The organism is Caballeronia sp. J97 (genome assembly GCF_905220305.1).
Classification (GTDB): domain Bacteria; phylum Pseudomonadota; class Gammaproteobacteria; order Burkholderiales; family Burkholderiaceae; genus Caballeronia.
The window spans coordinates 115,344-173,014 of the sequence record NZ_CAJMZL010000007.1 but is presented as its reverse complement, the minus strand read 5'-3'; the positions used below and the strand labels follow the sequence as shown (position 1 = coordinate 173,014).

The 57,671-nt window shown below is 58.1% G+C and carries 44 protein-coding genes and 3 pseudogenes (2 of these 47 cut by a window edge); 25 read left to right on the top strand and 22 right to left on the bottom strand.

Annotated features, from left to right (window positions below; genetic code table 11):
- From U4Y90_RS12900 to U4Y90_RS36120, 10 genes are all read right to left on the bottom strand, one after another.
- A protein-coding gene (locus tag U4Y90_RS12900; RefSeq protein ID WP_321794955.1) for a carbon-nitrogen hydrolase family protein crosses the window boundary here: on the bottom strand, nt 1-774 show its 5' portion. 96 nt of this gene lie to the left of the window's left edge; the window shows 774 of its 870 coding nt (coding positions 1-774); its start codon is at nt 772-774; the stop codon falls past the left edge of the window.
- A complete protein-coding gene (locus tag U4Y90_RS12895; protein ID WP_415749338.1) occupies nt 771-1,655 on the bottom strand; it encodes a 3-keto-5-aminohexanoate cleavage protein in 885 nt (294 codons plus the stop codon). Before U4Y90_RS12895 ends, U4Y90_RS12900 begins: the two co-directional genes overlap by 4 nt.
- 120 nt (nt 1,656-1,775) lie before the next feature.
- On the bottom strand, nt 1,776-3,200 hold the full coding sequence (locus tag U4Y90_RS12890) for an aldehyde dehydrogenase family protein (RefSeq protein WP_321794953.1): 1,425 nt from the start codon (nt 3,198-3,200) through the stop codon (nt 1,776-1,778).
- 78 nt (nt 3,201-3,278) lie between these two features.
- On the bottom strand, nt 3,279-4,103 hold the full coding sequence (locus U4Y90_RS12885; RefSeq protein ID WP_321794952.1) for an SDR family NAD(P)-dependent oxidoreductase: 825 nt from the start codon (nt 4,101-4,103) through the stop codon (nt 3,279-3,281).
- A gap of 73 nt (nt 4,104-4,176) precedes the next feature.
- Complete coding sequence (locus U4Y90_RS12880; protein ID WP_321794951.1) at nt 4,177-5,262, bottom strand: ABC transporter substrate-binding protein; 1,086 nt, start codon at nt 5,260-5,262, stop codon at nt 4,177-4,179.
- A 55-nt stretch (nt 5,263-5,317) separates the two neighbouring features.
- Nucleotides 5,318-6,187 carry an ABC transporter permease gene (locus U4Y90_RS12875; RefSeq protein WP_321794950.1) on the bottom strand — a complete coding sequence of 290 codons (870 nt, stop codon included), beginning with the start codon at nt 6,185-6,187 and terminating at the stop codon, nt 5,318-5,320.
- The gene (locus U4Y90_RS12870; RefSeq protein WP_087086944.1) at nt 6,187-6,978 is read right to left on the bottom strand and encodes an ABC transporter ATP-binding protein; all 792 of its coding nucleotides are present in this window, start codon (nt 6,976-6,978) and stop codon (nt 6,187-6,189) included. The genes U4Y90_RS12875 and U4Y90_RS12870 overlap by 1 nt, the downstream gene beginning before the upstream one ends.
- A gap of 605 nt (nt 6,979-7,583) precedes the next feature.
- A complete protein-coding gene (locus U4Y90_RS12865) occupies nt 7,584-8,372 on the bottom strand; it encodes an SDR family oxidoreductase (RefSeq protein ID WP_321794949.1) in 789 nt (262 codons plus the stop codon).
- A complete protein-coding gene (locus U4Y90_RS12860) occupies nt 8,356-10,092 on the bottom strand; it encodes a GMC family oxidoreductase (RefSeq protein ID WP_321794948.1) in 1,737 nt (578 codons plus the stop codon). The genes U4Y90_RS12865 and U4Y90_RS12860 overlap by 17 nt, the downstream gene beginning before the upstream one ends.
- Before the next feature lie 32 nt (nt 10,093-10,124).
- On the bottom strand, nt 10,125-11,069 hold the full coding sequence (locus tag U4Y90_RS36120) for a hypothetical protein (RefSeq protein ID WP_415749337.1): 945 nt from the start codon (nt 11,067-11,069) through the stop codon (nt 10,125-10,127).
- Nucleotides 11,070-11,909: 840 nt separating this feature from the next.
- On the opposite strand from U4Y90_RS36120, the gene U4Y90_RS12855 reads away from it, so the two are divergent.
- The 3 genes from U4Y90_RS12855 (at nt 11,910) to U4Y90_RS12845 (ending at nt 15,855) form a co-directional block, all read left to right on the top strand.
- The gene (locus U4Y90_RS12855; RefSeq protein WP_321794947.1) at nt 11,910-12,968 is read left to right on the top strand and encodes an amidohydrolase family protein; all 1,059 of its coding nucleotides are present in this window, start codon (nt 11,910-11,912) and stop codon (nt 12,966-12,968) included.
- A gap of 240 nt (nt 12,969-13,208) precedes the next feature.
- The gene (locus U4Y90_RS12850; protein WP_321794946.1) at nt 13,209-14,300 is read left to right on the top strand and encodes an ABC transporter substrate-binding protein; all 1,092 of its coding nucleotides are present in this window, start codon (nt 13,209-13,211) and stop codon (nt 14,298-14,300) included.
- Between the two features lie 205 nt (nt 14,301-14,505).
- Nucleotides 14,506-15,855 carry an MmgE/PrpD family protein gene (locus tag U4Y90_RS12845; protein WP_321794945.1) on the top strand — a complete coding sequence of 450 codons (1,350 nt, stop codon included), beginning with the start codon at nt 14,506-14,508 and terminating at the stop codon, nt 15,853-15,855.
- Between the two features lie 134 nt (nt 15,856-15,989).
- On the opposite strand, the gene U4Y90_RS12840 is transcribed toward U4Y90_RS12845, so the two are convergent.
- A complete protein-coding gene (locus tag U4Y90_RS12840) occupies nt 15,990-16,973 on the bottom strand; it encodes an NAD(P)-dependent oxidoreductase (RefSeq protein ID WP_321794944.1) in 984 nt (327 codons plus the stop codon).
- Nucleotides 16,974-17,330: 357 nt separating this feature from the next.
- Here U4Y90_RS12840 and U4Y90_RS12835 point away from each other — a divergent pair, with 357 nt between their 5' ends.
- Entirely contained in the window at nt 17,331-18,239 is a 909-nt protein-coding gene (locus tag U4Y90_RS12835; protein WP_321794943.1) for a LysR family transcriptional regulator, read from the top strand.
- 355 nt (nt 18,240-18,594) lie between these two features.
- On the opposite strand, the gene U4Y90_RS12830 is transcribed toward U4Y90_RS12835, so the two are convergent.
- The 3 genes from U4Y90_RS12830 to U4Y90_RS12820 form a co-directional block, all read right to left on the bottom strand.
- Complete coding sequence (locus U4Y90_RS12830) at nt 18,595-19,779, bottom strand: arabinose transporter (RefSeq protein ID WP_321794942.1); 1,185 nt, start codon at nt 19,777-19,779, stop codon at nt 18,595-18,597.
- A gap of 296 nt (nt 19,780-20,075) precedes the next feature.
- Nucleotides 20,076-20,450 carry a DUF2255 family protein gene (locus tag U4Y90_RS12825; RefSeq protein WP_321794941.1) on the bottom strand — a complete coding sequence of 125 codons (375 nt, stop codon included), beginning with the start codon at nt 20,448-20,450 and terminating at the stop codon, nt 20,076-20,078.
- A 206-nt stretch (nt 20,451-20,656) separates the two neighbouring features.
- The gene (locus U4Y90_RS12820; RefSeq protein ID WP_321794940.1) at nt 20,657-21,010 is read right to left on the bottom strand and encodes a cyclophilin-like fold protein; all 354 of its coding nucleotides are present in this window, start codon (nt 21,008-21,010) and stop codon (nt 20,657-20,659) included.
- Nucleotides 21,011-21,396: 386 nt separating this feature from the next.
- Between U4Y90_RS12820 and U4Y90_RS12815 the strand changes: the two genes are divergently transcribed.
- The 9 genes from U4Y90_RS12815 (at nt 21,397) to U4Y90_RS12775 (ending at nt 32,592) form a co-directional block, all read left to right on the top strand.
- Nucleotides 21,397-22,410, top strand: coding sequence for an aldo/keto reductase (locus tag U4Y90_RS12815; RefSeq protein ID WP_321794939.1), 1,014 nt, complete (start codon nt 21,397-21,399; stop codon nt 22,408-22,410).
- A gap of 71 nt (nt 22,411-22,481) precedes the next feature.
- A complete protein-coding gene (gene paoA / locus U4Y90_RS12810) occupies nt 22,482-23,147 on the top strand; it encodes an aldehyde dehydrogenase iron-sulfur subunit PaoA (protein WP_321794938.1) in 666 nt (221 codons plus the stop codon).
- Nucleotides 23,144-24,094 (top strand): xanthine dehydrogenase family protein subunit M, encoded by a 951-nt coding sequence (locus U4Y90_RS12805; RefSeq protein WP_321794937.1) that lies wholly within the window; start codon nt 23,144-23,146, stop codon nt 24,092-24,094. Before paoA ends, U4Y90_RS12805 begins: the two co-directional genes overlap by 4 nt.
- A gap of 3 nt (nt 24,095-24,097) precedes the next feature.
- On the top strand, nt 24,098-26,308 hold the full coding sequence (paoC, locus tag U4Y90_RS12800) for an aldehyde oxidoreductase molybdenum-binding subunit PaoC (protein ID WP_321794936.1): 2,211 nt from the start codon (nt 24,098-24,100) through the stop codon (nt 26,306-26,308).
- A 113-nt stretch (nt 26,309-26,421) separates the two neighbouring features.
- Nucleotides 26,422-27,189, top strand: a complete 768-nt coding sequence (locus tag U4Y90_RS12795; protein ID WP_321794935.1) for a glucose 1-dehydrogenase — start codon at nt 26,422-26,424, stop codon at nt 27,187-27,189.
- A 147-nt stretch (nt 27,190-27,336) separates the two neighbouring features.
- Nucleotides 27,337-27,843 (top strand): cupin domain-containing protein, encoded by a 507-nt coding sequence (locus tag U4Y90_RS12790; protein ID WP_321794934.1) that lies wholly within the window; start codon nt 27,337-27,339, stop codon nt 27,841-27,843.
- A gap of 97 nt (nt 27,844-27,940) precedes the next feature.
- Nucleotides 27,941-28,618, top strand: a complete 678-nt coding sequence (locus tag U4Y90_RS12785; RefSeq protein ID WP_321794933.1) for a carboxymuconolactone decarboxylase family protein — start codon at nt 27,941-27,943, stop codon at nt 28,616-28,618.
- Nucleotides 28,619-29,392: 774 nt separating this feature from the next.
- Nucleotides 29,393-30,700: an MFS transporter gene (locus U4Y90_RS12780; RefSeq protein ID WP_321794932.1), complete on the top strand. Its 1,308-nt coding sequence runs from the start codon at nt 29,393-29,395 to the stop codon at nt 30,698-30,700.
- Between the two features lie 134 nt (nt 30,701-30,834).
- Entirely contained in the window at nt 30,835-32,592 is a 1,758-nt protein-coding gene (locus U4Y90_RS12775; protein ID WP_321794931.1) for an IlvD/Edd family dehydratase, read from the top strand.
- 224 nt (nt 32,593-32,816) lie between these two features.
- Here U4Y90_RS12775 and U4Y90_RS12770 read toward each other — a convergent pair whose 3' ends face one another.
- Nucleotides 32,817-33,482, bottom strand: coding sequence for a LysR substrate-binding domain-containing protein (locus U4Y90_RS12770; RefSeq protein WP_321794996.1), 666 nt, complete (start codon nt 33,480-33,482; stop codon nt 32,817-32,819).
- 60 nt (nt 33,483-33,542) lie between these two features.
- Nucleotides 33,543-33,713, bottom strand: a pseudogene (locus U4Y90_RS12765) (helix-turn-helix domain-containing protein); the annotation flags it as partial.
- 179 nt (nt 33,714-33,892) lie between these two features.
- Between U4Y90_RS12765 and U4Y90_RS12760 the strand changes: the two are divergent.
- The 8 genes from U4Y90_RS12760 to U4Y90_RS12725 all read left to right on the top strand — a co-directional run bounded on the left by U4Y90_RS12760 (nt 33,893) and on the right by U4Y90_RS12725 (nt 44,241).
- Complete coding sequence (locus U4Y90_RS12760; protein ID WP_321794930.1) at nt 33,893-34,852, top strand: amidohydrolase family protein; 960 nt, start codon at nt 33,893-33,895, stop codon at nt 34,850-34,852.
- A 346-nt stretch (nt 34,853-35,198) separates the two neighbouring features.
- Entirely contained in the window at nt 35,199-36,863 is a 1,665-nt protein-coding gene (locus tag U4Y90_RS12755; protein ID WP_321794929.1) for an acetolactate synthase large subunit, read from the top strand.
- On the top strand, nt 36,860-37,987 hold the full coding sequence (locus U4Y90_RS12750; RefSeq protein ID WP_321794928.1) for a zinc-dependent alcohol dehydrogenase family protein: 1,128 nt from the start codon (nt 36,860-36,862) through the stop codon (nt 37,985-37,987). Before U4Y90_RS12755 ends, U4Y90_RS12750 begins: the two co-directional genes overlap by 4 nt.
- Entirely contained in the window at nt 37,984-38,811 is an 828-nt protein-coding gene (locus U4Y90_RS12745; RefSeq protein ID WP_321794927.1) for a poly(R)-hydroxyalkanoic acid synthase subunit PhaE, read from the top strand. The genes U4Y90_RS12750 and U4Y90_RS12745 overlap by 4 nt, the downstream gene beginning before the upstream one ends.
- Nucleotides 38,812-38,820: 9 nt before the next feature.
- Nucleotides 38,821-39,930 carry a class III poly(R)-hydroxyalkanoic acid synthase subunit PhaC gene (phaC, locus tag U4Y90_RS12740; RefSeq protein ID WP_321794926.1) on the top strand — a complete coding sequence of 370 codons (1,110 nt, stop codon included), beginning with the start codon at nt 38,821-38,823 and terminating at the stop codon, nt 39,928-39,930.
- Nucleotides 39,920-40,822, top strand: coding sequence for an alpha/beta hydrolase (locus tag U4Y90_RS12735; protein WP_321794925.1), 903 nt, complete (start codon nt 39,920-39,922; stop codon nt 40,820-40,822). The genes phaC and U4Y90_RS12735 overlap by 11 nt, the downstream gene beginning before the upstream one ends.
- Nucleotides 40,823-40,852: 30 nt before the next feature.
- Nucleotides 40,853-42,784, top strand: coding sequence for an acyl CoA:acetate/3-ketoacid CoA transferase (locus U4Y90_RS12730; RefSeq protein WP_321794924.1), 1,932 nt, complete (start codon nt 40,853-40,855; stop codon nt 42,782-42,784).
- A gap of 62 nt (nt 42,785-42,846) precedes the next feature.
- Complete coding sequence (locus U4Y90_RS12725) at nt 42,847-44,241, top strand: aldehyde dehydrogenase family protein (RefSeq protein WP_321794923.1); 1,395 nt, start codon at nt 42,847-42,849, stop codon at nt 44,239-44,241.
- A 341-nt stretch (nt 44,242-44,582) separates the two neighbouring features.
- On the opposite strand, the gene U4Y90_RS12720 is transcribed toward U4Y90_RS12725, so the two are convergent.
- The 4 genes from U4Y90_RS12720 to U4Y90_RS12705 form a co-directional block, all read right to left on the bottom strand.
- Nucleotides 44,583-44,903, bottom strand: a complete 321-nt coding sequence (locus tag U4Y90_RS12720) for a hypothetical protein (protein ID WP_321794922.1) — start codon at nt 44,901-44,903, stop codon at nt 44,583-44,585.
- A gap of 99 nt (nt 44,904-45,002) precedes the next feature.
- Entirely contained in the window at nt 45,003-46,427 is a 1,425-nt protein-coding gene (locus tag U4Y90_RS12715; protein ID WP_321794921.1) for an efflux transporter outer membrane subunit, read from the bottom strand.
- Entirely contained in the window at nt 46,420-49,557 is a 3,138-nt protein-coding gene (locus tag U4Y90_RS12710) for an efflux RND transporter permease subunit (protein ID WP_321794920.1), read from the bottom strand. Before U4Y90_RS12710 ends, U4Y90_RS12715 begins: the two co-directional genes overlap by 8 nt.
- Nucleotides 49,558-49,563: 6 nt before the next feature.
- Nucleotides 49,564-50,757, bottom strand: a complete 1,194-nt coding sequence (locus tag U4Y90_RS12705) for an efflux RND transporter periplasmic adaptor subunit (protein WP_321794919.1) — start codon at nt 50,755-50,757, stop codon at nt 49,564-49,566.
- A 354-nt stretch (nt 50,758-51,111) separates the two neighbouring features.
- On the opposite strand from U4Y90_RS12705, the gene U4Y90_RS12700 reads away from it, so the two are divergent.
- A complete protein-coding gene (locus U4Y90_RS12700; protein WP_321794918.1) occupies nt 51,112-51,831 on the top strand; it encodes a response regulator transcription factor in 720 nt (239 codons plus the stop codon).
- A complete protein-coding gene (locus tag U4Y90_RS12695) occupies nt 51,828-53,180 on the top strand; it encodes an ATP-binding protein (RefSeq protein ID WP_321794917.1) in 1,353 nt (450 codons plus the stop codon). The genes U4Y90_RS12700 and U4Y90_RS12695 overlap by 4 nt, the downstream gene beginning before the upstream one ends.
- A 549-nt stretch (nt 53,181-53,729) precedes the next feature.
- Here the strand turns inward: U4Y90_RS12695 and U4Y90_RS12690 are convergent.
- Nucleotides 53,730-54,808 (bottom strand): annotated as a pseudogene (locus U4Y90_RS12690) (IS3 family transposase).
- 89 nt (nt 54,809-54,897) lie between these two features.
- On the opposite strand from U4Y90_RS12690, the pseudogene U4Y90_RS12685 reads away from it, so the two are divergent.
- A pseudogene (locus tag U4Y90_RS12685) lies at nt 54,898-55,666 on the top strand (IS30 family transposase); the annotation flags it as partial.
- A 151-nt stretch (nt 55,667-55,817) separates the two neighbouring features.
- Here the strand turns inward: U4Y90_RS12685 and U4Y90_RS12680 are convergent.
- Nucleotides 55,818-56,474: a helix-turn-helix domain-containing protein gene (locus U4Y90_RS12680; RefSeq protein ID WP_321794916.1), complete on the bottom strand. Its 657-nt coding sequence runs from the start codon at nt 56,472-56,474 to the stop codon at nt 55,818-55,820.
- A gap of 312 nt (nt 56,475-56,786) precedes the next feature.
- Between U4Y90_RS12680 and U4Y90_RS12675 the strand changes: the two genes are divergently transcribed.
- Nucleotides 56,787-57,671, top strand: partial view of a TAXI family TRAP transporter solute-binding subunit gene (locus U4Y90_RS12675; RefSeq protein ID WP_321794915.1) — the 5' portion only. Its footprint extends 99 nt past the window's final position; only the first 885 of its 984 coding nucleotides appear in the window; it begins with the start codon at nt 56,787-56,789; its stop codon lies off the right edge, out of view.

Here is a 57,671-nt window from a genome sequence, read left to right as displayed (position 1 = left end):
GACCGACACCACGTCAAGGTCGATCTCGGCGCAGATGACATCTGGTGCTTCGCCGGCCGCGGCAACCTCCCGCCCGTCCGGGTCGACGATTAGGGAGTGTCCGTAAGTTTCGTGACCGCCTGGGTGCGTTCCGCAGGTGGCCGGAGCGACAACGAACGCGCGATTTTCGATCGCGCGCGCTTTCAACAAGGTATGCCAATGTAGCGATCCTGTCGCCCGGGTGAATGCGGACGGCACAAGGAGAATCTGAGCACCCGACTGCGCCAAGGCCCGATAAAGTGCTGGGAAGCGCAGGTCATAGCAGACAGTGATTCCCAGCCGTCCCCAGGGAGTGTTAACAAGAACGGCTCTAGTCCCCGGCGTGTAGGAAGACGATTCGCGAATTGTCCTCCCGCTTGGTAACGTGGCGTCGAACATATGGATCTTGTCGTATCGGGCAACGATTTCCCCTTGATCCGAGATGACAATTGACCGGTTAACGATGTTGCCTTCGTCTGTGCGAATGACGAGGGAGCCGAGTATCAGCCAGATGCGATGCTTTCGAGCAATCGAGACGAATTGAGGCAGTGCTGGATGATCTTCCTCACGAGCTGCGCTGTCGCGCATCGAACGGCCGCTCGCATGCAAGAAGAAGCTATATTCAGGGGTGGCGACTAGTGTCGCTCCCCTTTGGGCCGCGATCTCAATCGAACGTGAGACCTGATCTACGTTGGCGCGTAGGTCATCTGTCGGCGTAGTTTGCACACAACCGACGATGAAGCGTTCGTTGCTCATGACTTTGCGATACCAAGGATCAATCGAGCTTCGTCCGGAGTGGCTAAACGTGTTCCGAGAAGCTCGACAAGCTGTGAAGCTTTGCGCACAAGGGAGGCGTTGTCCGGGGCAAGCACTCCTTTTTCCAGATAGAGGTTATCCTCCAGGCCTACGCGTACATGGCCGCCGAGAAGCACCGCTTGCGCGACCATTGGGAATTCCGACCTCGAAACGCCGAACGCTGCCCACTGTGAACCGACCGGCAATAGACTCTTCATCGCCGCGAGTATCTCGGGAGTGGCCGGTGCTCCCCACGGCACGCCAAGGACCATCTGAAAGAGCGGCGTCGGTTCGAGCAGGCCTCGACGGATCATATCGATAGCCAACGCCACGTGTCCCGAGTCAAAGACTTCCAGTTCCGGCTTCACCCCAGCTCTTCGGATTTCTGCCGCAATGGCCTCCACGTGCGCCGGCACGTTGATGAGCGCACCTTTGCCAAAGTTCAGTGTGCCCATATCCAGACTGCAAATCTCAGGCTTCAATTCCAAGATATGGTGGACGCGCTCAATTGGTGGACGGAGGTTGGACCCTGCGCCCGCCAGGTTTGCTTCCGTGTCGCTAGGCACGAACCGGGCACCCGGGCCGGTCGTGAGGTTGACGATGACCGGACTTCCACTGTCGCGAATGCGATCTACAACCTCGCGGTACAGCGCAAGATCCATACTTGGTTTGCCTGACTCGGGATTGCGAACGTGAATGTGAGCGATCGCCGCACCCGCTTCGCAGGCTTCAATTGCGGCGGTGGCAATTTGAGCGGGCGTCACGGGGACAGCCGGATACCGTCCGGCGGTGTCGTCACCGCCAGTGACTGCGCAAGTAAGGATGACAGGCTGCTGCAAGATAATCCCTCAATATGTCAATGAAACAACGCGTCACTGTGCTAGGTGACATCGTGAACTTGGTGAGCCGACTCATGCTGACTGTCGGCCAGCCGTTCGATCGGATAGGGCACGATTAAGTCGTCAACGGTCAACAAACCCGATCATTGCCTTGACTTCGAGATACTCTTCCAAACCGAACACTCCCATCTCCCGCCCATTCCCTGACTGCTTGTAACCACCCATCGGCGCCGCCGGGTTCGAAGCGACTCCGTTCAGAAAAACACGGCCTGCGCGCATGCGAGATCCGACTTCGTGTCCCGTTTTCCTGTCGGATGTAAATACATAGGCCCCGAGGCCGTAGCGGGTGCCATTGGCAATTTCCAATGCTTGTTCTATGGAACGATAAGGCATGACAGCGAGGACGGGGCCAAAGATTTCCTCTTGTGCAATCGTCATCTCTGGCTTTACGTCTGCGAACACTGTGGGCTTGACGAAGTAGCCGCTCGTAAGTTCTGGCGGGCGTCCAAGCCCCCCACAAACGAGGCGAGCACCTTCGTCGATACCCTTCTGGATGTACATTTGTACTCGATCGAATTGAGCCTTGTTCACGACCGGACCAAGGGTCGTTGAAGCGTCCTCCGGATCTCCAACCTTGATCTTTTTGACCTCTTCACAAAGCAGGTCGATAGCCTGATCAAGCTGGTCCTCATGTACAAGCATGCGAGACGGAGCGTGACAAGATTGTCCGCTGTTAGAAAAGCAACGAGCAATGTTCCACTGGGCGGCCTGACGAAGGTCAGCGTCGGGCAACACGATGTTGGCAGACTTGCCGCCGAGCTCCTGACAGACGCGCTTGACGGATGCCGCGGCCGCTTGAGCTACCTGCACTCCCGCCCTGGTCGAACCGGTAAAGGACACGAGGTCAATATCTGGATGTGTGCTGATAGCATGGCCCACCGTTGGCCCATCGCCGATCACCAGATTAAACACGCCCGGCGGAACACCCGCTGCGTCCAGAATTTCAGTCAGAATGATGGCGCTCAGTGGCGTGAACTCGCTTGGCTTGGCAACAACGGTACAGCCCGCTGCAAATGCGGACGACAACTTCGTGCAGAGAATTTGCACGGGCCAGTTCCACGCGGTGATAAGTCCGCAGACACCGATAGGCTCGCGTCGAATGACGTTGATGCCTTCCTGAACTTCGAAGTTGTATCCGCGAAGGGTGGTAATCGCCTGTTGGAAACCCTGTAGCGCAGCTTGGGTCATGATGACCTGCGACTTAGGAGAGCCCATCTCAAGGGTGATAGCGGCCATCAGATCCTTCTGCCGTGCTTCGTAGACCTCGATGATTCTCTCGAACAGGGCAATCCTTTCCTCCTTGGAGGTTTCGGAGAAGGAGGGAAATGCCTTTCTGGCCGCCTTGACGGCGAGATCCACGTCGCGCGCGCTCGCGAGACAGACGCTTGCAATCGGGTTCTCAGTTGTTGGGCTGATCAGTTCGAGCCTTTTCGGGTCGACCGGAGCTACCCATTGGCCATCAATATAAATTGTCTCGTGATTTCTCATGACGTTAAGCCTCTTCTCAGCAAAGGAACGAAAGCGCGAGGCCGCTTTCAAAGTATGTGGACTCGACATCAGTGCGACTCAGTTACTGTGGGTGTAACCGCCGTCGCACGCGATTGTTTGGCCGGTTATGAAAGCCGAAGCGTTCGTGGAGAGGAAGATCGCAAGCCCCACCAGGTCTGTGGGCAACTGGCCCTTGCGCAGACATTGTTCGCTGAGAAGCTGGACGCGTCGCTCCTGCGTTGGATTAACCGCGCGGTCAACCTCCGTCGCGACGGCTCCCGGGCGGATCGCGTTTACCGTGATGCCAAATGGTCCGAGTTCACGAGCAAGAGAATTCGTCATTCCGATGATTGCGGACTTCGACGTGACATAGTGGAGGTAGTTAGCAACCCCCCTAGGGACTGAGTCAGAAGATGTGTTGATGATGCGTCCCCAGTTGGCCTTGCGCATGGCCGGAGCGACGGCCCTTGCGCATAGAAAAGTGCCAGTGATGTTGATGCGCATCACACGCTCCCATTCTTCAAGGGGAATTTCATCAAAAGGGCGCTTTGGCAGGGTTGCGAAGATTGCTGCGTTATTAATGAGCGTATCTACGCGGCCGTACTTGATGAGGGCGCTCTCAACCATCGCGTCGACAGATTCCCTCTCGCCCACGTCCACGGATACGGGCATGGACCGACCGCCAGCTCGCTCGATCTCGGCACAAACGCGTTTCGCGTTTTCGACGTTTAGATCCGCCACAACTGGGATCGCGCCGGCCGCCGCAAACTGCCGCGCATACTCTCGCCCGATCCCTTGACCTGCTCCAGTGATGATTACCACGCGCTCCTTAACGCTGAAATCGCGAGCCGACTCGGGCACGCCTGAGTCATCGGGTGCGTGAACGCTTGTTTGTTGATTCATCTCGAGTCTCCGATATTTAAAGGCATGAGCAGCTTCATACAAAGCTGGCTAGGTAGGAATTCAATGACAAGCGCTATGCGGATACCTTCCAGTTGAGGCTTTGCACTGCCTGCGTCGCGAAACGCATGTCGATGATTTCGCCGGACTTAATCGCCTTTGGGTCACTAACCCCGGGTACCATACCCATCGCCACCCACGACTCTAGGCTCCGCTGCGATACGAATGGTGTCTTGAATTGCGGAATACTTGAGGCCCATACATCAGGCCAGATCTCCGCCTTCACAACGGAGGAGTATTGCGATTTATAGAGCGTGTCACCGGCCGCCTTGGGATTTTCTACAATGTACTTTAGGCCGCGCGTGTCCGCTCTCACGATTGCCCGATATACATCCGGCTTTTGCTTCACGTCATCTGCGCGAGCCTCAATGAGATGACCGGTGATAGATCGGAAACCGGATATCTCGTCGCGGCCAACCGAGAACAGGATCACACCTCCAAGTTGAGACTGAGCTAGGCTTGAGCCCGGCGGAGCAGATACAAGGGCATCAATCGTTCCGTTTCCGATCGCTGCAATGGTGTTCTCAGTCGATTGTAGGGGAACAATCGAGGCATCGCTGGTGCTGATGTTGATTTGAGAAAGGACTCTTCTCGCGCAATAGTCGGTGACGCTACCCGGTGCGGACACACCAATACGAATCCCCTTAAAGCTTTTTGCCGTGGAGAGCCGGCGTTCGAAGGGCGTCGCGGCCGTGATGCCGTGCTTCTTCGCGTAATCGTTCGAGATAATAAAATAAAGGTCTTGGTACACACTTTGTGCCATCACGATCTTAAATTGCTGACCCCTGACCGTGGCTGCCAGTAATTCTCCGGGGGCAGTGTAGTACGCGTCTCCTGCGCCAGAAACGAGAGCCGTCATACCAGCAGGGCCGCTTCGGGTGTAGATCCGCTCAATGGTTAGGCCCTCGTCCTTGTAGTATCCCAGCGCTTCAGCGATAAACGTTGGAGCCCATGCGATCAAAGGGCCGCCACTTCCCATGAGCAGTGTCACGTGATCTTGCGGGCGTCCGTGGCTTATACCCGGCACGACGAGGCTTGCCGCGCCGGCAACCGTCAAGCCTAGCAATTGCCTTCGAGAAATTCGTCGATTGTTTGCCCCCACCTATAGTCTCCTGAAATTTAGTTGAAGCCGCGTTTTAGCTACGCCTGTCGTGAGATCAAGCTCCTTCAACGGGGCGCCATCGGAGAAGTCGCTTCTCAATAAGAACCACGAACGCATTGAGCAGTAACCCCAACGCGGTCGTAACTGCGAGAGTCGCGAAAAGACTCGAGGTATCGAATTGATTGGCGTAAAAGGAAACCAAGTAGCCTAGGCCGACGTTCGACGTGAACATCTCTGCCACAATAGCACCTGTCAATGCATACGTGACGGAGATGCGAAGACCGGCGAAGAGCCATGCGAGTGCGGATGGAATCAAGATCTTTCGGACCGTGTCAGAACGAGTAGCACCCATCACACGAATCACATCAATTAGGTCTTGATTTACATCGCGTACTCCCGACAAGGTATTCATGAACACAGGGAAGAACACCAGCAGCGCGATATAGATCACCTTTGTCTGAAACCCAATCCCGAAGTACAGGATAAACAATGGAATCAGTGCGATCCGAGGAATCGAGTAGAAGCCCACCAAAAATGGATTGAGGACCTTAGAGATGACACGACTAGTGCCGCATGCGACGCCCATCACCATCCCTCCGGCTACGCCGAAGGCGAAACCAACCAGCGCTTCTGCAATCGTTGCATATAGATTTCTTAGCAGGCCACCGCTATTCCACATATTCAACGCCGCGATGGCGATGCGCGATGGACTGCTAATCCAGAACGCGGATATCCACCGACCGCAAGCCCACTCCCAGACAAGAAGAGCGACTGCCGCCAAGATAAGCCGTGAAAGTACGACGATCCTTGTCTCTCTGCGGCGAGCCCTTATGCTCGGATCGACAACAAAAACCTCGTCTGCATCGGGCGTTCCCGACAAACCCGCGAGTGATGGTGCGACGGCTTTGGATTTGAAGTTGCTCATTAGACTTCCGCTCCTTGATGCATGTCTTCGCGAAGTGCTGCCCAGAGATTCTCGAAATACTCCCCGAACTCGGGAACGAATCGGATGGTGAAGACGTCTCGCGGCCTCGGTAACTCAATACGCTGAACGGTACGGATACGTCCGGGGCGCGCCGACATGACGATCACTCGGTCCGCAAGCGAGATCGCTTCCGTCAGGTCGTGAGTGACGAGGATGAGCGTCTTCCCCGAGCCTTCCCAGGTCTTCAGAAGTTCGGCCTGCAGCATAAGACGTAGTTGTGCGTCAAGGGCACCGAACGGCTCGTCCATAAGGAGGACGTCGGGTTCATAGACCAAAGAGCGGGCGAGCTGCGCTCTCTTGCGCATCCCTCCCGAGAGTTCGGCTGGATAGTGCTTTTCAAAACCCTTCAGTCCAACCAGCTCAATGTACTTTCTCGCCCGATCTCGACGTTCCGACGACGAAACATTGGAACGAGGACCGAGTTCGAACGGAAGCAGGACATTTGCTTCAACCGTTCGCCACGGCAAGAGGTTGTCACGCTGTGTGACATAGCTGACGTGAGTGTTCACCCCGGAAATCGGCTTGCCCTGATAGAGCACTTCGCCAACCCCGGGCTCCATCAGCCCGGCGGTCAGATTCAAAAGCGTCGACTTTCCGCAGCCACTCGGCCCGACAATGGCTAGCAGTTCGCCGGGCTCTACTCTTGTCGTCACGTTTGAAAGAGCGTGGACTCTCGTGTCTCCTTTATAGAAAACCTTCGACACGCTTCTGAAGTCAAGTATGGGCTGCATCACCTTTCCTCTTTGCAAGTTTCTTACAGAATCACCGATTCAAAAGCGGCTGTTGACCCGAGGTAACGAGGTGATCTCGGAGCCTCGGTCGTCAGCCGGAAACTAGCTAATCGGAAGGAAGTTAGCCTGCGCTCGCTGAACGCGCGGGTAGGCTGGTCGCGCCGCACTGTGCAAATTCGCCGCATCGTCTCCCCCGTCTCCGATTCGTCTCGTCGTTCCTCGGTGCCTTCGCGCCGCGACGAGCTCGTGTATAAAAATGTACTACCCATTGAGACAAGTTTCAACGGTTTGACATCGAAAAATTCGCTCGGAATTACCCCACCTTCATCGATCTCGCGCTCGCCGTGGCTTAAGCCGCGGCCATCGGGTCATGTCAGACGGCAACGTGACGACCGAGCGCCGGTCCGAGTGGCGCGGATAGCGTATGAAGTCCTATATGGAGGGAAAAATGTATCGCCTTTGGGTTCCCGTTTGTGTGGGCCCTTGGGCGGTGTAATGCAGTCTGACGATGTGACGGCGCGAGCGTAGGACGGGCCGCAACCGTGCGGACCGCCTCGTCGGATTTTTAAGGGAGGATCGGGAAGGGAAACGCGGTCGGAACGGGCTCAGACCACCATCGGGCGAGCGGCACCGTCCATGGAAACAATCGCCCCGGAGATGTACCCAGCCTTTGGGGAAGCCAGGAAGGCCACAACCGCCGCCACCTCCGCAGGAGAAGCGGGTCGACCAAGAGGCGATGAATTGTTCGCCTCGGCAATGGCTTCAGCGGTAGTTATCCGTTCTTGCCGAGCAAAGGCACTGACGCCTTCTGCTAGCCGGTCAGTGTTCGTCTTTGCAGGATTCAGGGCATTAACCCGAACGCCCATCGGTCCATATGCCAGCGCAAGGCCTGCCGTGGCGAGCATCAGTGCAGCGTTGGCGGCCCCGCCAGCTAGATGCGTTGTGATTGGTACTTTGCCTCCCATTCCCACCACATTGACTACCGAACCGGCGCGACGCTGTGCCATGAGCTTGATGAGAGGATCCAAGACGTTGATATACGTCAGAAATTTGGCTTCCATTGCGGCCCGCCAGTCTTCAGGCTGCAATTCATCGAAAGGCTTCCGACGAGCACCGCCTGCGGCGTTGACGAGAACGTCGATCGGTCCATGTTCTTCCTCAGCATCGGCAATTACGCCCAATGCGGCGGCCGGTTGGGACAGGTCGGCGGCATATCCGCTGATTCGCTTCATGTGGACGTCAAGCGTCCTGCATGCGTCACCGATTCGGCTTTTATCACGTCCTACGATGCTGACGACGCAGCCTTCCGCCAGAAATTGCTCGGCGCATGCGAACCCAATTCCTCGCGATCCACCGGTCACCAGAACGTGCTTGCCTTCAAGTTGCAGATCCAATGCTAGCTCCAGAAATGGCTGTGGTCTCGCCTTTGACAATGGCGTCGGAAAGCTTCTCTGCGACCATGATCGTTGGAATGTTGGTGTTGCCGCGAGGAATTGTCGGCATGATGGACGCGTCGGCAACGCGCAGATTGGCGACGCCTAAAACGCGCCCAGCAGAGTCAACAACGGCCGCAGGGTCTGTATGGTTCCCCATTCGGCACGTTCCGACCGGGTGATAGACACCTGTGATCTCCCGGGTGACGAAGTTCAGCAGTAAAGTCGGATCACTTATGAGACGCTCACTGTCCAGCCTATGCCCCGTTAGCGCTGCGAGGACTCGGTCGGCGAGGGCGCTGGGCATTGCATCGAGCAACGTCGCGAACGCGCGTGCGTTCACGGCACTGGACGCCGTATGCGTGTTCCACCGTCGGATGCGATCTCCCACGCGTACTACGAAGGGCGCACCGACCAATGGTGCTACGACTGGGGACTTTAATATGTTCAGTATCCGGAGCACCGCTTTAGAAAGTCGTTCGATGTCGCGCGCGTTGTCGCCAAATCCAAATTCGACGCGAGGAGGCTGGTTGGCATCGTGCATGTTCAAGCTCACCTGACCGGACCCAGCCGGCTTCAGGAGTACAGCGTTTAGGCTCGCCACTCGGGTGCCCATCGCGTTCCAGGAAGTTTTGCTCTGGATATTGATGTAAAGGTCTGACTTAGGAGCGCCCAAGAGGTTTGACGACATGCGAATACATGCGGTCGGATGCGTTCGTAAAGAGGACGACTGTCTCGAATTTCGATGCAGCATTGCGCAAATAAAGACAGCGGCATGATTGCGCAAGTTTTTCCCTACGCCGTCGAGGTCGGCGACGACGCTGATCCCGAGTTTCTGTAGAGCGCCCCCCTCGCCGATGCCCGATCTCATCAGCAGGGCCGGTGAATGAATCGCTCCAGCTGTCACGATTACTTCAGCTCGCGCAGCAAATTCTATTAAGCGGCCGTCGACCTCTGCTAGAACGCCGGTCGCACGCTTATCGTTGAATCGGACCGAACGCACACATGCGCGAGAAAGAATAGTTAGATTCGGTCTTTGTCGAACGCTGGATGTGAGGTATGCCGCAGCGGTCGTTACTCGGCTGTTCGCGGTATTACTGATCGGAGTGGCGCCGAACCCATCGCGGAAATCGCCGTTCATATCGGCGATAAACGGATAGCCGGATGCCTTTGCGTATTGTTCAATCGCCGAGGTCAGGGGAGGCCACAGATTTCGAGGCACCCGTCTGATCGGAACTGGGCCTCGCCGTCCATGCAGAGAGTCCGAAAAATCTTGATCCGTCTCGAGCTTGCTGAAATATGGCAGGACGCTGTCCCAGGACCACCCCGCAGCGCCCATTGCCTGCCACTCGTTGTAGTCATCTGGCGTACCTCTGAATGCAACCATGCCCGCGACGGCTGACCCGCCGCCCATCACCTTTGCTTGTGGAAATGCAGCCGGGGCGCCATGGGTGCTGTTGTGCCAGAAAGCCTTCAACCCATCCCACATGTACGACGGATTGTATGACGACAGCGGGTACGGGTCGACGATGTCCGCAGGCTCGTCGCCCGGAAGATAATCTTCTCCTGCCTCAAGAAGCAGAACGGAGCGACGGCCATCCTCAGTAAGGCGGCTCGCCAATACGCACCCAGCGGATCCTGCTCCAACAATGAGGTAATCGTAAGCTTTTTCGATGTGCATTTCGGGACACGCACGTGCGGCGTTTCTAGAGTTTACGTGGCTGCCACTAGCTTGGGCGCCACGGCTCGGGTCAGAGAGTGGGGCGCGCCTCGGGTCCCCTTGGGCACTGCCCGCCAATGCAGACTCCGAATCTCTCCAAACTCATGCGGAAGCCGCGTCCAGCTGTCTCCTCCGTTGGTCGAACGGAAGAGTTGACCTAGGTTCGTGCATACGAATATCAGGTCAGGATTTGAGGAATGAGTTGCGATGCACCAGACCGTGCTGTTGATTGTTCCTGGCAAGGTCAACCTTTCCCAAGTCTCGCCGCCATCAAAACTGCGAAATAAGCGGCCATCGTTTCCAGGTGGGCCGTTCCCGTTGGCCAAGAATACGACTGAAGGGTCATCCGTGCGAGTTACGACTGCGCGCGTATATTGCCAAGGCGATTCTAATTCGGCGAAGCGCCACGTCTCTCCGCCGTCATTGCTGATGTGCAGTCCGCGGTTCGTGGTGGCGAGAATTCGACGCTCGCCCCTCGCAGTGCGCGATACCGCGATCCCGTGTACGTCGCACGAATTTAAGCCGTTGCTCAGCGCACACCAGGAGCTTCCGCCGTCTGTGCTTCGGTAGATCCCGCCGATCTCGATTGTTGCCCAAAGGGTATCCGAGACTAATGGGTCGGCCAGCAGCTGTGTGACCCGTGTCGGTCCCATATTAACTTCAGAGAACTTTGCGATACCCGGGACGGTTAGTTCGCTCCATGTCTCGCCGCCGTCCCGCGATCGGTAGAGACCAGCTGGCCGTGTTCCAGCATACAAAGTTGACGGATCGCGAGCGTCATAGGCGATCGACCAAACGTCCTTGATCTGAGTCGATATGCACTCCCAGCGCGCAGTCCGCTCGCTCCACCGAAAGACACCCTCGTCAGTCCCGGCGACCAGCGCATCGTGCAACTCAGGATGGCTCCCAAAGCACCACACGCGAGCTTCAAGATACATCCCTGAGTGACTATTGGGGTGCGACCAGGTCAGTCCTTGGTCTTCACTGAACCATGCCGAATGACCGGCGGTTCCAGCGTAAACGAGAATCTCGTCGAGCATATCGCAGTCGACCTTCCTGAAATGATCTTGGGTAGTCATCGTGAGCCTTTGGACCGGTTGCTTTCTAATATTGTCTCGGCATTTGACATTTAATGCAATGTTAACTTCCTCGCGACACCCACGGACCGGTATAAACCCTTTCTTGAACGATGTTTGTAACGTTAGTAAAAAGTAGCGTATGATGGGATTTGATGAGAAGTAGGTGACGCCGCAGAGTGAACGCGGCGCCGGATCAAAGCGACGGTACCCCGGGGGCCGTTCCCGCGCGACAGCACTTTGTGCGTTAGCACGCCGCATCGTCTTGTCATTCTTCTAACCGCAAATTAAGGGGTCTTCGATGTCGTCTGTGTTGAGACCGGCAACAGCAAAAGTGGGGGCAGTCAACGTCCAAGCCGTGGAACGGTATAAGGAAATGCGTAAGGCACTCATGGAAGTGCCCGAGGTCGACCAGAAGACGTGTGAGATTGTCCACGCTTGCCAACTCGCAGCACTCGGAGTGGAGATCTCTTTCAAGATGCATGCGATACGCCTCTTCGATCTCAAAGTGTCGAAGGAAGCGCTCCAGCATATTATCGTGTCCGGAGTTGGTGTGACCCTGATCATTGGGCAAGCAGCGAGAGTGTTGGATTGGATCGAGGAGGCGCACGCTCACTATCTTGGGACGCGACAGCAATAGGGCGTTGCTTGCTCAATTGTTCGGCGCTCGCGCGACCTGTCCAAAACTCTTAACTTTGTCACATGAACCTTGTACCGGAATTTCGTGGCAACACTCCACGGCCCCTCAAGGAATTAGATGGCTGGCTTGCCTGCGTTCACGAAGATGCCCTGGAACCTGATTTGCCAATCGTCGACCCTCATCACCACATTTGGGATGGCGGGCACGGTCGCTATCTGTTGGACGAGTTTCTGAAAGACCTACACTCCGGTCACAACATTGTTTCGACGGTATTTGTGCAGGTTAAAACGATGTACCGGGTCGATGCCTCTGAGGCAATGAAGCCGATAGGAGAAGTGGAGTTCGCCAATGGGATAGCTGCGGCTAGCGCGAGTGGATACTACGGGAAGCCGCGCGTCTGCGAGGGTATCGTAGGCTTTGCAGACTTGCTTTTGGGCGACGCGGTCGAGCCTGTGCTCGAGCGATTGATACGAGCCGGAAATGGGCGCCTCCGAGGTATCAGGCACGGGGCTACTTGGGACAGTGGCAGCGCCGCCTACGGCAGGAATTTTGGGCCTCGCCACCTTCTGAGGGAAGCATCATTTCGGAAGGGATTTTCGCACCTTGCGCCCCTCGGCCTGTCTTTCGATGCATGGCTTTACTATCATCAGCTTCCGGATCTCGTCGACCTTCTCTGCACGTTTCCGGACACTTCAGTGGTTCTAGACCATGCGGGGGGTGTTCTGGGTATTCCGCCGCATACTGATCGCCGCGATGTATTCCAGATTTGGCAGTCCAATCTTCGTTCGCTTGCACGCTTTCCAAACCTGACAGTAAAGATTGGCGGCCTCGGCATGCTTTATAACGGATGGGATTTCCATGTTCGCGAGAGCCCACCAACTTCGATAGAGTTGGCCAATGCATGGCACCCGTATGTCGAAGAGTGCATTGAGACATTCGGACCCGAGCGATGCATGTTCGAGAGCAACTTCCCCGTGGACAAGCAGTCGTGTGGATACGGTCAGCTTTGGAATGCCTTCAAACGCATCACACACGAATTCTCCGTTGAGGAGAAGGCGGCACTCTATCATGATACTGCGGTGCGCATATATCGACTAGGCGAGGAGGCGATGCGCGGCTGAGCTTTTTGGATTGGGGAACCCACCGGTAAGCCAAGAGCCCTGGATTGATAATCGAGCACCTTAGAGAGTTTGGATAACTAAGGGGTGTTGCTTAGCGCAACTAGGTCGTAGAGCACACCGGTGTTCTGTTCTTGAGGGGCTAAATAGATTATCGCGCCTCCATAGTTTCTATGGATCACCGGAAAAGAAGAAGGCGCACAGACACGTCCGAATCCTTCAACTCTGCAACGGAGACTGCAGATGAACACAAATGATTTCAAGGTATCTCGACGCCAATTTCTAGCAATGGCGGCCGCGGGCGGCGCGAGTCTCGCGCTGCCACGTGCTGCTCTCTCAAAAGCGGGCGATCACTTGACAATGCTCATGGGTAGTGGTGGACCGCTGCTGGCCTGGGCTCCGCACTTCCTCGCCGAGACGATGGGGTATTACAAAGATGAAGGCTTGACCTTGGAGAGAATCTACACCCGCAGCGGGCCGGCAGGAATGACCGCTCTGGTTTCGGGTGCGGGAAATGCTTATTACACTGCGCCCGGCGAGCTTCTTGCCGCAACTGCGAGAGGGCAGAAGTTCAAGATCTTGATGGCCCAGAGCGCATTCAACGAGCTCTATTTCATGGTGTCACCATCTTACGCTGCCAAGCATTCGATCACGGGTGACAGCACTCCGCTGGGTCAGAGACTCTCGACGGTCAAGAACTTCAAGGGATTGCGTTGTGGCGTCACGTCTCCAGGCAGCATCACCGACTATTGCGCACGACAGGTACTTGCACAAAGTGGCCTCGACCCGGCTTCGGATGCGACTATCGTTCCCCTTCAATCGACGTCGAATATGATCGCTGCTATGGCGAACGGCACGATTGACGCAATGGTTGCGACGCCTCCAGTGACAAGCATTGCAGCCGCTCGCGTTGGGGCGGTGTTCTTTCTCTCAGTTTCCAAGGATGAAATCTCAGGGTTCAAATCACTTGCTGGCCATCTGATTGAAGCGCGGGTCGCGGACGTTGAGCAGAATCCAGACTTGTATGCTGCCATCGTACGGGCAGATACGCGAGGCCTACGCTACGTCATTGAGAACAAGAAAGAAGCAGGCGAGGCCTTGTATAAGGCGCAGTTTTCGTCAACCGTCGAGCCGACAGTATGGGCATCCGTATGGGAGCAAAATTGGTCTCAATTCAAGTCGCCTTACGTTACAAGGCAGAGCCTCGAAGCTTGGGTAACCATGAAGCTGGTTCCGGGAGTGTCAGATCCAAAAGCGTTGCATCTCGATGAGGTATTGGATATGCGCTTTGTTGACCAAGCAGTAAAGAAGATCGGTTGGAAGGCGTCTGCTTGAACTGGTCGCGCCGAGTCGCCGGCCATTCTTTCAGAGCCGGCATCGAGTCATAAACAGTTTGCGGAAAAGGGCTCTGACTCTATTGAGCGAGGCTATCGTCTGCTTGCAGACGTCATGAGTCTCGCGCTCTCGGCCCCGTAGGCAGTTGTTTGATACCAAGTATGAGACTAAGGAAGTAGTTGTTTTCCGACGGGAGTAGTGAACCATGACTGTAGCATTGAGGTTGGGCGAGTTCATAACAGAATCCACGTTTGAAGATCTGCCTTCGTTAGCCAAGGACTACGGCGAAATGTTAATCGCCAGCACGATTGCGAGCGCCGCGGTCGGATTCAATCTATCGTCATCAAGCATCATCAGACAACTGGAGGTTGACCGTGGGGGGCAGCCAGAGTCGACGATATGGTTCGACGGCTCCGTGCGGCTTCCCGCAGCGGCGGCCGCGCGCGTGAACGCCGTCGCGAGCGATGCCGCCGCGTCGGACGACAGCGATTTGCGAAACATTGTTCACCAAGGGACAACTGCTTGCACCAGTGCTTTGGCCGTCGGCGAGCGCTTTTGCTCAAGCGGCGAGGAGATTGTGGCGGCGATTGTTCTTGGATACGAGACGGCGGGTCGCATTAGCACTGTGATGCAGTGCACTTTCAAGGACAAAGGCTTCCATGGAAGTATCATCGCCGCTTTCGCTGGCGCTGCTGCGGCAGCCCGACTCATGAGACTCTCGGTAGACAAGACGGCCCAGGCACTTTTAATTACCGCGACATCAGTTGGCGGACTGAACGCAGCCGCCGATACGAGTGTGGCCCGGGAGTATCACGCGGGACAGGCGGCCACATCGGGTGTTCAAGCTGCTTTGGCGGCCGCACGAGGCTTTACAGTTGAGCGTGAACTGTTCGAGATGAAACTCGGATTCTTCGACTGTTTCGGTAGAGACGCGGATGCATCGCTTATCACGAACGACTTCGGATCCAGGTGGAATATTCTCACAGAGATGGGCATCAAGCTTGTGCCGGGGGGGCATCCCCACCACGGAGTTGCCGAAGCGGCAGCCAAAGCTGCGCGAGACGCTGGAGTTGAACCCGAGGAAGTCGAGCTTATTGAGATCTCAAGGCCCGGCTATGCTGGCTTTGCCAATCCACACAATCCAACGGATCTCATCGGAATGGCCCACAGCGCCATATTTTTCGCTGCTGCTGGAGTGGCAGACCGCGACTTCTCTTGGATCCATGCTTCCGCCGATAAAATTACCGACCCCCGGATTCGCATGCTTTTGGATAGGGTGCGTATGGTCGCTCCGCCGACAAGTGATCTCGATCGATACAAAGGCGGGGCGCGCGTGACGATTGTGACGAAAGACGGAAAAAGGACGTCCGCAACTGTCTATGCCCCGAAGGGAGCCGCGATCTTGGGGATCGACTGGATCGACGTTGAGGCCAAATATCGCACGCTTGTAGGGAGAGCGAATATCTCCGCAGACAATGTCCAGGCAAGCCTTGGTGTAGTTCGGACCTTTCGTCAGGTGGAGAGCGCATCGGCCCTACTGAATCTGCTGCGTTAGCATTTGACGGCTATTGGACTGAGAGAGGAGGGCGCTGGCAGATACGTCGTCTTGCTGTAAAATGGTGAACGCAAAGGCGGTCTCTCGTGAATGCAAACGCGGGCCGCCAATTTCTCAATTTCTGAGCTAGGCAATCACACTGAATGGCCATGCTGAGCGAAGTGCGAGAAGCGGTTGGCATAATCCCGGACCCCTTCCTCAATCGTCCATTTCGAACTCCAATCTAGATGCCTTTCGGCGCATCCGTTGTCAAGCGGAGCGCGCATCTTTAGGTTGGCCTCTTCCAATGCAGTCAGTTCGGAACCGACTTCGATTTGTGCACCAGGGATCACACTCCGCACGATCTGTGCGACCTGCGAAACCGTACAGACCTTACCTGCGGAGACGTTGAAAACGCGCTGGGAGCCAAAAGGAAGCGCGGGAGCGTCGACTGCCGTGGCTATGGCGTCCGCACAGTCCAATACGTATGTATAGTCTCTCTTCATCTTTCCACCCGTCTCGAATCGGGTAGGTTTGCCGAGCAAGGAATTCTCGACCATCGGCTTAATGTGGATCGGACTGCGCATCCCGAAGCCGTACACTGCTGTCACGCGAATAGCGAGAAAATCGACGTTGTGAAACTGTGCGTACGCCATCCCGATTGCTTCTGCAGCCATCTTCGACGTGCCGTAGTGCGCGGCCGGGTTGCCGCGAACGATGGAGAACGGTTCGTCCGTCTCCAAAAGCTTCGCGTTGGAGCTAGCGTGATAGACGGCGTTGCTCGACACCAGTATGAGTTTTCTCAACCCCAGCGCTCTGGCTATCTCGCAGACGTTCACGAAGCCCATTACGTTGGTTGCATAGAATTCCTTTTGCCTGTGCAGCGAAGGCTCGAGACCCAGCAACGCGGCGCCGTGGACGATAGACTCGATTCCCTCGTTCCGGCAGATCTCCAACAGACGATCATAGTCACCGATTTGGCCAGATCTGAAAGTCTCTGATCCGGTGCGTGACAAACTAAGGAGGTCCGGCTGAGGTGGCGCCAAGTCGAAGTTGAGCGCCTTATGCCCCCTCGATTCAAGGGCGGCCATAACGTACGATCCGAGGAAGCCCGAGCCTCCGGTCACGAGGATGTTCATGTTTTAGCGCTCTCTTTGAGATGACCTTCCCGATGTGCTGGACTGGTTAGATTCGAATAACAATGTACGATAATGTGAGACAAGATTCAACATTGCTGGTTGTTGGTTCGTTAAGGGGAGGAATCGCACTATTTGTCGAGTGCAGCCCACCTGGCCGGTTTCGGGCGCTGAGACGTAGGCCCGCCTGGAGAGCGGTAGCACGCGCAGTTTGAGGAGCAGACCGAATCTTTTTTATGGAGGGGGCCGTTGGCGCGTTTGGAAAGTCACTCGGGGAATCGTGCGGCGCTTGCAAGCGTCCGTTAGGCTGCGCCACCAGAGGGCAAATATCAGATAATCGACTGAAGGAATGTTCAGGAAATGCAGATCAATCGCGCCGATGTAGCAGATCTCATCTACTTTCTCGCTATTGCACGTCATAAAAGCTTCAGTCGCGCTGCGATTGAGCTTGGGGTGACTACTTCAACCCTGAGCCATGCTCTGAAGGGCCTTGAGAATCGCCTTGGAGTTCGACTCCTGAATCGCACAACGAAGAGCGTTACCCTGACGGGCGCGGGCGACGCATTGGCGGCTACGATAGAGACGCCCTTCGAGGCGATCGACGTCGCGTTGGAGACCCTGAATCGGTTTCGTGATGCGCCCGCTGGTCGTATCCGGCTCAATGTCGCCGTCGAAGCCTCGACCTTACTGCTCGCACCGATAGTTCCCGAGTTCGTTGAGCGGTACCCGGATGTGGAACTCGACATCGTTGCAAGCAACCGCATGGTGAATGTGACCGAGGGCGGCTTTGACGCAGGAATTCGTTATGGGGGCACCGTCCCCGAGGATATGATTGCCCAGCGTCTTTCCGCGAACATTCGATGGGTCGTTGCAGGATCGCCTACATATCTCGATCGATTTGGCACTCCGGTTCATCCAAATGATCTTCTTCATCATCGCTGCGTTAGCAACCGTCTGGGAGATGACCGCGTCTATCGTTGGGAATTTGAGCAAGGAGACGAGAAGATCGCCTTATTGGTTCCATCCTCGGTTACGGTTGACCAAGCTGAAACAGGACTAGTTGCCGTACTAGGTGGCGTGGGTCTCATGTACTTTCCTGAACCCTTAGTCGCGCCGTACGTCAGCGACGGGCGGCTACGGCTCGTGCTCACCGACTGGGCACCGTCCGAGCCCGGTTTTCATATCTACTATTCCAGCCGGCGTCAAATGCCGACGGGGTTGCGCCTTCTGATCGATCTGGTGCGAGAGATTAAGCCGTTGGGACTATGACAGCAACGCAACGTCGACAGTCAAGACGGTCGCGCAATCAGAGAGGCCGTAGGACCGTAGCGGTAACGGGCGGAAACGCGTGCGTTGCGCCGACAGTTGGATGCCGGAAATCTCCGGCGCATTTTCGCAGGTGTCTACCAGCGCAAGGTGGACAGTCGTTAGGACGTCGCTCTGTGCAATTAGATGGTGATTGTGGTTCGTTGCTCGCCACTAGAGTCGAGTTCACTGTCGGAAAGTCCTATCGCGGGTGAGATGTCAAAGAACCGGCATCCTCAGGCTCGGCAGTTTTGCGGTTTTTCAACATGCTTTGCGACCGGCTTTCCGGGTATGTCATTTCCAACCCATATCGGCGAGATCACTGCCATTTATGGGACGCATGAAGTCGGATCGCAATTGGGATAGCGCAAAGAGCAAGAGTCGCCGCGATAAGAAAGATCGGGCCGAGTCCGGTCAGATTGGCGACCGAGCCAAGAACAGGTGCGAATATGCCGAGCGCCACATCGATGAAGGCGGTGTAGACACCCATAGCGAGGCCTCGTGCATCCGTGGGAGCGCGCGCGACCGCCTCCATTCCGAACCCCGGATAGACCAGCGCGTAGCCGAATCCGGCCAAAGCAGCGCCTAAGAACGCAAGCCACGCGACGGGCGAGAGATAAATGAGGGCCATGCCGGCGCTGTGGATGACGATAAAGACGATCGCGGTTCTTGCGCCACCAAGGCGGTCGGGCAACGGGCTGAGCAAAGCACGGGCAACGATCAGACCTGCGGCGAAAGCAGTAAATGATAGCCAAGCTGGCTGCCAACCTCGTTGGACGAAGAGAAGAACGGCGAACGCTGTCACTATGCCGTAACCGAGGCTCGAAAACGCCATCCCCATGCCAGGCAGCCAAACGGCTTTCAACACCGTAGCTACGACCCTGTTGCTCTGTGGATTGACTTTGACGGCGGGGATAGGAGTGATCAAAACGAGCGTAACGACTGCACCGACGGAGGTCGCTAAACCAATCGAGGCAAACCCATAGCTCTTGAAAAGAAAACTTCCAAGTGGCGAACCGAACGCCAACGCCACAAACATTGACGTGCCGATCCATGCAATCATTTTCCCGACGTTGCCCGGGCCGGCAAGGGCTAGACACCAGCTTTGAGCGCCGGTCATGATGAAACTCTCGGCGCCGCCGAGCAAAGCACGACCCACTATCAATATCGCGATGGAAACTAGCGCGTTACTGATGGTCTTCAATGAGACAAGATAGAGCAGACCGGCGAGCGCTGCCATGACAAGTCCTGCGGTCACGGCGTACTTCGGACCTCTCTGATCAGAGATTCTGCCCGACCACAGACGCGAAAGTAACGACGCCGCGAATTGAGCACCGGAAACGAGGCCAACAGTGAACGTTCCAAATCCCAGGCCGTCATGAATATGTAGTGGAAGAGCCGGTAGAGCGGCTCCTGTAACCAAGAACACGGTGAATACGCATGCCATCAGCGACAGCAGCGATCGATTGGTGGATGATGTGAACCGGTGGGGTATCACGAACACGTCTACTCCTCAGGCTGCGGACACATCAGAGGCCCGAGCGCCTCAGCATCGCTTCCGGGTATCGGGCTCCCTCGACTGCTATCGCCGCAGCGCCCACTTGGATTTCAATGAGTTCGTCGTTTGAGAGCACAACCGATAGTGCGCCCACATTCTCCTTAAAGCGTTCCACGTTGCGTGTGCCGAACAATGGAACGATCCAAGGCTTGTCTCTGGACTTTCCGTATCCCATGCAGCCCAGGGAAAGTGCCGAAACTTCAAGTCCTTGGCCACGCTCGCGTTTCTGCAATGTTTGCACCTCAGTCTGCAGGCAAGATGTTGATGGTTGTCACTCGAACGCGCTCATCAATCATGGGAGCGAGATAAGGACTCTTGCCGTATTTCAGGCGATAGGCTTCATCGACCTGGTCGTTGATTGAGCCCCTGGCGCCCGCGAAGGACACGTCCCTTGTTGTTCCTGCAACTGTGATTCGGCCAGCACCCTGGCGGATGGCGGCTTGATACCAGCGAGATGCTTCGCCGTTATAGGCGCGAACGTAAAGATGACCGTCCACGATCACCGACCAAATCGACGTCGGTGTGCCATACGTTTTGTGATCTTCACGGAATGGAGCAATGTACAGATCGTCGGAAGCTGCAATTCGCTCAAGTTCGCTTCGCGTCCACATACCCATGTTGCATCCCTCGGAGGATGGAAAGAAATCTGAAGACCGTGTAATTGATAATCTGCTCGGTCGGCTCGGCTCGCGAAATTGCCCGAGCCAGATGGCGGACCGACAAGAATTTGAGGTTCCCGAAGAGGGCTGATGCATGCGCGGAGGGTGGCCATGATGCTTTGATGAACCCATGACGCTGTCCAACGCGCATAACGCCGAGGCAATTAGTCGTCTGCCCGTTCGATGAGTATGTCCGATGCCCCGGTCGTACGCAGTTCTTCCAAGCCACAATCGAGACGCCCAAGCTTCACAAGGCCCGGCGAATGCCGAAAGTCCTTGTGAAAAACTGCAATGTTTCCCCACGGTTCGTAATAAGTAACGTCGCCCGCGTAAGGGACAATTCCTGATGGTGTTCCGTCCGTGTTCAGCCTTCTTGGGAGGTAAGCAATCTTCTCCGCCGCCGCGAAGTCGACCAGCCGGAGTGGCAGCGGCAACATGGCTACAAAGTCGCGCGATGTAGCATTGTCGTCCAAGCGCCCGGTCACAAGCGTGCCATTCAAAACAAATCTGATCTTCACGACTATCCCTTGCTCGCGATTTGACTGGCCGACCCATGTTGCCGTGTTGCAAGACCGTCCGGCAGCGGGCACGTGGGAACTGTAGCCGAATTGCTGCAACTGGGTTAGCCGCCCTCGTGCCAATGTTGTTGTGAGCAAGATTCACAAAAGCCTGAGACGGCCACACAGACGGCCCTGGCGAACCAATCAATATGGGGCAGTCTCCGTGCCGTGCCCGTTTGTTGGCGAATTCTCACAAGTGCATGCGACCTATGCCGGCTTTCAGATTGAGATATTCCCGTTACAGTTACCCGAAAGCGCGGTGGGGTTCAGCATGCCGTTTAGGTCGACCGCGCCGAGGAATCGGCCAGTAAATCGATCTGGATCAACACGTCGCGGATAGAGGCGTGCAGGAAGAAGGGGGCGGAACTGAAATGCAATATGTTCATCTCGGACGGTCGGGCCTAAAGGTTAGCCGTCTGTGCCTCGGAACCATGAACTTTGGCGACCTGACGGATGAGTCGACCAGCTTTAGGATCATGGACGATGCGATCGGATTCGGCGTCAATTTTATTGATACCGCCGATGTGTACGGTGGACCGCAGTCTCCGCAGATGAAACAGGGCTTTGGCCTTTCGGAAGAGATCATTGGTCGCTGGATCGCCCAAGGTGGCAGACGCGATCAAATCGTACTCGCGTCAAAGGTCTACCAGCCAATGGGACTGGGGCCGAATGACCGCGGACTGTCGGCATTTCATATCAGAAAGGCATGCGAGGACAGCTTGCGCCGGCTGAATACTGATCACATCGACCTCTACCAGATGCACCACATCGACAGACGCACGCCATGGGAGGAGGTTTGGCAAGCCATGGACGTCTTGATCCAACAGGGAAAGGTGCTCTACGTAGGAAGCTGCAATTTTGCCGGCTGGGATATTGCTACTGCCCAGGCGGCGGCGCAGTCACGCCACTTCATGGGACTCGTCGCGGAACAGAGTCTATATAACCTGTCTGCGCGAACCATCGAACTTGAGCTGATTCCAGCTTGTCGTCACCATGGCGTAGGACTACTTCCATGGAGCCCGTTGGGTGGCGGACTGTTGGGAGGTGTGCTTCAGAGGGCGCTTGATGGTCGCCGCGCAAAGTCCGAAATGGCTCGGAGAATTGGCCAATATCACGACCAGTTGCAGGCGTATGAAGCGCTGTGCGCCGACCTTGAAGAGCGTCCAGCCGACATCGCCCTAGCCTGGCTGCTCCACAATCCTGTAGTCACCGCCCCAATTGTCGGTCCACGTACGCCAGACCAACTGTCGCTCGCACTTCGAGCCGTCGACATTTCCCTGTCTGAGGACACCCTTCGTTGCCTGGACGAGATCTGGCCGGGTCCCGGTGGGGAAGCGCCAGAAGCTTATGCATGGTAACGCGCGGCGCATCATCTTCTCGACAATCCCGCTCAAGACGGACTGTCTAAAGAGCAAAGGAGTAACGACCTATGGACGAATCCGGCCAACCGAATCCGACGCGACGAAATCTGCTTATCGTGGGGGCAGTCTCAGCTGTAGCCCCAATGCTGCCTGTTGGGACAGCAAACGCGCAAAAACAAATCGGCGGTCCATCAAACGGACATTCTCCGGCACTGACGACAAACAATATGCGCGTCGCTTTCAATGTGAATGGCGTCGTTCAAGCACTTGAGCTCGACCCGCGAACTACTTTGCTTGATGCCTTACGGGAGCACCTCCTTCTTACCGGTACCAAGAAGGGATGCGATCACGGGCAATGCGGCGCGTGTACCGTCCTCGTGAATGGCGTCCGAATCAATGCTTGCCTGAGCCTTGCCGTAATGCACGAGGGTGACGCGATAACAACTATCGAAGGGCTTGGTACGCCGGACCACCTTCATCCAATGCAAGCGGCCTTTATCAAGCACGATGGCTATCAATGCGGATACTGTACGCCGGGCCAAATCTGTTCGGCTGTTGCTGTCCTCAGCGAGATCAAGGCTGGGGTGCCCAGCCACGCCACCGGTGATCTGACAGCCGGCCTTAAAGCGACCAACGTCGAAATGCGCGAACGAATGAGCGGCAATATCTGTCGCTGTGGCGCCTACTCAAATATCGCCGAAGCGATGGCCGAAGTGGCGGGGAGCCGTGCATGAAGGAGTTCACCTACGAGCGAGCGAAGAGTCCCGCCGAAGCCGCTGCTATCGCTTCGCAGCGACAGGGCGCGAAATTCATTGCCGGCGGCACCAATCTGATCGATCTCATGAAGCTTGAGATAGAAACGCCGGCTCACCTGGTCGACCTTCGGCATATTGGTCTCGACCGGATAGAGGAAACCGCCGACGGAGGTCTTCGTGTCGGCGCACTGGTCACAAACACCCAGCTTGCTGCCGATCCGAGGGTGCGACGGGACTATGGGGTGCTTGCGCGCGCGATCGTTGCCGGTGCGTCGGGGCAATTGCGAAACAAAGCGACAACGGGCGGCAACTTGCTTCAGCGCACGCGCTGTCCATATTTCTACGATCCGAATCAAGCCTGCAACAAGCGGCAACCGGGTTCAGGCTGCGCCGCAATCGGCGGGTTCAGTCGCCAGTTGGCTGTGATCGGCGGGAGTTCTGACTGCATCGCAACGAATCCAGGCGATATGGCGGTGGCATTGCGAGCTTTGGACGCATCCGTTGGAACCGTTCGGGCCAATGGCCAGACCAGGGTGATACCGATCGCCGACTTTCATCGGTTGCCTGGCACGACGCCAAGTGTCGAGACCGAACTTATGCCCGGCGAACTCATTACCGAGGTGACTTTGCCTCCGCCCATCGGTGGGCGGCACATTTATCAGAAGGTCCGTGATCGCGCATCGTATGCGTTTGCCCTTGTTTCCGTCGCCGCCGTCGTGCACGAGGACGGTCGTGGGCGGGTTGCAGTGGGTGGTGTAGCGCCGAAGCCGTGGCGAGTTGAAGCTGCAGATGCGGCGGTGTCCCAGGGAGCCAAGGCAGTCGCACACGCACTTATGAACGGAGCGCGTCCGACGCACGATAACGCGTTCAAAATGGCCTTGGTCGAGCGGACGATAGCCTACGTAATGGCGCAAGCGAGGAGATGATCCATGAAGTTCGAGACGCCAGCAGGACAGAATCCAATCGACCAGATGAACGTCGTCGGTCAACCACTTGATCGCTTCGAGGCGAAGCTGAAGACGACTGGTACTGCGACCTATTCTTACGAGTATCACAACGTCGCCCCGAACATCGCGTACGGCTACATCCTGGGCGCTGCGATTTCCAAAGGGCGAATCAAGTCAATCGACACGAGACAGGCCGAGTCTTCCCCTGGTGTGCTCGGTGTTGTGACGTATCTCAACGCCGGTCCTTTGGGGGTCGGCAAGTTCTACGTCCAACGGATGCTCGCTTCGCCAGAAATCGATCACTATCACCAGCCGATTGCGGTGGTGGTAGCAGAGACTTTCGAGCAAGCGCGGGCGGCTTCGTCGCTCATTCGCGTCGATTACACGCGCAGCGCAGGCAGATTTGATCTCGCTGCCCAACTCTTCAGCGCTCCAGTCGCACCACAGATGGCGTTTGGCGGCCCAACCGAGACCCGCGTAGGAGACTTCGAACGAGCCTTTTCAGACGCCGAGATGAAGGTAGACGAGACCTATACCGTTCCCGACCAAGCGCACGCCATGATGGAACCCCATGCGACGATCGCGGTTTGGGAGGGTGACCGGGTCACTTGCTGGACCTCGATCCAGCAAATGAACTGGGGTACCCGCGATCTCGGACTTATTCTCGGTATTCCGCGTGACAACGTCCGACTCATTTCGTCTTTTATCGGCGGCGGCTTCGGAGGCAAAGGCACGGTCCAGTCTGATCTTGTGCTGGCGGCCCTCACCGCGCGGTTAGTGCGTCGGCCAGTCAAAATCGCGCTTCAGCGTCCAATCATGTTTAATAACACGATCCATCGGCCGAAGACGATCCAGCGCGTCAGACTTGGTGCCGGGCGCGACGGGAAACTCACGGCGATCGGCCACGAAAGCTGGTCTGGCAACCTTGCGGGTGGACGCACGGAGCCGACAACCCTGTCCACGCGAGCCCTGTATGCGGGGCCAAACCGCATGACCCGCGTCCGATTGGCAACGCTAGATCTCGCAGAGGGAAACGCCATGCGAGCGCCGGGGGAAGCGCCTGGTCTGATGGCGCTTGAGATCGCGATGGACGAAATGGCAGAGAAGCTCGGAATAGATCCGGTCGAGTTCCGAATCCTGAACGACACGCAGGTCGACCCAGAGAATCCCAGTCGACCCTTCTCATCCCGTCCTTTCGTCGAGTGTCTGCGAACTGGTTCCGAACGCTTCGGTTGGAAGAAACGAAAGGGGGGGCCAGGTCAGCTCCGCGATGGCCATTGGCTCGTTGGGACAGGGATGGCCGGTGCGATTCGAGGGGCACCCATCGGCAAGGCGGGAGCACGGATACGCCTTGACCGCCGAGGTTCTATCACCGTCGAGACAGATATGACCGACATCGGCACGGGCAGCTACACCATCGTGCAGCAGACGGCAGCCGAGTTGATGGGCATCCCGATCGAGAAGGTCGTGGCGAGACTGGGCGACTCGAGCTTTCCGGAGACTCCTGGTTCAGGAGGGCAACAAGGTGCCGCGTCTGTCACTGCGGGCGTATATGCCGCTTGCATGAAGCTGCGGGAGACAGTTGCCGAGCGATTGGGATTCAAAGCCGCTGAGACCGAGTTCACGGCTGGCGAAGTGCGTTCTGGCGGGCGAAGTGTGCCGCTTACTCAGGCGGCTGCAGATGGCGACATCGTCGTCGAAGACAGCATCGAATTCGGGGATCTATCCAGGAAATTTGCGATTCAGACTTTTGGAGCGCATTTCGCTGAAGTTGGTGTTAATGCCTTTACTGGCGAGATCCGTGTACGCCGGATGCTTGCGGTATGTGCTGCCGGCCGCATTCTGAACCCCAAGACGGCACGCAGTCAGGTGATCGGTGGGATGACGATGGGCATTGGCGCGGCGTTGATGGAAGAGATGGCAGTCGATAAACGGCTTGGCTTGTTCATCAATCACGATCTCGCGGGTTACGAGGTACCGGTTCATGCGGATGTACCGCATCTTGAGGCCTTCTTTGTCGACGAGGTTGATCCGGCGATTTCGCCCGTGAAGGCGAAGGGAGTGGGCGAACTTGGCCTTACGGGAGTTGCGCCGGCCATTGCGAATGCCATCTACAACGCGACCGGTGTGCGCGTGCGGCAGTATCCGATCACGCTGGACAAGTTTCTCGACCGGCTGCCGGTCATCGCCTGAGAGTGTGATGTCAAGTGGTGGACGGAAGTGGGGGCCGCCCGTTGAGCGGTCGCCACTGCAAGTTTTCCGCTGGTTCGCAGCACTTTCAACTCAACAAATAGGGAGGAAGTATCTTGGAGGTCACGTTCAATTTCTCTGGGCGCGTTGCGCTTATAACGGGCGCGGCGTCAGGCATGGGTCTCGCGACGGCTACGGCGTTTGCACAGGCAGGGGCCGCCGTGACGCTTGCAGACGTGGATGCCGACGCTCTGAGCCACGCGGTCGAATCATTGAGAGTTCCGGCGCATCAAGTGTTGGCGGTGCAGTGCGATGTCACCGATGAGGTGCAGGTCGCCCAGATGGTAGATCAAACGGTGACGACCTTTGGCCGGTTAGACGCCGCCTTTAACAACGCAGGAATTCAGGTGCCCCCAAGTGATGCTGCTGACGAACCTATTGAGAATTTCGAGAAGGTGACAGCGGTCAACCTGCGCGGCGTCTGGGCTTGTATGAAACACGAGTTGGGTCACATGAGAAAGCAAGGCAGCGGCGCAATCGTCAACTGCTCTTCTCTAGGAGGACTTGTGGGCCTTCCCGGCCGGGCGGCCTACCATGCTTCCAAACATGGAGTAATCGGGTTGACGCGAAGCGCTGCACTCGAATATGCACCGCGCGGGATCCGCATCAACGCGATTTGCCCCGGAACGTTTGACACCCCGATGGTCGCAGAGATGCTCGAAAAGCAGGCTGACGCGATGAAGGAGATTCTGCGTGAACAACCGATAGGACGCCTTGGGCGCGCCGAAGAGATCGCGGATGCCGTTCTTTGGCTTTGCAGTTCCGGTTCTACTTTCGTCATTGGGCACGCACTCGCCATTGATGGTGGGTTCACGGCGCACTAATGGCATCGTTCAATCGAAATTAGGCAGGTCCGTTGTGACGGCGTTGAATGTTGGACCGTCTTCGTGCAACTTGTCATAGACGTCTGGAGCCAAAGCCCAGGCCGCGATTGTTGCAACAACATTCCCTCCATGAGACCGGTGCATTCCATGATCACGTCCCTGTTTCGCATCATGCTTGCTGTCGCCGTTGTGCACACGTCGTTGGCCATTTCTACCGAGACGCAGGCCAGCGAATCGATGACAAATGTCGCGCATCAGGAGATCGTGCGTGCCGGCTCCCAGCCGTCCGTGGCTGGTTCGGACGAGTACTTCGTCGGTCAAGTACGTGTGCAACCCGTATGGCCGGCAGACGCGAGCATCAACGCCTCAGGCGGACTGGTGACATTTGAAGCGGGCGCGCGTTCGGCATGGCATACCCATCCGGCCGGCCAACGACTTGTTGTGACATCAGGCTCGGGGTTGACGCAAGAATGGGGCAAGGAAATCAAACGAATCCGGGCTGGTGACGTGGTTTGGTGTCCGCCCGGTGTGAAGCACTGGCATGGGGCCGCGCCCAACTCCGCGATGACCCATCTGGCTGTAACCGGCACAGTGAATGGAAAGAACGTTTCCTGGATGGAGAAGGTCACCGATGAGCAGTACAAAAGCCATTAAGCGCCTAAGAAGGCGTGTTCAGACCTCGGCGTTGGCCTTGGTCGTGAGCCTGGTTTCAACACCAAGCTTACCCTCTACAGATGAAGGAGCATCAAACATGACGAACACAGGAATTAACTCGCCGAGTGCCTCTGAGACCTTGACCGCTCGCCAACAGGCGATTGTGCCTATCGCAGCGTTCGCTGCCGCAGGCGACATTACCAATTTGAATGCTGCTCTGAACCATGGCATGGACGCCGGACTCACGGTCAGCGAAGCAAAAGAGATTTTAGTGCAAGTGTATGCTTACGCCGGTTTCCCGCGCAGTCTCAACGCGCTCGGAGAACTCATGAAGGTTCTTGAGTCGCGCAAGCAGCGTGGCGTCCAGGACGCACCCGGCAACCTTCCCAGCGCTCCTATCCCTAACGGAGACGCTTTGCTTGCTGCTGGCACTGCGAATCAAACTAAGTTGTCTGGTGCCCCCGTGAAGGGGCCGCTTTTTGATTTCGCTCCGACGATTGGTGAATATCTCAAAACCCATCTTTTCGGCGATATCTTCGAACGCGATAACTTAGACTGGCAGAGCCGAGAGCTTGCTACCGTGAGTATGCTTTCCGTTATTACGGGCGTAGAGTCTCAACTGCAGGCCCACATGCGCATCAGCATGAATGTAGGCCTATCTACGGACCAGCTGCGCCAGGTCGGACAAGTATTAGCCGACCGCGTGGACGGAAACGCAGCGCAACGGGCACGCGAAGCACTGGATGGGCAACTTGCTGCGGCACAGGGACACTGAAGCTGCTGAGCAGTCGCAGTCGCTAGGCAGTGTGGGCTCGATCCTTGTGGGGCCCGGCCCAGCTTGGGTCCTGATTTCCTTCTAAAGCAGAAATCGCGCCTCTCTCGGCGAGCGGTTCCACGACGGCGAGTCGCGTCGTCGCCTTTCTGCCTACCGGGAGGTGCGAATCCCTGTTGACCGGCTGCGCTAGCTGGCACTCGCACCCCTAATCCGCCGAGCTTTTCGACACTGCGCGAAGCACGACGCCACCTGTCGGCCGGTCGGGAACTCGACGACGGGAGAACTCGATGACCCCGACCACGCCGGTCATCGAACGGCTTCCGAGGGTTCTGCACCTGCGAGTCACCGGATCGATGGCAGGCGTCGCTGCGTGCCATCCTCACTCCCAACTGCTCGAGTTTGCCGAAGGAGTTCGCCCTTCAATCATTAGTTGCGACAGCGCTTCACGGTCGCAGTGGCGCGTGACGCGCCGAGGTAGCCTTTGGATGTGTCCCCGTTTAAACAAGCGCTCGCTCCCTCACAACGAAAAATTTTTGCGTTGTGAACAGTCCAACGCCTCCTTTTTCAGAGCTCAGCGTCTCAGCATACTTAGCCACACTGGGATCGTAATTACCACACGGGCTTCGAGTGCGCTTCGCCGGTTTTCGGTGCGCTCTGGTCCCCCGAGGAAAAACAACAGGGTTCCCTTCCCGCAGAAGCGCTTCCACTCACCGAAGCGTTCAACGAAACGTTCCTCATGCTTCCCGGCATGAAGGAGCAACTAGGAGACAAGCAATGTCCTCACATCCTGCCATGCCCGTGGAGGCTGATCGAGCGTCCGCAGACGCGACATTTAGGCGGGCAGCATGGCGCTTCATGCCGCTGCTCTTTATTTGCTACGTTGTCGCATACCTGGATCGAGTAAATGTTGGATTTGCAAAGCTGCAGATGCTTAATGATCTGCACTTTAGCGAAGCTGTGTATGGGCTGGGCGCCGGACTTTTCTTTGTCGGGTATTTTTTCTTCGAAGTTCCCAGCAACTTGTTGTTGCACAAGGTGGGCGCACGGCGCTGGATTGCACGGATCATGGTGACATGGGCGGTACTTTCGCTCGCGACAGCGTGGGTGACTACGCCGACGACGTTCTATGTGATTCGCTTCCTTCTTGGTATCGCCGAAGCTGGGTTCTATCCGGGGATGATCTTGTACCTCACGTACTGGTTTCCTTCACATCGTCGAGGAAAGATGATGGCCGTTCTCACGGCCGGCAATCCTGTATCCGGCATGATCGGCGGTCCCTTGTCTGGCTATATCATGCACGCGTTCGGTGGAGTTGCGGGCTATTCCGGATGGCAGTGGCTATTCATTATCGAGGCTCTACCCGCCTTGGTGCTGGGTGTGGTCGTCTACTTCTTTCTCGACGATCGCGTGCAAAACGCGAAGTGGCTTTCTGAGCAGGAAAAAGCGCATATAGCAGGAGAGTTGGGCAACGATGCTGCGGCTCGCACCCACGGATCGGTGAGGGCAGCTTTCACATCCAGCTATGTATGGCTGCTTTGCTTGATCCTCTTTGGGGTTATCATGGGTTCGTACGCCATTGGCTTCTGGCAACCCACCATTATCAAGGCTTCGGGCGTCAACGATCCTCTCGTCGTCGGACTGCTCACAATCATTCCCTACACCTGTGCGCTTGTCTCAATGATCTTGGTCGGCCGCCATGCCGACAAAACGCGAGAACGTAGGTGGCATGTCAGCGCGCCTGCCTTGATAGCTGCAGTCGGATTTTGCATCTGCGCGTTCAGCGGTAATCAGCTCGTTCCGGCGATGATCGGCCTTACGCTCGCGGCGGCGGGAATCATTTCCGCCCTACCGATGTTCTGGGCACTTCCGACCTCCTTCCTTGGCGGGACCGGCGCAGCGGCTGGCATTGCACTGATCAATTCGACGGGGAATCTCGCGGGCTTTGTCAGCCCAACTGTTATGGGATGGCTTAAAACTGAAACGCATTCACTAACCTCCGGTCTCTATCTTGTAGCCGGCTGCTTGACGCTTTCAGCGATCCTTATCCTGGTCTTCATCCCGGCGCGTATCGTCAACCGATGACAGATATCGAGACCGCCGTGATTGAATCATGCTAGCTTTAGAAGCTAGCTAAAGAGCGCCGCCGTTGCAGCGACGAGGTCAGAAAGTTCCTGGTTGCCAGCGCACTGCATGCATTGTTTTCTGTGGAGAAAGTCATGGCTGAGAAGAAAGATGCCCCTGAGACGCCTGTCGCACCGACGGGCATGAAGCGAGGATTGACGTCGTACGGCGACCAAGGATTCTCGCTGTTCCTTCGTAAAGCGTTTATCAAAGGCGCCGGATATACGGATCAGGCGCTCGATCGCCCGGTTATTGGTATCGTCAACACCGGCAGTGGGTTCAATGCATGCCATGGCAACATGCCCCAATTGGTCGAGGCGGTGAAGCGCGGCGTGATGCTCGCGGGCGGTCTGCCGGTTGACTTCCCCACCATCTCGATTCACGAGAGCTTTTCCTCACCGACATCGATGTACCTCCGCAACTTGATGTCGATGGATACCGAAGAGATGATCCGGGCACAGCCGATGGATGCAGTTGTCCTGATCGGCGGATGCGATAAAACGGTACCCGCTCAGCTGATGGGCGCGGCCTCCGCTAACGTCCCGGCGATTCAGTTAGTCACCGGCGCAATGCTTACCGGCTCGCATCGGAGCGAACGGGTAGGCGCATGTACGGATTGTCGCCGCTACTGGGGAAAGTTCCGCGCCAACGAAATCGACCAAGATGAAATCTCCGATGTCAATAACCAACTTGTCGCGAGCGTCGGAACGTGCTCGGTAATGGGTACCGCGAGCACCATGGCGTGCATTGCAGAAGCATTGGGCATGACGGTTCCCGGCGCGGCAACGCCGCCGGCCGTGACTTCTGACCGCATTCGAGTCGCTGAACAGACTGGTACGGTCGCCGTTAAGATGGCGAGCGAGCGGTTGACCATTGACAAGATTTTGACGCCGAAGGCTTTCGAAAACGCCATGCGCGTGCTGCTTTCCATCGGTGGGTCGACAAACGCCATCGTCCACCTGGCCGCCGTTGCCGGTCGTCTCGGCCACAAGATCAGCTTGGATCTGCTCGATCTCATGGGCAAGGAAACGCCGGTGCTGCTCGATCTCAAGCCGACGGGACAGCACTACATGGAAGACTTCCATAAGGCAGGCGGCATGGTCACGCTGCTCCGCGAGCTGAAGCCGTTGCTGCATCTGGATGCTCTGACCGTGACAGGTCGCACCCTCGGCGAAGAGATCGAAGCAAGGGGCGAGGGTTTCAAGCAAGATGTGGTTCGTTCGTTCTCGGACCCGATCTATCCGCAAGGCGGCCTCGCTGTGCTTCGTGGCAATCTGGCGCCGGGCGGGGCGATCATCAAGCAATCCGCCGCCGATGCCGCGCTCATGGAACACGAGGGCAGGGCTGTGGTCTTTGAAAACGTCGAAGATCTCATCACTCGCATCGACGACGAATCCCTCGATGTGAATCCCGACGATGTCCTCGTCTTGAAGTGCATTGGTCCTGTGGGCGCGCCCGGCATGCCGGAAGCGGGATATATCCCGATCCCCCGCAAGCTTGCGCGTGCGGGCGTGAAGGACATGGTGCGTATCTCCGACGGGCGCATGAGCGGCACTGCATTCGGCACGATTGTCTTGCATGTAACCCCTGAAGCCGCTGTTGGCGGACCGCTCGCCTATGTCCGTAACGGCGATCGGATTCGGCTGAGCGTATCGAGCCGGGAAATCACGCTGATAGTGACCGAGGAGGAGCTCAGAAAGCGCGCCGACGAAACGCCTATCAAGCGCCCGGTCGCCGATCGAGGCTATCGCAAGCTGTTCCTGCAGACCGTTACGCAAGCTGATGAGGGCGTCGACTTCGACTTTTTGCGAGCAGCCAGTTTGCAGAACGACGAAGCATCGAAGCAGGACTAAGATAACGGGTCTTGAGCGTCGAAACGTAGTTCTGAGCCTGGCGACGCATTCTAATCGGTGAGTCGTGTGCAGCCCGAAAGGGGCTGCACACGCGCGAGCCATCTCTCAACGCCAACGAACCACCATTTACCACAAGGCATCATCAAGCCCTGGCGACGTTGGCGCGTCCTCTGCATCGAGAACTCGCGTAGTCGTTCGATCTCGCAGCGCGTTTGCCTAAAACATCAAGACGTTTGACCGCCCTCGGGTCGGTTGAACAGTCCGACAGCCTCGTGAAGAAACACTTGCACCAACGCAAAGCGCGGTGTGTGTCGCGCCATGACGAGACCAATCCGCCGCACCGGCGGTCGCTCGGGTAACGGTATGCGTGTAATAGCCAGACCACTCGTCCACATCGACGGCCAGTCCGGCAAGAGTGATACGCCGAGGCCTTTATCCACGAGAGTTGCGATGGCCAACAATCCGTCGATCTCGAGTCTCGACCGCGTATGCAAATTGTGATCGCGGAGATATCGATCTGCGAGCTGACCGCCGAGGACCGACCGAGCGTAGCGGATGAATGGCTCGTTTACTAGGAGTTCATGAGCATCCCGCCCGGCCATAGACTTATGGGCCACGACGACAAGTGGCTCCTCAGTAAGGGGTTGCCATTCGCATGTCTTGGGAAGTGCGAACTGAGGCTCAACAACGATGGCGACGTCCAGTTCACTCGCGCACACCTTCCTGCAGAGATCTACAGAGCTACCCGGCTCCACGAAGAGCTTGACGTCAGGATATGCCGCATAGACGCGCTGCAAGACTGACGGCAGGACGCTGACCATGGCGGATACGAACACACCGACCCGCAGCTCCCCAATTTGCCCATGACTGTCTTGCGCGATCGCTTGCATGTCTCGCATAGCTCGAAGGAGAGCCTGCGCACTCTCCAGAATCTTCACGCCTTCCGACGTTGGTCTGGCGTATCGTCCCGACCGCTGGATGAGCGGTGCGCCCAAGGATTCCTCTAATGACCGAATGCGTGCCGCGACTGCTGTCGGCGTTAAGCCGAGGCGTCTCGCCGCCTCGGCGATCGATCCACTTTCCAACACTGCGACGAAACTTTGCACGTAACGGATGTCCATGGCTAATTTTACGATCGTTGCAACCGCACGTTAATAGGTAGTTGCATACATACACGCGAACACCCAATACGAAAAAAGATTCGATTGTGAAGGTGGTATTTTATTGCTCTCTCGCGCCCTTGCGTTGCGATACTTCTCAATAGATCGAAACCAAGTACTAAACTGCAATGGAGACAAGCATGTCCGATTTTGACACGAAGCGGCGAATCACTCTCAAAGCGATGGGCGCATTTGCTGCTTCCAGCGGATTTGGAATCGCAGGATGTGCTTCTCAGGCCCCCGCGCAAGTACCCTTCTCGACTGGGACGGAACATGCGCGACTCAAGCTGCCGCCCGACGCAACCGATAGTCATCACCATATCTATGATCATAGCTACCCGTGGGCGCCAGAGGCTACGCTGAAGCCGGGCAATTCAACGGTCGCCGACTATAAAAATCTCCAAAAGCGTCTCGGAACAAGCCGCAATGTCATCGTGCAGCCATCAAGCTATGGTCTCGATAATCGTCTATTGCTCGCGTCTATCGCTCAGTTCAACGGTCGCGCCCGCGGCGTGGCTGTTGTCAATACGAATGTCACACAAGCGCAGCTAGACGAACTGCATCAGGGCGGGGTACGAGGCATCCGCTTTAACCTTGCGCCACCTGGAACGACGACCCTTGATATGGTCAAACCCCTCGCGCAGCGCATTGCTGCCATGGGCTGGCATGTCCAGGTCAACGCACCTGCAAACTATCTCCTGCAAGCAAGAAGCACATGGTTCGATCTGCCGTGCCCGATAGTGTTCGATCACCTTGGCCACCCGCCCGAGCCGGACGCGCTGCACCATCCGGCGTTTGAAATGGTGACTGAACTCATTAAAAACGGGAAGGCATACGTGAAGCTTACGGGCTTTTACATGGATACCCGTGTTGGACCGCCAACTTATTCTGACAGTGTGCAAGTCGCCGCTGCGTACGCGGCGAGCGCCCCTGATCGCGTCCTGTGGGGAAGCGACTGGCCTCACCCAACGGAGCAGCCGGCGAATCGAATCCCGGATGATGCGCAACTATTGGATCTGTTGGGTGTCGCTGTTCCAGACGAATCGTTGAGAAAGCGGATCTTGGTGGACAACCCTGCCAAGCTCTATCAGTTCGAGTAAGGGGAACGGCTGGCTACCTTCCCCTGAGAATCGGTGAGGATCGCTCGCCTAACTCCAATTTTTTCATCGGTCACGCTGCTGAAGCTTCACCTTCCAAGTATCATCCGCGATTGGACAGTTTTGAAGATTTGCGACAACCGAAACAGTAGGTATCACACCAAGGAATATTGGAAAACCGCCGGTCTCCAAGAAGAACGGGCGCCAATAATTAGCATAACAAATAAACTTTTGGTGTGACGTAGCAAGCAGCGTCAACTTTCCTTTACAGAGCACGCGCTTTTCGCGTGACTGGCATCTGGACGGTGCCGAATCCATATTAACCATACGTGAGAATAGAGGAGATACTATGAAAGCATCCGACCTGTTCGTGAAGGCATTGGAAAACGAAGGTGTTGATCGAATTTTTGCCGTGCCCGGCGAAGAGAACCTCGACGTCGTCGAATCCTTGCGTCGCTCGAGTATCGAGCTTGTTTTGACGCGTCATGAGCAGACGGCTGCCTTCATGGCCGCGACGCATGGGCGTTTGACCGGAAAGCCTGGCGTTTGTATGGCGACGCTCGGACCCGGCGCTTTGAATCTGGTGACTGGTGCGGCCTACGCTCACCTGGGCGCGATGCCGATGATCCTGATCACCGGCCAGAAACCGATCAAGACTGCGCGTCAGGCGCGCTTTCAGATCGTTGATATCGTTGCCACGATGAAGCCGCTGACCAAGGCTTCCCGTCAAATCATTAGCGGTGCCAGCATTCCCACCGTGGTGCGCGAAGCGTTCCGCCTTGCACAAGATGAACGGCCCGGCCCAGTGCACCTGGAATTGCCCGAAGATGTGGCGGGCGAAGAGGTCAGTGACGAGTTGACGGTGATGCCGATGCATCCGGTTGAGTTGCCGGTAGCCCAGTTTGCCGCCATCGAGCGTGCTGCGGCGATGCTGAAAAGCGCGGAGCGGCCACTCGTCATGTTCGGAGCGGCGAGCAATCGCCCGAGGCTCGTCGGTCAATTGACGGACTTCATCCGGCGCACGGGGATTCCGTTTTTCAATACCCAAATGGGCAAGGGTACCGTCTCAGCAATCGGCAACGATGAAGCCACCCAGTTGTGGATGGGCACTGCGGCGCTTAGCGAGCGCGACTATCTGCATGAGGCGATCGACCGCGCCGACGTGATCCTCACGATTGGCCACGATACCGTGGAGAAGCCGCCGTTCATCATGGGACCCAATGGACCTAAGGTGATCCATGTCGGCTACACGCCGGCCATCGTTGAACAGGTTTTCTTCCCGAATGCTCAGGTCGTGGGCGACTTGGGCTTGAGCCTCGCACGTCTTGCTGATCTTGTTGAAGGGCAACTGCCGAACGCAGCGACGTTGGCTCCCTTGCGTGAGGGCATTCTTAAGCGAACGATGGACCGCGCTACCGAATCACGTTTCCCGCTGACACCGCAACGCATCGTCCACGACGTGCGAAACGTTATGCCTGCGGATGGCATTGTGGCGCTTGACAACGGTATGTACAAGATCTGGTTTGCGCGCTGCTATCGCACGCGCAATGCCAACACGCTCCTGCTCGATAACGCCTTGGCGACGATGGGTGCTGGGCTTCCCTCAGCGATGATGGCCTCGCTTCTGCATCCCAAGCGCCGCGTCATGGCTGTATGCGGCGATGGCGGCTTCATGATGAATTCACAGGAACTGGAGACTGCGGTTCGACTGAAGCTGAATCTGGTCGTCCTGATCATTCAGGATGATGCCTACGGCATGATTCGCTGGAAACAAGCGGTTGACGATTTCGCGGATTGGGGTCTGAGCTTCGGCAATCCAGACTTCGTTAAATATGCAGAAGCATACGGAGCAAAGGGCCGACGCGTCGAGTCAGCAGAGGGTTTGGTGCCGACCCTAGAGGCGGCCTTTGCAGAAGGTGGCGTCCAGCTTGTCGTTGTGCCGGTCGATTACTCGGAAAACGGCCGAGTGCTCGTGGACGAATTGAGGGACCGCGTGAAGGAGGTGGCGCAATGAAGATCAAGGCCGCCGTTTTGCAGGCGATGGGTGCCACCGCCCCCTACATCGACTCCCGCCCGTTGCATATTGAAGAGATCGATCTGGCACCGCCAGGTCCTGACGAAGTGTTAATCAAGATCGCGGCGGCGGGACTTTGTCATTCCGATCTATCCGTGATCAATGGCGACCGTCCCCGGCCGATGCCTATGGCGCTTGGCCATGAAGCGGCTGGCGTGGTGCAGGAACTCGGCTCAGGCGTGACCGACCTTCAGGTCGGCGACCATGTCGTCGTGGTGTTCGTGCCCAGTTGCGGTCACTGCGCACCATGCGCCGAAGGCCGACCCGCTTTGTGCGAACCCGGCGCGGCGGCCAACGGCGCAGGCACGCTGCTCTCCGGTTCACGCCGTCTTACCCGTGACGGCGAAGTCGTCAATCATCATCTGGGGTGCTCGGTGTTCGCCGAGTACGCGACGGTGTCGCGTCGTTCCGTCGTGAAGATCGATCCGACCGTGCCGCTCGACGAGGCGGCGTTATTCGGTTGTGCGGTTCTCACAGGCGTGGGCGCGGTTGTGAATACGGCGCAGGTGCGAGTCGGCGCGTCGGTGGCCGTCATCGGCTTGGGCGGTGTGGGCTTGGCGGCTCTAATTGGGGCGCATGCCGCAGGTGCTCGACAGATCATCGCGGTTGACCTGTCGGACGAAAAGTTGGAGCAGGCCAAAAGTCTTGGTGCCACCCACACCGTCAATGCAGGCCGGGAGGATGCGCTCGCGCATATCCGCGAACTTAGTTCAGGCGGCGTCGAATTCGCTTTCGAATTCGCAGGATCGATTCGAGCGCTGGATCTCGCCTACGGCATCACGCGTCGAGGGGGCTCAACGGTGACCGCCGGACTGCCACCTTCGACCGCGCGTTGGCCGATGCCTGCGGTGAGTCTCGTGGCCGAAGAGCGCACCGTCAAGGGCAGCTATATCGGCACGTGCGTCCCCTCGCGCGACATCCCTCATTTCATTGATCTGTACAAGCAGGGACGCTTGCCCGTGGACAAATTGCTTACGGGCCGGCTGAAGCTCGACGAGATCAACCACGGCTTTGACCTGTTGCACGAAGGCAAGGCAATCCGTCAAGTGGTGGTGTTCGAATGAGCGACACCAACCCAACCTGGGCCGATGGATGGCTCGCGATGCAGCAAGCGTTCATCAAATCGATGAGTCCCTCTGCTGTGGCCTCGACCTCAGAGGGCATCCGGGCAGAGGACGCAAGGCCGCCCATGCAGGAACAGTTCGCGGACCTGCAAGAAACCTGGAAGGAATCGATCGAAAAATGGACCTCATTTGTCCAGAGCGGGGCGAGCTCTGAGGCCTGGACGCCGCAAATGCTGGGCGAGATGTTCTCGCCCGCCCGATGGAGCGGGCGGGGTGCAGGCGCGTTCGACGCCAGTTTGCAGCATGTAATCGAAGGTCCCAAGTACGCCACGCTCTATGACCTCGACCGGAAGGTCGCTGAGTTACAGAAGAAGGCAATCGAGCGGGACAACGCCCTGTTGGCCTATCAAGCCATCGTGCAACGTGCTTGGAATACCGCACTTGAGCGCTTTATGAAGTCACTTTCGTCTGCCGGAGAAGGCGCGCCGGCGACATGGCGCGGCCTGACCGATCGCTGGCTGAAGGTCGCCAACGAAACGCTGATCGGGGTGCATCGGTCGGAAGCATTCGTCGACGCCCAAACACGGATGTTGCGCGCAGCGTCGGACTATCGGCTGAAAGAACGTGCAATCGCCGAATCGTGGTGCGAGGCCTATCACATTCCGACGCGTACCGAAGTCGATGAGATCCAACGGACGGTGACTGAGTTGCGGCGTCAGATTCGCCTGCTGCAGCGACAAAACGCGCCTCATCATGAAGCGACTACGCCTCCCACCCGACAGACGCGCGTGGTATCGAAAGCCACTCGTTCGATCCATTCCTGAGAGAACCGTATGGCTGCCGCCAAGAAATCGACCGCCGCACGGGCGCTCGCTGAATTCAGCGACTTCAATCTGAAGCTCGCCCGTGGACAGCAGATGCTCGACCGGATAAAGGACGAGCACGTAGAGATTGCCACCGCCGACAAGGAAGTGGTGTTTCGCGAAGATAAAACGACGTTGTATCGCTACAAACCGACGGCCGAACGCACGCTCGGCGTCCCGGTCCTTGTGGCATATGGCCAGATCGGTCGTTACACGATGACCGATTTGCAGGAAGACCGCTCGATGCTGCGCAATCTGCTCGCGCTTGGCGTTGACGTGTATGCCGTGGACTGGGGTAGCCCAACCCGCAGCGATCGCTGGCTCACGTTCGAAGACTACGTCGACGTTTATCTGAATGACTGTGTCGAATTCATCTGTCGCGAGCACAGCATCCCTGCGATCAATTTGCTCGGCATTTGCGAAGGTGGCGTCTTCTCGTTGTGCTATGCAGCGCTCTATCCGGAGCGGGTCAAGAACCTGATTCTGACGATCACTCCGGTGGACTTTCATCAGGATCAGGCAGAGGGGCGCGTGAACCACGGATTTTTGAATCTCTGGACGCGCGGATTGGGCGAAGATGACATCGACCAGTTGATCGAAGCGAATGGCAACTTGCCGGGCGAGTTGATGAGTTATGTCTTCGCCCAGATGACGCCAGGTGCCACCTTGTCGAAGTACAACGTGGGTCTGCTCGACACGTTCGATGACGAAAAGAAACTCTTGAACTTCTTGCGCATGGAAAAGTGGCTGGCCGACCGGCCGCATCATCCGGGCGAAGCGGCCAAGCAGTTGCTCGTGAACCTCTACAAGAACAACGAGATGATACGCGGTGAATTCAGTCTGGGCGGCCGTACCGTTGATCTCAAAGAAATTCGCATGCCGGTACTCAACGTCTATGCGAAGGACGATCACATCATTCCGCCGAAAACAACCCAAGCGTTGAGCGATGCCGTGGGTAGCGAAGACTACCAGGAGATTGGTCTGGACGGTGGTCACGTCGGCGTCTTTGTCAGCGGCAAGTCTCAAGGCGTGCTCGGTAAAGGCATCGTCGAGTGGTTGCGAGATCGCGATGATGCGTGAGCTTGATCCGCGCCTCGATGCGATGGAACCGCAATTGAAGCACGTCGACGTCATTGGGCGAGGTGGCTTTCACAAGCTCGCCTATGTTGAATGGGGGCCGCCCAAGGCCGAGCGAACGGTCGTCTGTGTTCACGGGGTGTCGCGCACCGGTCGAGATTTCGATGTGTTGGCCGCATCGCTTGCAGCGCAGGGCATGCGCGTGATCGTGCCTGACCTTCCAGGACGCGGACGCAGTGAATGGCTCGCGTCGCCCAGCCACTATACCGACCGCGCGTATGTGAGGGCGATGTCGACGTTGATAGCGCGGCTCGATGTGGAACAGGTGGATTGGGTGGGTACCTCGCTCGGAGGCCACATCGGCATGTTGGTGGCGTCTCAACGCGGCACGCCGGTGCGACGGTTGGTGCTCAACGATTTTGGTGCGCGCGTTTCTGCTGCGGCGCTACGCAGGATCGGCAGCTATCTGACTCGCTCGTGGCGCTTTTCCACGGTCGAAGAAGTCGAGGCGCATCTTCGCGAAGTCCACGCGCCGTTTGGCAAGCTCAACGACGCGCAATGGCGTCATCTCGCGCAGCACAGCGCGGTCGCAGATGGCGCGGGGGGGCTGCGTTTCCACTTCGATCCGGGCATCGGAATGCGCTTCGCGATACCAATTCTGCTCGACGTGATCTTGTGGCACATCTGGGACAAGATTGAATGCCCAGTGCTGATCTTGCGCGGCGAAGAGTCCGATCTGTTAGCGCGCAGCACAGTGGACGCGATGCTCAAACGCGGGCCGGCCGCTAGCGCGGGTCGCGTGGCCGCGGTCGAGTTCCCCGATTGCGGTCATGCCCCGGCACTGATGGACGAGGCACAGGTCGATGTCATTCAGACTTACCTCTTAACTGAGTAGATGACGCTCAATTGCGAACCCGAGACTGCCATGATTCAAGACAAAGTCGTTACTGCTGATGAGGCCATCGCATTGATACGCGATGGCGACGTCGTGAGTTGCTCAGGGTTCGTCGGCATCGGTACGCCCGAGGAACTTATTGCGGCGCTCGAGAGACGCTTTGTCGAAACTGAGGGGCCGCGAGACCTCACACTCGTCTTTGCAGCGGCACCCGGTGACGGCAAAGATCAGGGGCTGAATCGGCTCGCTTACGAGGGACTCGTCCAACGTGCGATAGGGGGCCATTGGTCTCTCGTGCCGAAACTCGGAAAGCTGGCGACCGATAATCGCATTCAGGCCTACAACCTCCCTCTAGGAACCATCTCCCACCTCTATCGGGACTCTGCCGCCCATCGCGCCGGCACGCTCACGAAAGTCGGACTCGGCACGTTCGTCGATCCACGGCAGAACGGTGGGAAGATCAACGCGCGAACAACCGAAGACCTCGTGCGGGTCATGGAGATTGACGGCGAGGAATGGCTGTTCTACAAGGCGTTTCCCATCAACGTCGCGTTGATCCGCGGTACGACGGCCGACGCCGAAGGCAACATCACCATGGAGCGCGAGGCACTGATGCTCGACGCTCAGGCCGCCGCCATGGCTGCCCGAAATGCGAACGGCCTGGTGATCGCACAGGTGGAACGCATTGCATCGAGTGGTTCGCTTGATGCGCGCAGTGTAGTCGTTCCCGGCGTCCTGGTCGATTGCGTGGTGGTCGCCGCACCTGCGTCCCATAAGCAGACATACGCCACGGACTACAACGCGGCGTACTCGGGCGAATTCCGCGTTCCAGTCAACAAGATTCCCGCATTGGCACTCGACGAGAGAAAGCTGATTGCGCGGCGCTGCGCTTTCGAGTTGCCACTGGGCGGGGTGATTAATCTGGGCATCGGCATGCCTGAAGCAGTGGCGGCGGTCGCCGCCGAAGAGCGCGTCCTCGACCATTTAACCTTGACGGCGGAACCCGGCGTGATAGGCGGCATGCCGCAAGGCGGCCTCGACTTCGGTGCGGGCATCAATACGCAGGCGTTGTTGCATCAAAACCAGCAGTTCGACTTCTACGACGGTGGCGGGCTCGACCTCGCGTGTCTGGGCATGGCCGAAATAGATCGCCTGGGTAATGTGAACGTCAGCCGCTTCGGATCTCGTCTCGCTGGTTCGGGTGGATTCATTAACATCAGTCAAAACGCTCGTCGGCTTGTATTCGCCGGAACCTTTACCGCCGGCGGGATCGCCACTGCCGTCGAAGGCGGTCAGATGCGAATCGTGACCGAAGGTCGAACCCGCAAGTTTGTCGAAGTAGTCGAGCAAGTCACGTTCAGCGGCCCGCTGGCAGCCGCAAAGGGGCAGTCGGTGCATTACGTCACCGAGCGGTGCGTATTCAGGCTGCAACCCGAAGGCCTGCAGTTGATCGAGGTCGCACCGGGCATCAACATTGAACGCGATGTGCTCGCGCACATGGCGTTTCGACCCATCATCGGCGAGGTATCGCTGATGGACCCTCGAATGTACCGCCCGAAGCCGATGGGCCTGGCTGCAGTTCTGCAGGATCTGCAGCTGACCGACCGCCTCAGCTATGACGAGGAACGCAACATTTTGTTTGCCAACTTCGAGGGGATGGCAATTCGCAGCGAAGATGACATCGAGTGCGTGAGGCGCGTCTTCGATGCGCTCTGCACCAAAGTCGGACGGAGAGTAGCGCTGATCGTCAACTACGACGGCTTCCGACTCGACGAAGCAATCGCCGACGCATACTTCGAGATGGTCGCGGATCTTCAAGCCAGGCATTACACGACCACCACACGCTACACCACCAGCGCCTTCATGCGGATGAAGTTGGGCGAAGCGCTGTTCTCACGTAACGCTGCGGCGCACGTCTTCGAAACGCATGCCGAAGCGACTGAATTCCTCCGCACGCGATAAACCCCTCGCAGGAATTCTTCGCGGACAGTACCTCTCGTATTTCGAGCATTGGAGATTCAAACATGGCGTACGCGGGCAATCAGCAAGAGGCAGCGGTTTCGGTCAATCCGGCAACGGGTGAAGAACTTCATCGATACCCCTACGAACATGAGGCCGACCTGAACCGGTCGCTTCGATTGATGGAGGCGGGTTTCGCGCAGTGGGCCGCAAGCGGGCCGGACGCCCGCGCGCAAGTCCTGTCGAACATGGCCTCGGCACTCCGTCAAAACCTTGAACAGCTTGCACTTATGGCGACTCGCGAAATGGGAAAGCCCATTACACAGTCGCGGGCGGAAGTTGAGAAATGCGCGGCGGTTTGTGATTGGTACGCCGAGCACGGACCGGCAATGCTAGTCGACGAACGAACGTCGATTGAGAACGATAAGGCGTATGTCTCGTATCTTCCTATCGGTGGTGTCCTTGCAGTGATGCCTTGGAACTTCCCCTACTGGCAGGTCATGCGGGGCGCGATACCCATCATTCTGGCCGGCAACGCCTATGTACTGAAACACGCGCCCAACGTGATGGGGTGTGCGTACCTGCTCAAGGAGATGTGGGCGGAGGCTGGCTTACCGGACGGTGTTTTCTCGGTAGCGAACGTACCTAACGAACTCGTCTCGAAGGCGATCAGCGATCGACGGATCGCAGCAGTCACGGTTACAGGCAGCGTTCGTGCGGGTTCAGCGATCGCAGCTCAAGCCGGTGCCGCGCTTAAAAAGTCGGTGCTGGAGTTGGGCGGTTCGGATCCGTTTATTGTGTTGGCTGATGCTGACCTGGAAGGCGCTGTTCGTGCAGCAGTGGTTGGTCGGTTTCAAAACACGGGTCAAGTATGCGTCGCGGCCAAGCGCATCATCCTCGAAAGACCGATTAAGCAAGAGTTCACGGAGCGATTTGTTGCAGCAGTTCAAGCGCTCAAGACCGGCGATCCTGAGGAACCTGACAACTACTTTGGACCGATGGCGCGCTACGACTTACGGGACGAACTCGAAAGTCAGGTTCAGGCCACCGTCGAAAGTGGTGCCTTGGTTTTGATGGGCGGCGCCAAGCTCGATGGACCCGGAAACTTCTATGCGCCTACGATCTTGTCGGAAGTCGTTCCTGGCATGGTCACGTTTGAGCAGGAGACCTTCGGACCAGTCGCTTCCCTTATCTCGGCCGACAGTGCGGCACATGCGATCGAACTCGCGAACGCGAGCGAGTTTGGACTGAGCGGTGCGATCTGGACCGGCAACGAAGGCAATGCGAAGGCATTCGCCCGTGAAATTCAGTCGGGAGGAGTCTTCGTGAACGGTTTTTCGGCAACCGATCCGCGCGTACCCATTGGCGGAATCAAGAAGAGCGGCTTTGGCCGGGAACTGTCGCATTTTGGTCTGCGGGAATTTATGAATGCACAAACCGTCTGGTTCGACCGAACTTAGTCCACCAATAAATCGATTTCAATGCGTCAATCTTCAATGGGAGTCAGTTCATACATGAAAGCTCACATCTCTCCGATCTCGTGTGGCGAAATCACGCCATCGACTCATGCTTGTCGCACGATTGCTAACCGGTTCAATAGAAGTCGCCCTACAAACAGCTATACGAGGTTACTTGAGGGCCCTCTTGCATCGCTGGTTGACCACGTAATGGATCGGCCCGACGTGCAATCGGCTGCAATTCTCGGTTATAACTGACGCGCGAGTGATACTTAAAGAGTTAGAACTGGTAGCAAAGTTTTGGTTGATCAATTTCGATTTCGAATTAACGATTCCACGAGCTTTCATAGCGGCGGAGGAAACATATGGCTTGCAGGCACTTGCGTGCCGCCCTGAAGAGTGAAGGAGACGATCAGCGCGCCGGTGCCGTGTGCATCGAGCGCGACTTCCCAGCCCGCGCTGTGCGTGGTGAATTTGGTCGCAGGGTTCGTGTTGCGGATGCTTTCCGATCGAGCGATGGCATGAGCGAGCGCCGCGAGACATTCGTGCATGACCGAGCAATGCAGCGCGATGGAAGCGGCTGAGCGCGCATCGACGACGAGATAGCCGCCGGCTTCGCTGAGCCGGAAGTCCGCGAGTGAATCGATGGTGAGTGCCGGGCGCATATGCGTTCGAAGCCGGTTATCGAAAGACGCACAGTCTAGGAAAAGGCGGCGCGCGTTGCGTTACCCTGCTCTTACGATACGTTGCCCGCTCACCCGATCCTATTTCGCAGCCATCGCCGCCACTTCGGTATCCTTGCGCCAGCCGCCGCCCAGCGCGGTGTACAGCGTCACCATGTTGGTCTGTTGCGCTGCCCGGTCCGTCACGAGCTGCGTCTGCGCGCTGAAGAGCGTGCGTTGCGCGGTCAGCAAGGTCAGAAAGCTGTCCAGACCGCCGCGATAGCGCGAATTGGCGATGTCGTAGTACTGCTGCGCGGCATCGACGTACTGCGCATCGGCGGCGGTTTGATCGACGTACGTGGCGCGTGCCACGAGCGCGTTGGACACTTCCTTGAAGGCCGTCTGGATCGTGCCCTCGTACGCCGCGATGTAGATGTTCTTCGAGATCTCCGCCGCGTGGAGCGTGGCGCGCAGGCTGCCGAATTCGAACACCGGCACGCTGATCGACGGGGCGAAGGCCCATGCGCCGGAACCCGCCTTGAACAGGGAAGACAGTCCGCTGCTCGCGACGCCGCCCGTCGCCGTCAGCGAGACGCTCGGAAAGAATGCCGCGCGCGCCGCGCCCACGTACGCATTGGCCGACTTCAGCGTGTGCTCGGCCTCGATGATGTCGGGCCGCTCGGTCAGCAGCGTCGAAGGAAGACCCTCGGGCACCGTGGCGAAGAGCGATTCGTCGGGCAAGGCGCGATCGTCGGGGAAGCCGTCCGGCAGCGGACAGCCGATCACCGCGATCAGATTGTTGCGGTCCTGCTCGACCGCGCGCCGATACGCGGCGAGACTCGACATCGCGCTCGTCAGCGATGTGCGCGCGGACTGCACGTCTTCCATCGAGCCGCTGCCGAGGTTCGCGGCGCGCAGCGTCGTCTCGTACGTATCGCGATACGAAGCCACCGTGCGTTCGGTCACGCCGAGCAATGCGCGATCCGACAGCCACGTCAGATACTCGCTCGCCGTGGTCGAGATCAGGCTGATCTGCGTGCTGCGGCGTGCGGCGTCCGTCGACAGATATTGCTCGAGCGCCTGATCCTTCAGGCTGCGGATTCGGCCGAAGAAGTCGATTTCCCACGCGCTCGTGCCGAGTTCGAGACTGCTGGACTTCGTGGTCGTGCCAGACTGGTGCGAGACGCTATGCGTCCCGCTCGCCGTGATCGACGGCCCCAGCCCGGCACGGACGATCCGATATTCCGCCTCATATTGCGCGACCTTCAGTGCAGCTTGCCGCAAGTCGCGATTGTTATTCAGCGCAAGCTCGATCAACTGCCGCAAATACGAATCCTGTACGAACGCGCGCCAATCGGCGAGCAAGTCGGCAACCGGTGCCTGCGCACTCGTCGACTCATACTGCGGATAGGACGCGGGCATCGGTGCGGCGGGGCGCTCGTAGTGAGGTTCCAGCGTGCACGCGCCAAGCGCGAAAACAGTGAGCGTCGCCGCGACGATGCGGCCGATAGCGAAGCGCTTATTCATGAGCGGCCCCTTTTTTCTTCTTTTGTCCGATGCCCCGAATCAGCACGAAAAATACGGGCACGAAGACGATGGCGAGCAAGGTCGCGGCGATCACGCCGCCTAGCACGCCGTTGCCGAGGCTCTCGCGACTGGACGCGCCGGCGCCGCTCGCGAACGCCATCGGCAGCACGCCGAAGCCGAACGCAAGCGATGTCATCACGATCGGGCGCAAGCGCAAGTGCGCCGCTTCGATGGCCGCCTGACGCACGCCATGACCGCGTTCGTGCAGCGACTTCGCATACTCGACGATCAGAATCGCGTTCTTGGTCGCAAGCCCGATGGTCGTGAGCAAGCCGACCTTGAAATAGATGTCGTCGGTGAAGCCGCGCAGATGCGCCGCGACGAGCGCGCCCACGATACCGAGCGGCACGACGAGAATCACGGAGAAAGGCGCGGACCAGCTTTCGTAGAGGCCGGCGAGACAGAGAAACACGACGATCAGCGACAACGCATAGAGATACGTCGCTTGTGAGCCAGCGAGTTTTTCCTGATAGGACTGACCGGTCCATTCCATCGAAATGCCCTGCGGCAACTGGGCGACGAGCGATTCGATCGCGTTCATCGTGTCGCCGCTGCTGACGCCTGCAGGACTCTGCGCCGTCATCTCCATGGCAAGGCTGCGGTTGTACCGTTCGACCTGTGGTGAGCCGGTCGTCCAGCGGCCCGACGCGAAGGCGGAGAACGGCACCATCTGACCGTCGTAGCTGGTCGTGCTCGAAGTGCTGTTGCTCGACGTGACGAACCACTTGCCGATATCGGACGGCATCATGCGGTACTGCGGCAGCGCCTGCAGGTAGACCTTCTGAATGCGTCCCGTGTCGACGTAGTTGTTCACGTAAGTCGAACCGAACGCGGTCTGGAGCGTGCCGTTGATGCTGGATGCGCTCACGCCGAGCGCCGATGCCTTCAGATAATCGATATCGACCGCATACTGAGGCACGTCGGCCATGCCGGCGGGGCGCATGCCGGCGATCTTCGCGTCCTTCGAGGCGAGACCCAACAGCTTGTTCCTCGCGGCGAGAAGCTGGTCGTGGCCGAGGCCCGCCATGTCCTTGAGTTCGAAATCGACACCGCTGTAACTGCCGAGGCCCTGAACCGCGGGCGGATTCATCACGAAGACCTGCCCGGCGCGCAAGGTGCGAAAGTGCGCATTCGCGGCAGCGACGATCTCGGCCGCCGACTGTCCCTTCTTCGTGCGTTGCTTCCAGTCCTTGAGTTTGACCATGGCCATCGCCATGTTCTGGCCGCTGCCCGACACGCTGAAGCCGTCCAGCATGACGACGTTTTCGACATCGGATAGCCCCATGAACCAGGACTCGACCTGCTTCTCGACCACGTTCGCCTGCACGCTCGAACTGCCGGCCGGCAGATTGATGATGGTCATCAGCGTGCCCTGATCCTCGTCCGGCAGGAACGACGAAGGAAGCTGCCAGTACAGCAACGCGGCCACGCCGCAGATCGCGACATACGCGGCCATCCAGCGCAGCGGACGCGCGACCAGACGCGTCACCACGCGCTCGTAACGGCGCGTGCCGCCTTCGAACTTGCGCTCGAACCACGCGAAGAAACCGCGTCGCTGATGTTGCGGATCGACCGGACGCAGCAGCGTCGCGCACAGGGCGGGCGTGAGCGTCAGCGCGAGCAGCACCGAAAGCACCATCGCCGATGTGATCGTGAGCGAGAACTGGCGGTAGATTTCGCCCGTCGAGCCCGACATGAACGCCATCGGAATGAACACGGCGGTCAGCACGGCGGTGACGCCGATCAGCGCGCCGCCGATCTCGCCCATCGCCTTGATGGTGGCATCGAGCGGACTCATGCCCTCGCTCAGCAGACGCTCGACGTTCTCGACCACGACGATGGCGTCATCCACCAAAAGACCGATGGCCAGCACCAGCGCGAACAGCGACAACACGTTGATCGTGAAGCCGGCCGCGGCGATCAGCGCGAAGGTGCCGAGCAGCGCGACCGGCACGACGATGGTTGGAATGAGCGTCGCGCGCAGATTGCCGAGGAACAGATACATCACGAGGAATACCAGCACGACGGCTTCGAACAGCGTCGTGATGACCTCGGAGATGGATGCGGAAACGAACGGCGTCGTGTCGTGCGGCACGCTGAGCTCCACGCCGCCCGGCATCTGCTTCTGCAATACGGCGAGTTGCGCGCGCACCGCCTTGGCGACCGATAGCGCGTTCGCGCCGCTCGCGAGCATGATGCCCATTGCCGCGGCGGGCTTGCCGTTCAGACGCGAAGTCATGTCGTAGGAGTCGCCGCCGACTTCGACCGTGCCGACGTCCTTCAGATACACGCGCGAACCGTCCTGATTCACGCGCAAAAGAATATTGGCGAACTCATCGGAAGTCTTGAGGAAGCCGCGCGTGACGATGGTCGCGTTGATGGCTTGCGTCTTCGTCTGCGGCGCGCCGCCGATCTGTCCGACCGAGAGCTGCGCGTTCTGATTGTCGATGGCGGTGGTGACGTCGCTCGGCATCAAGCCCACGCTGCGCAGCTTGACGGGGTCGAGCCAGACGCGCATCGAGTGCTGGGCGCTGAAGAGCGTCACCTGGCCGACGCCGCTGATCTGCGTGAGCGAATCCTGCACGCGCGTCGCCAGCAGGTTGCCCAGATCGACGGTGTTCAAACGGCCATCGGTGGACGTCACCGACACGACCATCAGGATGTTGCCCGAGGTCTTGCTGACCTGAATGCCCTGTTGCTGAACGGCGCTCGGCAGCGACGCATTCGCTTCCTGCACCTTGTTCTGCACCTGCATCGCGGCGACATCCGCGTTGGTGCCCGACTTGAAGGTGAGCGTGATGGTCGCGGTGCCCGCCGAACTGCTGGTCGAGGACATGTACATCAGATTGTCGATCCCCGTCATGTCCTGCTCGATCACCTGCGTGACCGTGGTGGCGAGGGTATCGGCGGAGGCGCCCGGATAGGTCGCGGTGATGCGGATCGACGGCGGCGCGACGCTCGGATATTGCTCGACGGCGAGCGTGCGGATCGACAGCGCGCCGACCAGCATCACGACGATGGCGATGACCCATGCGAGCACGGGCCGGTGGATGAAGAAGCGGGAGAGCATCGGCGGTCAGTCTCCCTTGGCGAGCTTTGCGTCCGCATCACGCGCGACGGGCGAGACCTTCATGCCCGCGCTGACCGTTTGCAGATTGTCGGCGGCGATGCGCTCGCCCGCGCGCAGGCCGCTCGTGACGATCCAGTTGTCGCCGTGCGCGGTGTCGGCGCTGACCTTGCGGCTTTCGATGACGTTCTGCGCGTTCACCACGAGCACCGTGGAGACGCCGCCCGCGCCGCGACTGACGAGCGTCTGCGGCACCAGAATGGCGTCCTGCTCGCCTTCGTCGAGTTGCGCCTGCACGAACATGCCGGGCAAAAGCTGGTGCTCGGGATTGGGAATCGACGCGCGCAGCGTGATCGAACCGGTGGTCTGATCGACCGTGACGTCGGAGAACAGCAGCGTGCCCGCATGCGCGTAGGTCGCGCCGTCTTCGGTCCGCACCGTGACCTTGCTCGCGCCGGGTTGCAGCACGCCGGACGCGATGGCCTTCGAAAGCCGCAGCGCCTCGGTGCTGGAACGGGTGACGTCGAGATAGAGCGTGTCCATCGACTGGATGGTCGTGAGCGCCGTGGATTGCCCCGACGTGACGAGCGCGCCGACCGTCACCGCCGACTTGCCGATCTTGCCGCTGATCGGCGCAACGATGCGCGTGCGCGCGAGATTCACGCGCGCGGTTTCCAGCGCGCCGCGATCCGTGACGATATCGGCGTGGGCTTCGTCGGCGGCGGCGGCGTAGTTCTCCACGTCCTGCGCGCTCACGCTCTTGATCTTGAACAGTTCCTGATAGCGCTTCGCGGTGACATCCGCGGCCTTCGAGGTGGCGATCGCTTTTTGCAGCGTGCCGAGCGCGGTGTCGCAGGCGGCCTGGTAGCTGGCCGCATCGAGTTGATAGAGCGGCTGGCCGGCCGTGACGGACGAGCCTTCGACGAAGAACCGCTTCGTCACGATGCCGTCCACTTGCGGACGCACGTCGGCGACTTCGACCGACGAGAGGCGGCCGGACAGATCGTCCAGGATGTCGATGTGCTGCGCCTGCAAGGTCATCACGCTGACTTCGGGCGGCTTCGCTGCGGGCGGCGCGTCCGCAGCGGCGGATTTTTCGCCGCACGCGGACAGCGTGAAAGCGGCGGCGGTGACGAACGCGAGCAGTCGTGCGAGCGGGGGATAAGCAAACGGCGGGTTGAAAGCGTAATCGTTGTCTGGCATGTCGAACGTGGAAGGGCTGGCATCGCGCCGGCGTTCCTCGTTTCATCGAGGAATGCGATCCCCGCCGCCGTGCATCGGACGAGCCGAGGGCGGTTCAGAAACGAGGAAGAGGATGTCGCGACGCGAACTGAAAGCGTCGCTCGACGGAAGCAGCGCGAAGAATTGCCGAGAGCCCCAACGATAAGCGCAGGCCGCGCTTAAATCAATTAAGTCATTGATTTATAGCCATATTCACACATTGTGTCTAAATTGACATGATTCAGCGGGCGGTTTTTGTTGGAGAATCTAGCGCATCGAAGTCGCGCTGGGAATCGGCGCGAACGCGTCCCGTCGAATTGGAGAGCAGGCAAAAAATTGAGCGTATCCCATCTGCTGCTTGTCGAAGACGACCCGGAGATCAGTGAATCGCTGGCGGAGTTTCTGCGCGACAAAGGGTTCGTCGTTCAGGTCGCCGAAGACGCCGAAGTGGGACGCGAAGTGCTCGAAAACGGCCGCTTCGATCTCATCCTGCTCGACGTGATGCTGCCCGGCGAAGACGGACTCAGCTTCTGCCGGCGCGTGCGCGCATCGAACGGGCCGCCGATCATCATGCTGACGGCATTGTCCGAGCCGACCGATGCAGTCGTGGGACTCGAACTCGGCGCGGAAGACTACGTGTCGAAGCCCTTCGACCTGCGCGAGCTGCTTGCGCGCATCCGCACCGTGCTGCGGCGCGGGCAGGCTACGGAGCCGGATACGAGCGCATCGGGTTCCGAACTCGTCCTGGCGTTTTCGGGCTTCACGTTCTTTCCGTACCGGCGATATCTACGCTCGCCTGCGAACTTGCGCATCCCGCTGACCGGCGCGGAAACCGATCTCCTGCTCGCGCTGTGTCAGCATTCACGGCAAGTGCTGTCACGCGAGGAACTCATCCGCCTCACGCGCGGCAAGGACTTCCCGATCGCGGCGCGTTCGATCGATCTGCTCGTCAGCAGGCTGCGCCGCAAGCTCGCAAGCGATGATCCGCTCGACGATCCCATCCGCACGATGCGCGCGGGCGGCTATGCGTTCCAGCCCGAGGTCACGGTTCGATGAGACCTCGTCTGATGCCGCGCGTCTTCTCGACGACGCTCGGCCAAATCCTTGCGATCGTCGCGTGTTCGTCGGCGGCGACGCTGCTGCTGTTCATCGCGCTGCTCTTTTATCCGGGCGCGCCGCCGAATCCGCCGTGGCCCTGGCAGACGTCGTACCGCATCGTGGCGCTCGTCGACATGCTCAAGGCCATGCCGGATGCGGAACGTGCTCATGTGCTGAGCGCGGGGCAGCGCTCGAATCTGATGGCGAAGTTGACCGGGAAGCCTTCGATATGCGTCGGCTCGACGCTCGATACGCATGATCTGGAGTCGGCGCTGAGGTCGATCTTGCGCATCGACGCGGGTCTGACGGTGCGCACGTGCGATGCGCGTGACCCGACGCATGATCTGCAGGTGCTGATTCCGCTCGACGATCGCACGCTGGAGATTCGCACCGATCGTAACGAGCGCGAGCCCGATCGCTTCACCGTTCCGTTTTTCGCCGCGCTCGCGTTCCTGTGCGTGGGCGTGGCGGCGCTCTCGGCATGGGCGGTGTCGCGTGTGATCGGTCCATTGCGACGATTGTCGGAAAACGCCGATGCGTTCGGCCGCGACATCACCGTTGCGCCGATCGTCGAGGAAGGCCCGCTCGAAATCAGGCGCGCCGCGCATGCGTTCAATCGCATGCAGGAGCGCATTGCAAGGTCGATGCAAAGCCGCACGCGCATGCTTGCCGCGATCAGTCACGATCTGCGCACGCCGCTCACTCGCATGCGCCTGCAACTCGATGTAGAGAAAAAGGAGATCGAGCGCGCCAAGCTGCTACGCGACGTCGACCTCATGCAGAAAATGGTGAGTTCGGCGCTTGCTTTCCTGACGAGCGATGCAGGCGCGGAAGCGAAGGAATGGCTGGATCTCGGCGCGCTGCTCGAAACGCTATGCGATGAATACGCGGAATCAGGCGTTGAGATTCGCTACGAAGGACCCGATCATCTGCCGTTTTTTTGCAGGCCGGAAAGCATCCAGCGGCTGCTGACCAATCTCCTCGAAAATGCCATTCATTACGGCACGCAGACGCTCGTCACGGCCGGCGCGATCGAACGGACAGTGTTGGTCGAAGTCATCGACAACGGACCGGGCATTCCCGCCGATCGCTTGCAGGATGTCGTCGAGCCATTCGTGCGGCTGGACCCGGCGCGTAGGAAACGGCCGGGCAGCGTCGGCCTCGGTTTATCGATCGTCGACGATATCGTTCGCGCGCATGGCGGCACGCTCACGCTGATCAACCGAAAGCCTTCGGGACTGATCGCGCGGGTCGCGCTTCCTTTGGTCACTGAAGCTGCGACTGCATCTGCACGAAAAGCTCGCTAACGGGAAAGACGTAGACGAGACATGGTCAAGATAAGCGGCGCTCTCAAGTCTTAAGTTCATGCCCGCTACGCCAACCCTCTGGCGAATTGACGACGAGCAGCCCTGCACATTTGCCGCGAAGATGATCGACGACGTTGTCGGCGCATTGCACCGCCGTTTCGTCCTACTGCGGCGGAAAGCACATCGACGAGGCCTCATCTCAGGGAACGGCTGCTGTTGTCCGAAACACGCAGGACAGGTCGGAAACTGGCGAATGCTTCTTTTCCGCATCTGATGCTTGAAAGGCCGCCTATGTTTAATTCCATGGTACGCGGCTTCTGCACAGTAGTGTCCAGTCCCGCCGATGCGCCGGATGCAGGGCGTTTCGGTCAGCACCGATTGCGCGTGGCGCAATCGGTAGCCCTCAGAAAGGGCACGGCAGGAGCCGCGCCTGGAAACACAGGAGAGGTGGCCTCGCTCGTTCGGACAGTTTTCTGCGATCTTTAAGTGGAACGCGTCCGGGGCAATCATGCTGCCGATTCAATCGCCGGCAGCGTCGCGAAGCATGCCTCAAGCCGGCGTCTGATCCGCCAGGTTCGAGTGGGCCCGCTTCCGGGTGTACAGATCGATGCATTCGCCGATGAAGCGTCGGGCCTGGCTGAATGACTCGCAGGCCTTGAGCTAACACTCCTCATTCTTGATGCTGCGCCACACTCGCTCGACGAACAAGCTGTCGCGCCAGCATCCCTGTCCATCCATCGACAGTCGGATCCCCCGGCCCAGCACGGCTTCGGTGAATGCGCCCGCCGTGAACTGGCTGCCTTGATCGATATTCCCGAAGTCGGGCAGCCCGTAACGGGTGAACCCTTCTTCCAGCGCATCAACGGCATGCACCGCTCCCAGCGTGATGGCGACCTGGTGTCCGAGTACCTTGCGGCTCGCCTCGTCCATCCCTGCCGTCAGCTACACGAAGCCGCGCGCTATGGGAATGTCGGTCGTGTCGAACGCCTAGGCGTGATTGACTCGGTCGATCTTCAGACCGCGCAGCAAGTACAGTCAGATGCGTGGCGTCGGCTCGTATTCGGCTTTCAATACAGCGCCTCCACACCCATACGCGTCATGAGAGTGCACATGCGGCAGCGGCCGACTTCGTGACTCTCCCGGCGCAGAAAGGCGCCAGGATCCGTGCCCCAGCAAACGGAAACCCGGATGCAGTTCGTCGATTCGGCGCATCAACATTGGGCGGCTTCGCTGACCGGCTGTGGTCGGTATTACGCGCTCGATCTCGCGATACCGACAAGCCAGACTTGTTTCGAAACCGGCAACGCGTGGCCACGGTCGATCATCGCTTTGCGCTCAGCAATCCCGCCTTTGAGCGCGCCGCTTGAAAGATCATACTCCGGGGTGAGCTGTCCGCTCTTGGCGTGCAACGTCGTCACGTCTACCAGCGGCTCGTTCGATATCGCGCCAGCCTAGCCGAACCCATCGGCGGCAAGTCCTTGCACCTGCCGCTTCCACGCCGTTATCTGGTTCGAATGCACATCGAACTGCTGCGCCAGCTCGGGCAGTGTGCGTTCGCCCTTGACTGCCACTAGGGCCACTTTCTCTTTGAACGACGCTGAATGCGTGCATCGGGTTCTCTTCGTCATTCCTGTGTTCCTTTTGCCCGCATTATCGCTGGCTCAGGCCCGGGCCACTCCATTTAATAAGCTATCCGAATTAGCTCGGCCACCTCTAAGCACTGTTCAAGGGGCAAAATAACGCACATCGCGGTGACCGACGATAGGTCCATGGCTGTTCACCTGAACGAATTACCAATCGATTGCAAGTAAATTCACCGTACGATCAATCCTACGCATCTCTGACGAAGCTATTTATCAAGTGCTTTGTATTCAAGGGCCCGGCGCGCTCAGGTGTGAGCTGATGGGCTGCCTGCGCACCGGGCACATTGCGCGCTACCCGTGCGAGAGCGTGTGCGAAGACGTGGGCGCACGTCAGCGAGGAGGCGATGATTGCCAGTCGGCCTGCAGAGGTGGAAGGTCATGCTGTGCCGGGCCATTCGGAAGGCGACCTTCTCATTGGCCTGATCCGATCTTCCATAGGGAAGCTGGTTGAAAGATCAAGTTGTTGCATGATGCTCGCGCACCTACCTCGCGAAAAAGGCCTTGGGCAAATTTCGCACACGATAGCCGGGCCCGCGCTAGCCGGCTATGGGGCCGTTGCGATGGTCAACGCACTTAAGAAAACGGTGACTGAACTGCCCGTTGAACTGTGGCGATCATTGACCCGGGAACGTGGCGTCGGATCATGCCCGCTTGACTATCGAGCCTGGCGTGAAGGCGTTCTTCGCCGACCCGCAAAGCGCATGGCCGCGTTGAACGAATGAAAACACCAATGGCCTCATACGACGACACTTTCCAAAAGGTACAGACCTGTCGCGGTGCGGTGCTCGGGAGATTCAAGCCGTTCCAAGTACGTTCAACACAACGCCCCGGAAAACTCTTTGATGGAAGACGCCTGCCGAAGCCCTGGACGAGCAGAAAAGAAATGTGAACAATTGAAAGCGTCACTGGGCGTTTATGTTTCAATGCTCCGTGTGCGTGCACTCGATGACTGCCCGGGGGGCTACCTAAGGGATCGGAACGATTTTGTTCGCCTTTATTTCTGGCGACCGATTGCGGATTTCCCGCTTTTTGAACTGCTGTGTCCCGCCGTCATGTGTGACATCCTCAGCGCATCTGTAACTAAAGTCATGATAGCGAGATGTTCGGCATTCGCGTCTACCCGCGACGATATTGCGAGTCCACGCGCGAGACCCCAAATCGTACGGATGAGCAAGATGGCCTCTCTCCCGTCGATCCCACGGGCAGTCACATGAGGTAGCCACAGTGCCTCAGTGGCAGAACGCTGAGATATTGCTAGCGCGATGGCGGCATCGCCAACCAACGTATGGTGGCGAACGGAGAGGAATATATCGAGATAAATAAGGAACTCTGGGCTTCCATAGAAGCGTTGAGCGCTCTTCGAGATGAGGAGAAGAATGTCTACGTCATGGTTATCTTGCGCAGCATCCAATTCAACCAAGTGCGTGACGTTGGCTGACAGTCGCTCCAGTACAGCGACCACCAGCGATTCTTTGCTCGGGAAATGGTGAAGGAAGCCCCCAAGGGAGACCCCGGCCTCCTGAGCTACCGCCGCCACTCGCAAGGCGGCATAACCATTTTGACCTAGGAGCTTGGTCGCGGCGACCAAAATACTTTCGCGCGTCATCTCCTTCTGTTCGGCTCGTAGATTCTTCGCTCGATGCGTGACCAACTCGTTCTCCAGATTCCGTGTTCGCCCGAACCGCGCAGGCCGTAAACAAATGCTGAGCCACCTAGCGTGGTCTCCTCTCGCGTCGGGCGCGGTCCGAATGGTGGGCGTGCTAGTGGCCACTGTCAACCCCCTCAAGTTCGGCGTTTATAGCACGGTCGTTAGTAAATGGTTCTCATAGTAAAACCCGTTGCGCATTTTGACCGGAAGTATATACTGTCAGTCAAGCATTGGTGGAATCGTGGGTACTGTCGCTAGCCGGTGCGATCAGGTGCACAAGAGGCGCTCTTAAGACAACTCTGGAGAATTTGAGACATGACGACAAACACGCAATCACGAGGGAAAATCACCGGCCCGCGGATTGACTTCAAAATTATGGCGGATTGGGGTAACGCCAATTTTCACGCAATTGCCGGATGGATCATGGCGCATCTGCGTTGGCAGTCAGAGCCGGGGTCGGATTTTTGGATCAAAACGGGAACGGGTTATGCTGATAATATTCGAGCCCTTGTTTCTAAAGAAGTCGACCTCACCATCACCACTCCTTTTGACGTAATGCCCGAATGGGCGACCGCAGGAACTAATTTCTTCGCTGACTTTGGGCCGGCGCCGTCGATCCGAAGTTTGGGATGGCTACCTCAAAACGATCGGTTGGTTTTTGCGATTCGCGAGGACACAGGAATAACTTCATTCAAAGACTTGCGCGACCGGAAATTTCCTCTAAAGCTCGCTAGTGGATTTCGGACGCACGACAATGTGATGATGTGGGCCATCGATCGAGTGCTAGAGGAGCACGGCATCGAAGTCGAAGCTTGGGGCGGAAAGTGGCTTGAGCATGATCATCCGAGAATTAGCGTGCCGTACGTTACAAGCGGAGAGGCTAATGCGGTAATCAACGAGGCGATTGTCGTCCCTCAATGGCGCGAGCTCGTCGAAAAAGTGCCGATGCGCTTCTTGGCCTACGAGCCAGAGGCACTTGCAGAACTCTCGCGTAAATATGGGTTACGACCTGCAGTCCTGCCCGCGGGCTATCTGCGCACACCAGAAGATGTCGCATGCCTCGATTGGTCGAACTGGGCGATCCTGGTCCGTGATGACATGGATGACGATCTGGCCTACCTTGTAACATCGATCATGGTTGAGGAGCGGGCGGAGTTGGAAGGCAGGTATCGACATATGCCTCCTGAGATCGCCGCGATG

What these genes read in the sequence shown, in the direction of transcription:
- U4Y90_RS12890 (WP_321794953.1), bottom strand. Translation starts at nt 3,200, where the DNA reads ATGAGAAATCACGAGACAATTTATATTGATGGCCAATGGGTAGCTCCG.
- U4Y90_RS12885 (WP_321794952.1), bottom strand. Translation starts at nt 4,103, where the DNA reads ATGAATCAACAAACAAGCGTTCACGCACCCGATGACTCAGGCGTGCCC.
- U4Y90_RS12875 (WP_321794950.1), bottom strand. Translation starts at nt 6,187, where the DNA reads ATGAGCAACTTCAAATCCAAAGCCGTCGCACCATCACTCGCGGGTTTG.
- U4Y90_RS12870 (WP_087086944.1), bottom strand. Translation starts at nt 6,978, where the DNA reads ATGCAGCCCATACTTGACTTCAGAAGCGTGTCGAAGGTTTTCTATAAA.
- U4Y90_RS12860 (WP_321794948.1), bottom strand. Translation starts at nt 10,092, where the DNA reads ATGCACATCGAAAAAGCTTACGATTACCTCATTGTTGGAGCAGGATCC.
- U4Y90_RS36120 (WP_415749337.1), bottom strand. Translation starts at nt 11,069, where the DNA reads ATGTATCTTGAAGCTCGCGTGTGGTGCTTTGGGAGCCATCCTGAGTTG.
- U4Y90_RS12855 (WP_321794947.1), top strand. Translation starts at nt 11,910, where the DNA reads ATGAACCTTGTACCGGAATTTCGTGGCAACACTCCACGGCCCCTCAAG.
- U4Y90_RS12850 (WP_321794946.1), top strand. Translation starts at nt 13,209, where the DNA reads ATGAACACAAATGATTTCAAGGTATCTCGACGCCAATTTCTAGCAATG.
- U4Y90_RS12845 (WP_321794945.1), top strand. Translation starts at nt 14,506, where the DNA reads ATGACTGTAGCATTGAGGTTGGGCGAGTTCATAACAGAATCCACGTTT.
- U4Y90_RS12840 (WP_321794944.1), bottom strand. Translation starts at nt 16,973, where the DNA reads ATGAACATCCTCGTGACCGGAGGCTCGGGCTTCCTCGGATCGTACGTT.
- U4Y90_RS12835 (WP_321794943.1), top strand. Translation starts at nt 17,331, where the DNA reads ATGCAGATCAATCGCGCCGATGTAGCAGATCTCATCTACTTTCTCGCT.
- U4Y90_RS12825 (WP_321794941.1), bottom strand. Translation starts at nt 20,450, where the DNA reads ATGGGTATGTGGACGCGAAGCGAACTTGAGCGAATTGCAGCTTCCGAC.
- paoA (WP_321794938.1), top strand. Translation starts at nt 22,482, where the DNA reads ATGGACGAATCCGGCCAACCGAATCCGACGCGACGAAATCTGCTTATC.
- U4Y90_RS12805 (WP_321794937.1), top strand. Translation starts at nt 23,144, where the DNA reads ATGAAGGAGTTCACCTACGAGCGAGCGAAGAGTCCCGCCGAAGCCGCT.
- paoC (WP_321794936.1), top strand. Translation starts at nt 24,098, where the DNA reads ATGAAGTTCGAGACGCCAGCAGGACAGAATCCAATCGACCAGATGAAC.
- U4Y90_RS12790 (WP_321794934.1), top strand. Translation starts at nt 27,337, where the DNA reads ATGATCACGTCCCTGTTTCGCATCATGCTTGCTGTCGCCGTTGTGCAC.
- U4Y90_RS12785 (WP_321794933.1), top strand. Translation starts at nt 27,941, where the DNA reads ATGACGAACACAGGAATTAACTCGCCGAGTGCCTCTGAGACCTTGACC.
- U4Y90_RS12780 (WP_321794932.1), top strand. Translation starts at nt 29,393, where the DNA reads ATGTCCTCACATCCTGCCATGCCCGTGGAGGCTGATCGAGCGTCCGCA.
- U4Y90_RS12775 (WP_321794931.1), top strand. Translation starts at nt 30,835, where the DNA reads ATGGCTGAGAAGAAAGATGCCCCTGAGACGCCTGTCGCACCGACGGGC.
- U4Y90_RS12770 (WP_321794996.1), bottom strand. Translation starts at nt 33,482, where the DNA reads ATGCAAGCGATCGCGCAAGACAGTCATGGGCAAATTGGGGAGCTGCGG.
- U4Y90_RS12760 (WP_321794930.1), top strand. Translation starts at nt 33,893, where the DNA reads ATGTCCGATTTTGACACGAAGCGGCGAATCACTCTCAAAGCGATGGGC.
- U4Y90_RS12755 (WP_321794929.1), top strand. Translation starts at nt 35,199, where the DNA reads ATGAAAGCATCCGACCTGTTCGTGAAGGCATTGGAAAACGAAGGTGTT.
- U4Y90_RS12750 (WP_321794928.1), top strand. Translation starts at nt 36,860, where the DNA reads ATGAAGATCAAGGCCGCCGTTTTGCAGGCGATGGGTGCCACCGCCCCC.
- U4Y90_RS12745 (WP_321794927.1), top strand. Translation starts at nt 37,984, where the DNA reads ATGAGCGACACCAACCCAACCTGGGCCGATGGATGGCTCGCGATGCAG.
- phaC (WP_321794926.1), top strand. Translation starts at nt 38,821, where the DNA reads ATGGCTGCCGCCAAGAAATCGACCGCCGCACGGGCGCTCGCTGAATTC.
- U4Y90_RS12735 (WP_321794925.1), top strand. Translation starts at nt 39,920, where the DNA reads ATGATGCGTGAGCTTGATCCGCGCCTCGATGCGATGGAACCGCAATTG.
- U4Y90_RS12730 (WP_321794924.1), top strand. Translation starts at nt 40,853, where the DNA reads ATGATTCAAGACAAAGTCGTTACTGCTGATGAGGCCATCGCATTGATA.
- U4Y90_RS12725 (WP_321794923.1), top strand. Translation starts at nt 42,847, where the DNA reads ATGGCGTACGCGGGCAATCAGCAAGAGGCAGCGGTTTCGGTCAATCCG.
- U4Y90_RS12720 (WP_321794922.1), bottom strand. Translation starts at nt 44,903, where the DNA reads ATGCGCCCGGCACTCACCATCGATTCACTCGCGGACTTCCGGCTCAGC.
- U4Y90_RS12715 (WP_321794921.1), bottom strand. Translation starts at nt 46,427, where the DNA reads ATGAATAAGCGCTTCGCTATCGGCCGCATCGTCGCGGCGACGCTCACT.
- U4Y90_RS12710 (WP_321794920.1), bottom strand. Translation starts at nt 49,557, where the DNA reads ATGCTCTCCCGCTTCTTCATCCACCGGCCCGTGCTCGCATGGGTCATC.
- U4Y90_RS12705 (WP_321794919.1), bottom strand. Translation starts at nt 50,757, where the DNA reads ATGCCAGACAACGATTACGCTTTCAACCCGCCGTTTGCTTATCCCCCG.
- U4Y90_RS12695 (WP_321794917.1), top strand. Translation starts at nt 51,828, where the DNA reads ATGAGACCTCGTCTGATGCCGCGCGTCTTCTCGACGACGCTCGGCCAA.